Origin of the sequence: Burkholderia sp. KCJ3K979 (assembly GCF_016759955.1) — a bacterium.
Lineage (GTDB): Bacteria > Pseudomonadota > Gammaproteobacteria > Burkholderiales > Burkholderiaceae > Burkholderia > Burkholderia orbicola.
The window spans coordinates 1-40445 of sequence record NZ_JACFYV010000043.1 but is presented as its reverse complement, the minus strand read 5'-3'; the positions used below and the strand labels follow the sequence as shown (position 1 = coordinate 40445).

Sequence of the window (40445 nt, the reverse complement as noted above, 5' to 3'; positions counted from 1 at the left end):
CATCGAAGGCGAAGCCACGCCGATGCCGAACCTGAACATCGGCTACCTGCCGCAGGAACCGCAGCTCGACCCGACGAAGACCGTGCGCGAAGCCGTCGAGGAAGGCCTCGGCGACCTGTTCCAGGCGAACAAGAAGCTGGAAGAAATCTACGCGGCGTACGCCGAGCCGGACGCCGACTTCGACGCGCTCGCGGCCGAGCAGGCGAAGTACGAGGCGATTCTCGCGTCGAGCGACGGCGGCAGCCCCGAGCAGCAGCTCGAAGTGGCCGCCGACGCGCTGCGCCTGCCGCCGTGGGACGCGAAGATCGAGCACCTGTCGGGCGGTGAAAAGCGCCGCGTCGCCCTGTGCAAGCTGCTGCTCGAAAAGCCCGACATGCTGCTGCTCGACGAACCGACCAACCACCTCGACGCCGAATCGGTCGACTGGCTCGAGCAGTTCCTGGTGCGCTTCCCGGGCACCGTGGTCGCGGTCACCCACGATCGCTACTTCCTCGACAACGCGGCCGAGTGGATTCTCGAACTCGACCGCGGCCACGGCATTCCGTGGAAGGGCAACTACAGCAGCTGGCTCGACCAGAAGGAAGAGCGCCTGAAGCAGGAAGAAGCGTCGGAATCGGCACGCCAGAAGGCGATCAAGAAGGAACTGGAGTGGGTGCGTCAGAACCCGAAGGGCCGCCAGGCGAAGTCGAAGGCGCGTATCGCCCGCTTCGAGGAACTGAGCAGCCAGGAATACCAGAAGCGCAACGAAACGCAGGAAATCTTCATTCCGGCCGGCGAACGCCTCGGCAACGAAGTGATCGAGTTCAAGAACGTCAGCAAGTCGTTCGGCGACCGCCTGCTGATCGACAACCTGAGCTTCAAGATCCCGGCCGGCGCGATCGTCGGCATCATCGGTCCGAACGGCGCCGGCAAGTCGACGCTGTTCAAGATGCTGACCGGCAAGGAACAGCCGGATTCGGGCGAAGTCGTGATGGGCCCGACGGTGAAGCTCGCGTACGTCGACCAGAGCCGCGACGCGCTCGACGGTTCGAAGACGGTGTTCGAGGAAATCTCGGGCGGCGCCGACGTGCTGACGGTCGGCAAGTACGAAACGCCGTCGCGCGCGTACATCGGCCGCTTCAACTTCAAGGGCGGCGACCAGCAGAAGATCGTCGGCAACCTGTCCGGCGGCGAACGCGGCCGCCTGCATCTCGCGAAGACGCTGATCTCCGGCGGCAACGTGCTGCTGCTGGACGAACCGTCGAACGACCTCGACGTCGAAACGCTGCGCGCGCTGGAAGACGCGCTGCTCGAATTCGCGGGCTCGGTGATGGTGATCTCGCACGATCGCTGGTTCCTCGACCGGATCGCAACGCACATCCTCGCGTTCGAAGGCGATTCGCAGGTCACGTTCTTCGACGGCAACTACCAGGAGTACGAAGCCGACAAGCGTGCGCGCCTCGGCGAGGAAGCCGCGAAGCCGAAGCGTCTGCGCTACAAGCCGATCAGCCGCTGACCGGTGCGGCCCGGGCGCCCGGCCTCGCGCTCACGCGGGGCTGGACGCCAAAGGTGATCGAAGGGGGCCGCATCCGGAACGGCACAACGAAAAAGCGGGCCCATGGCCCGCTCTTTTTTCGCCTGGCGCTCGCCCCGCCGCTTACACCAGCGCGCCCAGTTCGCGCAGCCGCGCTTCGGTCGCCGCCGCGCTCGTATGATGAATGCCGTGCCAGCCGAGCGCCGTCGCGGCCGCCGCGTTGTGCACGTTGTCGTCGATGAACACGAGCTCGTGCGGCGCGATGCCGGGCAGGTGCGGCTCGATCCGCGCATGCATCTCGCGGTAGATCGCCGGATCGGGTTTCACGAGCTTCACACGGCCCGACACGACGATGTCCTTGAACCGGCGCAGCACCGGGAAGTTGTCCCAGGCATATGGAAACGTCTGCGCGGACCAGTTCGTCAGCCCGAACAGCGGCATCCCCTGCGCTTCCAGCCGGTCGACGAGCGCCGCGCCCTCGTCGAGCACGCCGCCGATCATCTCGTGCCAGCGCGCATAGAACGCGCGGATCAGCGCTTCGTGCTCCGGAAACTTCGCGACGAGTTCGGCCGTGCCTTCCTCGATCGTCTGCCCGCCGTCCTGGCGGATGACCCAGTCCATCGCGCACACGTGCGTGAGGAACCAGCGACGCTCGGCGGCGTCGGGAATCAGTTCGCGGTAAAGGTACTCGGGGCTCCAGTCGATCAGCACCCCGCCGAAATCGAACACCACTGCCTTGATCGTCATGCGAACTCCGTAGCGAGCCCGTCCGCGAGCGAACGCGGCGTCACCGCGTTGCCCGACAGCGAATTGTTGTTCCAGATGAAGTGATGGTGCGCGACGATCTGCGCCGCCGACAGGTGGGCGCGCTCGTTCGTCGTGTGCAGGTCGGACACGACGGTCGTCCGGTAGCCGAGCAGCGCGGCACGGCGCGCGGCCGAATCGACGCAAAACTCGGTCGCATAGCCGCAGATCAGCACCGAGCGGATACCGTGGCGATCGAGCTGCGCCGCGAGCGGCGTGTCGTGAAACGAATCGCTCGCCTGCTTGCGCACGCGCCAGTCGTCTCGACCGACGACCAGCCCCGCATGCAGTTCCCAGCCCGGCGTGCCGGGCACGACGTCGTCGTCCGCGTCGCCGTCGTGCTGCACGAAGCACACCGGCGCGTTCGCCGCACGCGCCGCCGCCGTCAACCGGTTGATGCCCGACACCACGTCGTCGAGCCGGTACGCGGGCTGCGCCCGCTCCACCAGCCCGCGCTGCATGTCGACCACGATCACCGCGGTGTCTGCCATTGCTTGCCCTCGCTGTTATCGGCCGGCCGTCGTTCGATCGTTACCGGATCGCTATCCGGCCGTTACCATGCGTTGCGTCAGATCGGCTGCGTGCGCGCGTCGAGCCACGCCTTCGCGTCGCCGCTCACATGCCGGCCGACGCGCTCGCGCACCGTCGCGTGATACGTGTTCAGCCACGCGCGCTCTTCGTCGTGCAGCATCTCGATCAGCACGCAGCGCGTGTCGATCGGGCACAGCGTCAGCGTCTCGAACGCGAGGAAGTCGCCGAATTCCGTCTTCCCGGCCGCACGGTTCACGACCAGGTTCTCGATCCGGATGCCCCACTGGCCCGGACGGTACACGCCCGGCTCGATCGACGTGATCATCCCCTCTTCCATCGCCGTGTACGGCTCGGCCGGCGCGTAGTGCGAAATGACCTGCGGGCCCTCATGCACGTTCAGGAAGTAACCGACGCCATGCCCGGTGCCGTGGCCGTAGTCGAGCCCGGCCGCCCACATCGGCGCACGCGCGATCGCGTCGAGCATCGGCGAGCGGATGCCGCGCGGGAAACGGGCGCGCGACAGCGCCATCATCGACTTCAGCACGATCGTGAAATCGCGCCGCTGCAGGTCGCTCACGGTGCCGACCGGTACGACGCGCGTGATGTCGGTCGTGCCCGTCATGTACTGGCCGCCCGAATCGATCAGCAGCAGGCCGTCGCCGGCGATCGTCGCGTGCGACTCGCGCGTCGCGTGGTAGTGCGGCATCGCGCCGTTCGCGTTGAAGCCGGCGATCGTCGCGAAGCTCGCCGACACGTAGCCGGGGCGTCGGGCGCGCGCGGCCGTGAGCTTTTCCTCGATCGTCAGCTCGGTGATCGTCTCGCGGTTCACCGCCTGTTCGAACCACGCGAAGAATTCCGCGAGCGCGGCGCCGTCGTGCTCCATCGTCACGCGCACGTGCTCGATCTCGGCGGACGTCTTGCGCGACTTCGCGAACGTCGACGGATTCACGGCCTCGACGAGCTTCACGCCGGCCGGCACGGCCTCGAGCGTGCCGAACGTCACGCGGCGCGGGTCGATCAGCAGCGTCGCGCCGTCGGGCAGCGCCGCGAGCGACGCGCGCGCGGCGTCGTAGGCGCGGACGTCGACGCCATCCTGTGCGAGCGACGCGGCCAGCGCAGGCGGCACCTTGCCGTCGGCGACGAACAGCGTCGCGCGCTCGGCGCCGATCATTGCGTGCGCAACGAACACTGGATTGAAGTTGACGTCGGCGCCACGCAGGTTGAACAGCCATGCGAGATCGTCGAGCGTCGACACGAAATGCCACTGCGCGCCGTGCGCGTGCATCGCGCGGCGCACCTCGGCCAGCTTGCTCGCGCGCGTCGTGTCGGCCTGCGGCGCCACGTGCTCGAACACCGCGTCGCCGGGCAGCCCCGGCCGCTCGGGCCAGATCGCGTCGAGCAGGTCGACGTCGGTACGCAGCGCGATGCCGCGCGCGCTCAGCGCGGCCGTCAGCCCGCGCGCGGCCGCGACGCCGAGCACCGCGCCGTCGACCCCGACCGTCGCGCCGGCCGCCACGTTCTGTGCGAGCCAGTCGACGTGCGGTGCGCTTTGCTGCCCGCCCGTCATCTTCATCAGCTGCACGCCCGTGCCCGCCAGCTCGGCGTCGGCCTGCACCCAGTAGCGGCTGTCGACCCACAACCCCGCGAAATCCGCGGTCACGACCAGCGTGCCGACCGAGCCCGTGAAGCCGGACAGCCAGCGGCGCGCCTGCCAGCGTTCGGGCAGGTATTCGGACAGATGAGGATCGGCGGACGGCACGAGATAAGCGGCCAGGTTCTCGCGGACCATGGCGTCGCGCAACAGCGCGAGACGGGCCGGCACCGGCGAGACTTCGGGGAGACGGGCATTCATGATTTCACCTGAGAGCATTCAGCGACGGGCCGACAGCGCGACCGTCACGGCTACGGCGAGGAACGCGACGCCGGTGCAGACCGGCCATTCGAGCGTCTCGCCATCGTAAAACAGTCCCGAGAGATTGCCGACCATGCGGGCGGCGGCCGCGCCCACGATGCCGACGAGCACCGCGATCCACCACGCGGGCCGGCCCGTGCGCCGCATCGGATGCAGCCAGCGGCCGAACAGCCCGACGGCCGCTCCCAGGACAAGGATTCCAAACCAGTTCATTCGACGCCTTCTATAAATTCAGATTCGTCCCATAGGCGTGAACGTTACCAGCGGCTAGCATCGATTCATCCATCGAACCCGAGACCAGCCGGGCGCCGCGAACATTCGAGTGTAGGGGCCGACTCGACGTTATGGCAAGCGCACACCGGCTGCCATATTGAAGAAATTCTCATGCGAATCGCTCTGATCGATCCGGAGTCGCGTCATACCGCACTCCTGAACCGCCTGCTCTTCGCGGGCGGTCACGTGTGCCACGCATTTCCGTCCGGCGCCGCATTCTTCGAGTGGCTCGCCGCCGACAACACCTGCGACATGCTGGTCACCGGCCACTGGGCCGGCGACCAGCCGGCGCAGGAAGTCATTCCGCGCGCGCAGGCGGTCCTGCCCGGGTTGCCCGCCATCGTCGTGATGCAGTCGGCGCGCGAAAGCGAAATCGTCTCGTGCCTGCACGCGGGCGCCGACGATTGTCTCGTGCGGCCCGTGAGCGGGCCCGAGCTGCTCGCGCGCGTCAATGCGCTGAGCCGGCGCGCCGGCGTCCGGCGGCCGCCCACCCGCTCGCGCGAAATGTATGGCGAATACACGTTCGACGCCACGCATTGCCTCGTCCGTTTCGGCGACGCAATCGTTTCACTCACGCCGAAGGAGTTCCGTTTCGCACAGTTGCCGTTCACGAACCTGTCGCGGCCCGTGTCGCGCGCCCATATCCTCGAAACGGTATGGGCGCGCCGCCGTGACATGAAGTCGCGCACGCTCGACACGCACGCGTCCCGGCTGCGCAGCAAATTGCAGCTGCTTCCGGAGCGCGGCTACCGGCTGTTGCCGCTCTACGGCTTCGGCTACCAGCTCGGCCGCGTACCGATCGAGCCCCCAAATTCGCGACCCCGCCACGCCGATGCCCGGTATGCCGCGAGTGAGGAAATCGCTGAAACGCTATAATATGGGGCTAAACGATAGCCCTCGATATGCAACTCCTCACGATCGGAATCAACCACCACACTGCGCCTGTCGCCCTGCGCGAACGCGTGGCGTTTCCGCTCGAGCAAATCAAGCCGGCTCTCGTCACGTTCAAGAACGTGTTTCTCGGCCCGCAGGCGCCCAATACGCCCGAAGCGGCGATCCTCTCCACCTGCAACCGCACCGAGCTGTATTGCGCGACCGACGATCGCGCTGCCCGTGAAGGCGCGGTCCGCTGGCTGTCGGAATATCACCGGATTCCGGTCGACGAACTCGCGCCGCACGTCTATGCGCTGCCGCAGTCGGAAGCGGTCCGGCACGCGTTTCGCGTCGCGTCCGGCCTCGATTCGATGGTGCTCGGCGAAACCCAGATTCTGGGCCAGATGAAGGATGCCGTTCGCACCGCGACCGAAGCGGGCGCGCTCGGCACTTATCTGAACCAACTGTTCCAGCGCACGTTCGCGGTGGCGAAGGAAGTGCGCGGCACGACCGAAATCGGCACGCAGTCGGTGTCGATGGCCGCCGCCGCGGTGCGCCTCGCGCAGCGGATCTTCGAAAAGGTGTCGGATCAGCGCGTGCTGTTCATCGGCGCGGGCGAAATGATCGAGCTGTGCGCGACGCACTTCGCCGCGCAAGGCCCGCGCGAGCTCGTCGTCGCGAACCGCACGGCCGAACGCGGCCAGCGGCTCGCCGAACGCTTCAACGGCCGCGCGATGCCGCTGGCCGACCTGCCCACCCGCATGCACGAATTCGACATCATCGTGTCGTGCACCGCGTCGACGCTGCCGATCATCGGTCTCGGCGCGGTCGAGCGCGCGGTGAAGGCGCGCCGCCACCGGCCGATCTTCATGGTCGACCTCGCGGTGCCGCGCGACATCGAGCCCGAAGTCGGCAAGCTGAAGGACGTGTTCCTGTACACCGTCGACGATCTCGGCGCGATCGTGCGCGAAGGCAACGCATCGCGCCAGGCCGCGGTTGCCCAGGCCGAGGCGATCATCGAAACCCGCGTGCAGAATTTCATGCAATGGCTCGACACGCGCAGCGTCGTGCCGGTGATCCGTCACATGCATACGCAGGCCGACGCATTGCGCCGGGCCGAAGTCGAAAAGGCGCAGAAGCTGCTCGCGCGCGGTGACGATCCGGCCGCCGTGCTCGAAGCGCTGTCGCAGGCGCTGACCAACAAGCTGATCCACGGCCCGACGAGCGCGCTCAACCGCGTCAACGGCGCCGATCGCGATTCGCTGATCGACCTGATGCGCGGCTTCTACCAGCACGCGCCGCGCTCGAACGACCAGTCCGGCCACTAGCGCCGCCCGGTCGCCCTGCCGCCGGCCGCGCATTGTCCTGCCGCCGGCCTATCCTTTCCGAATACCCCTTGCCCGGGAGCGCCGCTCCACACCATGAAGACGAGCATGCAACGCAAGCTCGACCAGCTGTCCACACGGCTGGCCGAACTGAACGACCTGCTGAGCCGCGAAAACGTCACGGCCGACCTCGACCAGTACCGCAAGCTGACGCGCGAACATGCGGAACTCGGCCCGGTCGTCGAGCAATACGCATTATGGCGCCAGTCGCGCAGCGACGAAACGGCCGCGCAGGAGCTGCTGGCCGATCCGTCGATGCGCGATTTCGCGGAAGACGAAATCCGCAGCGCGCGCGAGGGCATGGCGCGCCTCGAGACCGAGCTGCAGAAGATGCTGCTGCCGAAGGACCCGAACGACGACCGCAACATCTTCCTCGAAATCCGCGCGGGCACGGGCGGCGACGAATCGGCGCTGTTCGCGGGCGACCTGCTGCGCATGTACCTGCGCTTCGCGGAACGCCACCGCTGGCAAGTCGAAATGATGTCGGAGAGCGCGTCGGATCTCGGCGGCTACAAGGAAGTGATCGTGCGGATCGCGGGCCAGGGTGCGTATTCGCGCCTGAAGTTCGAATCGGGCGGCCATCGCGTGCAGCGCGTGCCGGCCACCGAGACGCAGGGGCGCATCCATACGTCCGCGTGCACGGTCGCAGTGATGCCGGAAGCCGACGAGATCGGCGAGGTCGAGATCAATCCGGCCGACCTGCGGATCGACACGTTCCGCGCGTCCGGCGCGGGCGGGCAGCACATCAACAAGACCGATTCGGCGGTGCGCGTCACGCACATCCCGACCGGGATCGTCGTCGAATGCCAGGACGACCGCTCGCAGCACAAGAACAAGGATCGCGCGCTGAAGGTGCTCGCCGCGCGCATCAAGGACAAGCAGTATCACGAGCAGCATGCGAAGGAAGCCGCGACGCGCAAGAGCCTGATCGGCTCCGGCGACCGCTCGGAGCGCATCCGCACGTACAACTTCCCGCAGGGCCGGATGACCGACCACCGGATCAACCTGACGCTGTACCGGCTCGAGGCGATCATGGACGGCGATCTCGACGAACTGATCGGCGCGCTCGTCACCGAGCACCAGGCCGAGTTGCTCGCGTCGCTCGGCGAAGCCGACTGAGGCCGCGATGTCCGAGACCACCGCCGACGCCCTGCTGCGCGCCTCGCCGCTCGACCCGGTCGATGCACGCGTGCTGCTCGCGCACGCGCTCGGCTGGACCCGCACGCAACTGATCACGCGCGGCGACGCGCCGCTCGATGACGCCGCGGTCGAACGCTACCGCGCGCTCGAAGCGCGCCGCGTCGCCGGCGAGCCCGTCGCGCAACTGGTGGGCATGCGCGAGTTCTTCGGCCGCCCGTTCGACGTGACGCCCGACGTGCTGATCCCGCGCCCCGAGACCGAACTGCTGGTCGAAGCCGCGCTCGATGCGATCGACGGGCTGCCGCACGCAGCCGTGCTCGATCTCGGCACCGGCAGCGGCGCGATCGCCGTGTCGATCGCGGCCGAGCGCCCCGATGCACGCGTCTGGGCGCTCGATCGTTCGCCGGCCGCGCTCGCGGTCGCGCAACGCAACGCCGACAAGCTGCTCGACGCGCACCGCCCCGGCGGCCCGCTGCACTGGCTGCAGAGCGACTGGTACGCGGCGCTCGATCCCGAGCTCGGGTTCGACGCGATCGTCAGCAACCCGCCGTACATCGCGCAGCACGATCCGCACCTCGCGCAAGGCGATCTGCGTTTCGAGCCGCGCGGCGCGCTCACCGACGGCGCCGATGGCCTCAGCGCGATCCGCGCGATCGTCGCGGGCGCCGGCGCCTATCTGAAACCGGGCGGCACGCTGTGGATCGAGCACGGCTACGACCAGGCCGAAGCCGTCCGCGCGATACTGGCGTCGCACGGCTTCGTCGCGGTCGAATCGCTCGCCGATCTCGCCGCCATCGAACGCACGACCGGCGGCCGCCTGCCGGGCTGATGCCCGGCCCGCCCGGTTGAAATCCGCTATCATTTCGATCTAACGCCCCGCAAACGCAAGGTCAGTCATGGACACCCAACAACGTATCAAGCAAATCGTCGACGAAAACCAGGTCGTGCTCTTCATGAAGGGCAACGCGCAATTCCCGATGTGCGGCTTCTCGGGCCGCGCCGTGCAGGTGCTGAAGGCCTGCGGCGTCGACCAGTTCAAGACGGTCAACGTGCTCGAGGACGACGAAATCCGCCAGGGCATCAAGGCCTTCTCGAACTGGCCGACCATCCCGCAGCTGTACGTGAAGGGCGAATTCATCGGCGGCTCGGACATCATGATGGAGATGTACCAGTCGGGCGAACTGCAGCAACTGTTCGCCGCCGCGTAACACGCGGCACCCGCCCCCTTTCGATGGCATCTCCCAGCGCGCCGCCGCGCCGGCTGATCGTTGCGATCACCGGCGCCACCGGCGTGATCTACGGTGTGCGGCTGCTCGATCTGCTGCGCGCCGCCGGCGGCGTCGAAACGCATCTGCTGATTTCGAACGCCGGTTGGCTCAACATCCAGCATGAACTGAAGCTGCCGAAGGCCGATGTCGAAAGCCGTGCGGACGTCGTGCATTCGGTGCGCGACGTCGGCGCGACGATCGCGTCGGGCTCGTTCGCGACCGACGGCATGGTGATCGCGCCCTGCTCGATGAAGACGCTCGCGAGCGTCGCGCACGGACTGTCCGACAACCTGATCACCCGCGCGGCCGACGTCACGCTGAAGGAACGGCGCCGTCTTGTGCTGATGGTGCGCGAAACGCCGTTCAACCTCGCGCATCTGCGCAACATGACCGCCGTCACCGAAATGGGCGGCATCGTCTTCCCGCCGCTGCCCGCGTTCTATGCGATGCCGAAGACGATCGAGGAACTCGTCGACCAGACCGTCACGCGCGTCCTCGACCTGTTCGCGCTCAGCGCGCCGCTCACGACGCCGTGGCCCGGCATCCGCCACGCGCAGTAAGCCACGCCTCTGCGCGGATCTCCACCGATTCGCGCAGCAACTCCCTCCATTTCACGCCTTCTGATGCGACCCGGCATCCGGAAGCCTGCCTTCGCCGCGATTATCAACAAACAAGCTTCAATCAAATTCCGTAGCGTCGATTTATCAATACACGGTACACGCCTATAGTCACAGGCAAATCCTTTTGCAGGTCACCACCATGAACCGCTTGCCTTCGCTGTACCTGTCCCACGGCGCTCCGACGCTGCCGATCGACCCGGCGCTGCCGTCCGGCGCGTTCACCCACCTCGGCGCCGAGTTGCCGCGCCCACGCGCGGTGCTGATGCTGTCCGCGCACTGGGGCACGCAACGACCGGTCGCGAGCGTCGCCGCGCATCCGGACACGATTCACGACTTCTACGGCTTCCCGCAGGCGCTGTACGACATCCGCTATCCGGCGCCGGGTGCGCCCGACGTCGCCGAGCGCGCGGCCACGCTGCTGAACGCGGCCGGCATCGCGACAGCGACGACCGAACACGGCCTCGATCATGGCGCATGGGTGCCAATGCTGCTGATGTTTCCGGAAGCCGACGTGCCGGTCGCGCAACTGTCGATCCAGCCGCGCGCGGACGCCGCGCATCACTTCGCGCTCGGCCGCGCGCTGCGGCCGCTGCGTGACGAAGGCGTGATGGTGATCGGCTCGGGCCAGATCACGCACAACCTGCGCGCCGCCGATTTCGGCGCGGCGCCCGAGGATGCGGACCCGCGCGTCGCGGAATTCACCGACTGGTTCGAAGCGAAACTGGCCGCCCGCGACGTCGACGCGCTGCTCGACTACCGCCGGCAGGCGCCGCACGCGGCGCTGATGCATCCGACCGACGAACATCTGTTGCCGGTCTTCACGGCGCTCGGCGCGGCGGACGACGACTACCAACTCGGCATCCAGTCGCTCGGCACCTATCAGCGCGTGCTCGCGATGACGAACTACGTGTTCGCGAGCGCCGGCGCCTGAGCCTGGCCGGCGGCGCCACCGCCGGCCCAATAAAAAGCCCGCCCGAGCAACGCCCGGGCGGGCTTTTTTCACTGCATCCTGCCGCCGCCGAATCCGGCGGCAGGTCAGGCGTCAGGCACCGATCCCTTCGAGGATCTCGTCGTGCGACTCGCGCTCGTCGAGATACTGGGTCCGGTAACCGGTATTCACGCCCCAGAAGTAGAACACCAGCGAGATCGCCGCGACGATCAGCATGTCCCAGCCGTACGGCAGGTAGCCATGACCGCCGAACTCCTTGCTGCCGATCAGCGACAGCACGGCCATCGTCGGCAGGTACGCGACCAGCCACCATGCGGCCTTCAGGTCAGCGCCCCAGCCGGTCCAGCCCGACTTCGCCTGGAAGTAGAAATACACCGGCAGCGCGACGATCATCAGCAGGATGATTTCGCCCGTCAGCGGCCACTTCGCCCAGTACAGGATGAGCGAGGCGCACACGAACGCGAACGGCGCGATCAGCTTCATCAGCGGAATCGACAGCGGACGCTCGATGTCGGTCGCCGAACGGCGCAGCGCCATCAGGCTGATCGGGCCGGTCAGGTACGAGATCACCGTCGCGACCGAGATCACCGCCGCGAGCGAGCTCCAGCCGCGGAAGAAGAACAGGAAGACGAACGACACGAGCAGGTTGAACCACATCGCCTGGCGCGGCACGCCGTAGATCGGATGCACGTTGCCGAACATCTTCGGCATCGTGTTGTTGCGCTCCATCGCGTAGATCATGCGGGTGGTCGTCGCCATGTAGGTCGTACCGGTGCCGCTCGGGCTGATGAACGCGTCGACGTACAGCAGGATCGCGAGCCAGTTCAGGTTCAGCGCGATCGCGAGTTCCGCGAACGGCGACGAGAAGTTGAAGTGCGCCCAGCCCTTCGCGACGTCCGCCGGATTCACCGAACCGATATAGGCCATTTGCAGCAGCACGTAGATCACGAGCGCCAGCAGGATCGACGTGATCACCGCGAACGGCACGCTGCGCGACGGATTGCGCGCTTCACCGGCCAGGTTCACCGGGCTCTGGAAGCCGTTGAACGCGAACACGATGCCGCTCGTCGCGACCGCGGTCAGCACGGCCGACCAGCCGTACGGCGCGAAGCTCGCATTCGATGCGACGCCGAGGTTCTCCGAGTGGAAGCTCGTCAGCATCAGGCCGAGGATCGTGAGGCCGGGGATCAGGAACTTGAAGATCGTGATCGCGGTGTTCGCGCGCGCGAAGGCCTTCACACCCCAGTAGTTCAGCATGAAGTAGACGACGACCAGCACGGCCGACAACAGCAGGCCGAGGGTCTGCAATTCGCCGTTCACGAACAACGCGTGCGCCCACGGATACGGCCACGTGCTCATGTACTGGATCGACGCTTCGGCCTCGATCGGAATCACGGATACGATCGCGATCCAGTTGGCCCATGCACTGATGAAGCCCACCAGCGAACCGTGCGAGTAGCGCGCGTAACGCACCATGCCGCCCGACTCGGGGAACATCGCGCCCAGTTCCGCATACGTCAGCGCAATCGCCAGAATCACGACGGCGCCGATGATCCAGGCGCAGATCGCCGCCGGACCGGCGATCTTCGCGGCTTTCCAGGCACCGAACAGCCAGCCCGAGCCGATAATCGAACCCAGCCCCGTCAGCATCAATGCAAACGGGCCGATGTTCCGTTGAATAGAACTCTTCACATCCTCTCCTGTGTCTCAAAAAGCATGGTCGGCCTGCAGTCCGGGATCGGCTCGGACAGCACCGCGCACGCATTCTTGGGGGGAGGGTCACCCGATCGGGGCAACCCGTCCACGCGGCGCGTAGTTTAACGGTTGCACCTCGAACGTGGCGCCAAAATCGATCGCCCCCTACAAAAAATTCGCATCGCTTGCAAGCTTTGTAAACCGGATATCCGCAATAACCCTGAGAGCATGGGAATACGGTTGACCGTCAGACGGATTAGCCGTATAAAGGACTTCGCAGGATTTCAAGTGGCGAGTGAATTGGTTCTTTCGTAGTTCGCCCATCAACGGTACTCCGGTTGGTCCTATTACCCCTTCCTTGATTTTCCGCACCCCATGGGCTTCGGCCCCGTTTTATCTTTTTAGGAACAAGTAACATGGCAACCGGTACCGTCAAGTGGTTCAATGACGCAAAGGGCTTCGGCTTCATCACCCCGGAAGGCGGCGGCGACGATCTGTTCGCGCACTTCTCGGAAATCCGCGTCGAAGGCTTCAAGACGCTGCAAGAAAACCAGAAGGTTGAATTCGAAGTGAAGACGGGCCCGAAGGGTCTGCAAGCTGCGAACATCCGTCCGGTCTAAGCTGGCGCGATCATTCGTGTAAAAAAGCCCCGCTTCGGCGGGGCTTTTTGTTTTTGGGCGTTGGTCGTCCGCCCGGCATGACGACCTTTCAGCCGCCCGCCATTCAGCCGAACAATCGCTGCGCGTGAATGCCGAGACCCGTCGCGACACTCGCGAGGCGATCGCCGAACACCGGCTGCGCATCCGGGAACGCGCCGGCGAGCGCGCCCGACAGGAACGCGAGCCCCGTCGAACCGCCGGTGAAATACAGCGCCCCGACATCGCGCGGCGCCACGCCCGCGAGCCGCACCGTTTCGCGTGCGGCATCGACGATGCGCGCGGTATCGTCCCGACTCGCGTCGACGAGACGATCGGCGTCGAACGCGATCAGCAGATCCTCTTCCACGTCGTTCAGGTCGATCATCGTCTCCCCGCCCGCCGCGACGCCGATCTTCGCTTCTTCCGCGCGCGCCATCAGCGCGTGTCCGAGCCGCTGCTCGACCACGCTCGTGAGCCGGTCGTACTGCCGCACGTCCTGGTACAGGTGCTTCATCAGCTTGAGCTCGCCGACGCGCTTCGGCGTGTAGACGGTGTTGATCAGGTGCCAGGTCGCGAGATCGAAATAGATCTTGTTCGGCAGCTCGCGCCCTTCCGGGTCGAGCGAACGGTAGCCGAATGCGGGCAGGATCGCCGCCAGCTCGACCCGCCGGTCGTAGTCGGTGCCCGCGACGTGCACGCCGTGGTGCGCCAGCACGTCGTCCTTGCGCTCGAGGCGCGCCATCCGTTCCGGCCCGACGCGCACCAGCGAGAAGTCGGACGTGCCGCCGCCGATGTCGGCGACGAGTACCAGACGCTCGGCCGGCTGGCGCGACTCGTAGTCGAACGCGGCGGCGATCGGTTCGTACTGGAAGTGAACGTCCGCGAAGCCGACCGATCGCGCGGCCGCCTCGAGCTGATCCTGCGCGAGACGGTCGGCGCGCGGATCGTCGTCGACGAAGAACACCGGCCGGCCGAGCACCGCGCGGCCGATCGGCGCGCCTGCGCGCGCTTCGGCCTTGCGTTTCAGGTGCGTCAGGAAGCGCGCGATGATTTCGGTGTACGCGATCGCACTGCCGTCGCCGAGATCGGTGGTCGTTTCCGCGAGCGGCGAGCCGAGGATGCTCTTCATCGAGCGCATCAGCCGGCCGTCGAAACCGTCGATATAGGAAGCCAGCGCCGCCCGGCCGTATTCGACCGTCTCTTCGTCGTTGTTGAAGAAGATCGCGGTGGGCAGCGTCAGGTGGTCGCCCTCGACGGGCGCGAGGCGCATGCCATCGCCGTCGGGCAGCGCCACGGCGGAATTGGACGTGCCGAAATCGATCGCGCAGTAAGTCATGGGAAATTGCCGCAGCAGGGCCGGCGCGAAAACGGAAAGGACGGGCTTTTTAACATGAAGCCCGCGCGATCACAACCGGGGCCGGCCACCGGTGCCGCGCAACGGGCGCCGGCGGCAACGGCGCGCGGCATGGCGCACCGGGAACATGCGCGGACAGGATGCGCGATGCAGCCTGCCCGCCTGCGGAGTCAGGCTGCCGCGTCGAAGCTCTTTTTCCACGCACCCGCGTAGACGACTTCGCCGATCGCGTGGCGCGTGCGCGGCGCCTTTTCGCGATCGCGCAGCACGGGATCGAGCTTGTCGACGTTGCCGTAGTGGCCGAGCGAGATGATCGACGCGATCGCGACGTCCGCCGGAATCTCGAACGCGTCGCGGAACGCCTTCGCGTCGAACCCGCTCATCTGGTGCGCGGCGAGGCCGAGCGCGTGCGCCTGCAGCACCAGCGACATCGCGGCGGCGCCGGCGTCGTACAGCGCGGTCGGCGCCGGCTCGCCCTTCGGCGTGAGCGTGTGCGCGGTGACCGCGATCAGCACCGGCGCTGGTGCATTCCAGCCCTGGTTGAACGGCACCAGCGTCGCGAACACGCGTTTGAACGCGTCTTCATCCTGGGTGCGATCGAATACGATGAAACGCCACGGCTGCGCGTTGTACGCGGACGGGGCCCAGCGTGCCGCTTCGAGCACCGCGTGAAGATCGCCGGCGCTGACGGCTTCATCCGAATACGCGCGCGGGCTCCAGCGGCCCGCGATCAGATCGTGAATCGAAACAGTGGTGGGAGCAGGTTTGACAGACATGCGGTTCCTCGCTGACATCGATGAAGGGGCGCGAACGCCCGGCAAACCGCAAGCATACCCGCTTGAGCGACGGCGCGCCCGATCCTGCCGCGCTATGCAAATCTCCGTGCGTGCAATGGCCGGCCGCAGCGTGTGCGGCCGGCCGGACGCGCCCCGATCAGGCTGCCTGCGCCGCCGCGCGCGACGGGCCGCGGTTGATCCGCAGCACGATCAGCGCCCCGATGATGCACAGCCCGCCCGAGATCATCGACGCGATCGTATAGGTGCCGAGACTCGCGCGCAGCAGCCCCGCGCCGAGCGCCGCGAATGCCGCGCCGAGCTGGTGGCCGGCCACGATCCAGCCGAACACGACCGGCGCCGCGGCCTTGCCGAACACGTCGGTCGCGAGCCGCACGGTGGGCGGCACGGTCGCGATCCAGTCGAGCCCGTAGAACATCGCGAACAGCGGCAGCCCGAAGAAGTCGATCCCGAACGCATGCGGCAGATAGATCAGCGACAGCCCACGCAGCCCGTAATACCAGAACAGCAGCACGCGGTTGTCGTAACGGTCGGACAACCATCCCGACAGCGTCGTGCCGAACAGATCGAAGATGCCCATTGCCGCGAGCAGCGACGCACCCTGCACTTCGGTCATCCCGTAGTCGCTGCACATCGCGATCAGGTGCGTGCCGACGTAGCCGTTGGTGCTCGCGCCGCAGATGAAGAAGCTGAAGAACAACAGCCAGAAATCGCGCGAGCGGCTCGCCATCAGCAGCGTGCGGAACGCGACCGCGAGCGGGTTCTCCTTGGTCGCGTCGGGCGCGGGCGGCGCATCGGCCGGCTCGCCGTACGGCCGCAGCCGCACGTCGGCCGGCCGCTCGGGCAGCAGGAACGCGACGAGCGGAATCACGATCGCGGCCGCCACCGCGACGACCAGCACGACCGGCCGCCAGCCGTGGCGCTGCGCGATCGCCGCGAGCATCGGCAGGAACACCAGCTGGCCGGTGGCCGTGCTCGCGGTCAGGATGCCCATCACGAGGCCGCGCCGCGCATGGAACCAGCGCGTGACGAAGGTCGCGGACAGCGTCAGCGCGACGACGCCCGTCGAGCAGCCGACCATCAGCCCCCAGATCACGACCATCTGCCAGCTCTGCGTCATCATCGACGACAGCGCGACGCCCGCGCTCATCGTCACCAGCGCGGTGAGGATCGTCGGGCGCAGCCCGAAGCGCTGCATCGCGGCGGCCGCGAACGGGCCCGTCAGACCATACAGCGCGATGTTCACCGAAATCGCCAGCGAAATCGCCGCGCGGCTCCAGCCGAGTTCGCGTTCGAGCGGCACCATCAGCACGCTCGGCGTCGCGCGTGTGCCGGCTGCCGCCAGCAGGATCAGGAATACCACCGCCGCCGCGAGCCATCCGTAATGGAAGCGCCCGCCGATTCGTGTCACTGCCCAGTTCATCTTCGCGTTCTCCAGTTGGCGGTTGCGGTGCCATTGCACCTGCCCCGCCCCGACCAGGCCACCTCCGCCGCGCATTTCAACATCGGCTGACCCGGGCCGATGCTTGGCATTCGTCTGTTGATCCGGCCGCGATTGTTACCGACCGGTCACAAGTGTGTTGCGATCGTAGTTACCAGTCGGTAACATGTCAAGCAATCCATTACGTAGTCGAGGGTCATCATGTCGGGCATCGAGGTCGCCAAGCCGCCGGCGCGGCGCACACGCCGGCCGATCGACGGCGCCACCGCGCAGGAGCACCTGCTGCGTGCCGCCGAGGAGCTGTTTTACAAGGAAGGCGTGCGCACGGTCGGCGTCGAGGCGGTGGTGGAGCGCGCGGGCGTCAACAAGATGAGCCTGTACCGGCAGTTCTCGTCGAAGGACGAGCTGATCCTCGCGTATCTGGAACGCATGGACGCGTGCTTCTTCGAGCGGCTCGACACGAGCGCCGCGAAGCATCCGGGGCAGCCGAAGGCGCAGTTGATCCAGTACTTCGTCGATCTCGCCGAGCGCGCGACGCAAAAGGACTACCGCGGCTGCCCGTTCGTCAACGTCGCCGCAGAATTCCCGGATGCGTCGCACCCGGCGCGCGAACGCGTCGCGCAGAACAAGGAACAGCTGATGAAACGGCTCGTCGCGCTGTGCGAAGGCGCCGGCGCACGGCAGCCGAAGGCGCTCGCCGATGCGCTCGCGCTGGTGGTCGAAGGCATCTACGCGGCGAGCCAGACCTACCGGCACGGCGAAACGCCGATCGGCAGCGCGCCCGCGCTCGTCACGCAGTTGATCGAAGCCGCCTGCGCGTGACGGGCCGCGCGGGTTCGCCTGCGGCGCGCCCCGCTACAATGCGGCCCTCATAGCCCTTCCGCCCGACTGGTATCACGATGACCGACACCCGCCCCGACTCGCACGACGACATCCTCGCCGCCACGCGGCACTGGCTCGCGCGCGCGGTGATCGGGCTCAATCTGTGCCCGTTCGCGAAAAGCGTCTACGTGAAGGAACAGGTGCGTTACGCGATCAGCGAAGCGACGACCCTGGAGGACGCGCTCGCCGAACTCGAAACCGAGCTGCGCTTGCTCGACGCGGCGGACCCGCAGCAGATCGATACGACGCTCGTGATCTACCCGCATGCGTTCGCCGATTTCGTCGACTACAACGATGCGCTGTTCTTCGCCGAGCGGCTCGTGCGGCAATTGCGGCTCGACGGCGTGCTGCAGATCGCGAGCTTCCATCCGCAATACCAGTTCGACGGCACCGAACCCGACGACATCGAGAACTACACGAACCGCGCGCCGTATCCGATCCTGCACCTGCTGCGCGAGGACAGCATCGCGCGCGCGGTCGACGCGTTCCCGGACGCGTCCGCGATCTACGAAAAGAATCAGGAAACGCTGCGCCGCCTCGGCCACGAAGGCTGGCGCCAATGGATGCGCCGGCCGGGCGACGACGTGTGACGTGTGCCGCGCGGGCGCCATGCCCGCGCACCCGCGCCGTCAGCCTTCGGTCGGCTCGACGGCGGCGTCGCCCGCCGCAGCGGCTTGCGCGACGAAGAAGCGCTCGTTCAGCTCGGCGAGCCCGAACATTCCGAGGATCTCGTTCAGCCGCTCGCCGGGCTTGCGGCGCGGCAGGTTCTTGTACTGCGCGATGATCAGCTCGTTCTTCATCGAATGCTCCCAGCCGACCAGCTCGGTCACGCTGACCTGGTAGCCGTGCGCCTCGAGCTGCAGGCAGCGCAGCACGTTGGTGATCTGGCTGCCGAATTCGCGCGTATGCAGCGGGTGCCGCCACACCTCGGTCAGCGCATTCGCGAGCGACTTGCCCTTGTTCTTGCGCAGCACGCCCGCGACTTCCGCCTGGCAGCACGGCACCAGCACGATGTGCTGCGCGCGCTTCGCGAGCGCGAAGCGGATCGCGTCGTCGGTCGCGGTGTCGCACGCGTGCAGCGCGGTGACGACGTCGACCGTGTCGGGCAGTTGCGGCGACGTGATCGAATCGGCGACCGACAGGTTCAGGAACGACATGCCGCCGAACCCGAGCCGCGCGGCGAGTTCGGTCGAGCGCGTGACGAGTTCCTCGCGCGTCTCGATGCCGTACACGTGCGACGCGAACGCCGGCGTGCCGTGCCCCGGCTGCTGCTTGAAGAACAGGTCGTACAGGATGAAGCCGAGATACGACTTGCCGGCGCCGTGATCGACGAGCGTCACGTGGCCTTTGTCGGCCTGCACGCCGGCGAGCAACGGCTCGATGAACTGGAACAGGTGATAGACCTGCTTCAGCTTGCGGCGACTGTCCTGGTTCAGCTTGCCGTCGCGGGTGAGGATGTGCAGTTCCTTCAGCAGCTCGACGGACTGCTCCGGGCGGATTTCGTGGGTCTTGTTCGACATCGTGAAGCGCCGCCGGGCCACGGTCGGTCGACCACGGCCCGGCGGCGGAAATTCGTGAGGAATGGCGACAGTTTACCGAAAATACGCGGTCAGGCCCGGGCGCCGAGCCGCCACAGCGACGTGACCTCGGCGCGACGCGCCGCATGCAGCGGATCGTCGGCGTCCGTCGACTTCGGGTGCGCGGGTCGGATGTCGTCGCGGCCGAGCACGACGAGGCCGGCTTCGTCGATCCATTGCAGCAGGGTTTCGCGCGGCCGCAGGCCGAGATGCTCGGCGAAATCGGACAGGATCAGCCAGCCTTCACCGCCCGGCTCCAAATGCGCGGCCAGCCCGGCCAGGAAACCGCGCAGCATGCGGCTGTCGGGATCGTAGACCGCGTATTCGATCGGCGCGCTCGGCCGGGCCGGCACCCACGGCGGATTGCAGACCACGAGCGGCGCCCGGCCGGCCGGAAACAGATCGGCCTCGACGATCTCGACCTGGCCAGCATGACCGAGCCGCGCGACGTTCTCGCGCGCACAGGCGAGCGCGCGCGAATCCTGGTCGGTCGCGACGATACGCTCCACGCCGCGCGACGCGAGCACTGCCGCCAGCACGCCGGTGCCCGTGCCGATATCGAACGCGAGCGACGTCGCCGGCAGCGGCGCACGCGCGACGAGCTCCACGTATTCGCCGCGCACCGGCGAGAACACGCCGTAATGCGGATAGATCGGCGCGCCGCCGAGCGCCGGGATCGGCACGCCCTTCTTGCGCCACTCGTGCGCGCCGACGAGGCCAAGCAGTTCGCGCAGCGACACGACCGACGGCGCGCCGCCGGGACCGTACGCCTCCTCGCAGGCCGCACGCACGTCGGGCGCACGGCGCAGCGGGATCGTGTAATCGGCGTCGAGCGGGATCAGCAGCATGCCGAGCGTGCGGGCGCGCTGCGATTGCGCGAGACGATGCAGGTTGAATGCTTCGACGCCGGCCGCGGCTTTCGCCTTCTTCGGCTTGCGTTCGACACGGCGCGCCATCGCCTGCACGAGCTGGCGCGCATTCTGAAAGTCGCCCTGCCAGACGAGCGCGGTGCCCTCGCACGCGAGACGGTAGGCCGCGTCGGCGGTGAGGCGGTCGTCGGCGGGCACCGCGCGCTTCGGCGGTTGTACGCCGGCTTCGGAGCGCCAGCGCACGGCATGATCGACGCCGTCGGCGTCGGTCCAGTGGAAAACGGGGAAATCGGTCACGCGAACTCGGTTACGGTTGACTTCAGCGGCGGCGAGAATTCGCCGCGCGGACCACACCATACCGCGCTTTGCCCGACCCGGCAAAACGGGCGCCGCGACGGCCGCCCGAGAGCGTTCGCCGCGGCGCAATCGTCGATCAGCCGAGATCGACGGTTTCCGCAATGGGCGCATCGCGCTTGACGGCCGCGATGCCGTTCTCGCGGCCTTGCACGGTTTTGTACGTCTCGCTCGTGCCGATGATCTGGTGGTTGGCTGCCTTCAGATTGAACATCGGCTCACCGTTGTGCGCGAGCTTGCGCTCGTAGCGCTCGTCGAGCGGCGCATTTTCCCGCACGGACGCGATCCCGTTCCTCGCGCCGCTTTTCTCCTCGTAGCGCTCGCTCGCGAGGATGATCTCGCCGTTCGCCGACTTCAGGTGGAAGTAGTACTGGCCGTTCACGGCCTTCTTGAGCTCGAATTTTGCCGCCATGGATTTCCCCTAAAAGAATGTCCGACCCTCGGACATCGACAAGTGTAAGGGGGCGCGCCGACCAAAATCGAGATTCCACAGAGATAAGCATTAAAGACTGTCAAATAGTGAATTTTCAGACACATTTGACCGACGTTGAATTCAGGCCGAACGGCCTACCCGCCCCACCCCGGCATGGTCGGCAGGCGCAGCGTGCCCGCATCGTTGAAGTGCACGGTGCCCAGCACGCTGCCGGCGAGCCGGCCGCGCAGCGCGTACGGCAGCTCGCCGTTCGCGGCCGCGCCGGGCAGGTTCCACGCCTGCCGCGCGGCCGCGAAGGCCGACACCGAAACCGGCACGTCGAGCACGGCCTCGCCAAACCGCGGCACGGTGCCCGCCCGATCGCTGACGCCGCTCGCGAACGGCGTGCCGTTCAGGTCGAGCGCGACCGAGATGCCGTCGTAGTCGATCGGCGCATCGTTCGGATTCTGCACGCGCAACTTCAGGCTGAAGCGCATCTCGAGGCCCTGCCCGACGAGCGGGTCGAGCCCGGCGACCGACACGCGCACCGGCTCGCGCGTGAAGCCTGCACAACCGCCGAGCAGGAACACGGCCGCGAACAGCAGCAACACGGTGCGCAGCGGCGCGATATGGAACAGGGCTCGTGGCATGGGACAGTCTCCTCGCGGCAATCGGTGAACGGGTCGTCGATGCATTGTACCGACCATGCCAACCGTCACCGGGTTTCGTAGTTTTTGCAGCACCGCAAGATCGTTAATAGATTAAAACTACGAAATTACCGGCCAAACGGAAAACGCATTAATGACTTTCAGCATTCAATGAAGCGCCCGGAATTCAATAGATACTCTTTCTAAATTTTTCGTTTCCTTTACCCAAAACCATCAAGTATATTTACGCATCCTTGGAGCAAGCCGACAAACCTTGAAGCCGCATGACGGCGAATTTACGGGACGGCGACACGCTGTCCTTCCGTCCTGCGGACTGGCCCGGCCAGCCCCGTAGGTCGTCGGTTCAAAGGGATTGCGCGCCCGCGTCGGGCGTGCGGCCCCGTGTCGTGCGCGCGAAATCAATTCAGTACAACACGCGCCCGGCCATTTTGAACCGGCCAGTTAACCGACATCCGGAAAATCCAGAGGGGGCAGTAAACCATGATTACCTTTACGTAGTCGGCCGCCGTCTTTTCGAATAATCCGTCATTGGCATTTTTTCGCTGTTGATTAAACGGCGAGGGGATTGCTTTTGCCGGCGTTTTCGCAGCACTGAACGATTCTTTCAACAATCGAGGTTTCAGTCATGTCGATTCATATTCGCAAGATGCGTTATCTGCCGCTCGTCGCCGCACTCGCGCTCGCCGGGTGCGGCGGCGACGACGGCGGTGCGGGCTCCGCTTCCGCGCTCAGCTCCGCCGGCGCGCCGCATACCAGCTCGTCGCCCGCCGTCACCGCGCCGCCGAGCGCATCGAACGTCGACAAGAGCGTCTCGCCTGTCGAATTGCCGGACACCGTGGTGCCCGTGAACTACCGGCTGTGGTTCCGCCCGAACGACGCGCTGAACGCGTTCGACGGCCGCGCCGACGTCGAAATCAAGGTGCTGAAGCCGGTCAACAACATCGTGATCGCCGGCCACCGGATCAAGTTCACCAACGGCCGCATCACGCTGCAGCCGGGCAACATCCAGCTGATCGCGACGCCGCAGGACAAGGGCGACTTCTATCAGCTGCGCCCCGTCGCCGGCACGATCGCGCCGGGCAACTATTCGCTGCACATGGAGTGGTCGGGCATCATCAACTTCAAGTCGTACGACGATCCGGCCACGCAGACGGGCGGCAGCTGCGGCGACGATCCGTATCCGGGCTGCTCGGCCGCGGAAGGCGTGTTCCGCGTCGACCTGAAGGGCACCGACGGCAAGACGAGCGGCGCGATCCTGACGCAGGGCGAAACCAACCTGTCGCGCCAGTGGTTCCCCGGCTGGGACGAGCCGGCGTTCCGCCCGACCTATGAAGTGACGGCCGAAGTGCCGCAAAGCTGGCGCGTCGTGTCGAACGCGGCCGAGAAGCCGTCGACCAACGTCGGCGGCGGCTACAAGCTCGTGCAGTTCGAGAAGACCCCGCCGATGCCGTCGTACCTGCTGTTCTTCGGCGGCGGCCTGTTCGACACCTACGAGGACGACTTCACGAGCCCGCTGCCGGGCGGCAAGGGCGGCCTGCACCTGCGCGTGTTCACGCCGCCGGGCATGAGCGAGTGGGCGAAGCCGGCGATGGACCGCACCAAGCAGGCGCTCGACTACTACTACCGCTACACGGGCATCCCGCTGCCGCTCACGAAGTTCGACACGGTGGCCGCGAACGATGCGTTCAAGGAGCAGAAGGACCTGAACTTCGGCGGGATGGAGAACTGGGGCTCGATCCTCGAGTTCGCCGACGACATCCTGCCGCAGCCGGGCCAGCCGATGTCGCACTACGGCAACGAAGTGCTGACGCACGAAGTGGCGCACCAGTGGTTCGGCGATCTCGTGACGACCGACTGGTGGGACAACGTGTGGCTCAACGAATCGTTCGCGACGTTCTTCGAGACGAAGACGACGATCCAGTTCTTCCCCAACGAGTTCAGCTGGCTCGACCAGGTGAAGAACAAGTATCGCGTGATCAATCGCGACATCGGCCCGAACGCGTTCCCGGTCGCGCCAAACTTCAACGACTGGGCGTCGAACGACTTCGTGCTGAGCGCCAGCGCGTTCACGTACGACAAGGGCGGCCACGTGCTGAAGACGCTCGAGAACTATCTCGGCGAGCAGACGCTGCGTAAGGGCCTGCAGCAGTACCTGGTCGACTACTCGTTCGGCAACGGGACGCCGAAGCGTCTGTGGGATGCGCTGTCGAAGGAAAGCGGCCAGGCGGTCGGCCCGATCGGCGACAGCTACGTGCGTCAGACCGGCGTGCCGCTGATCTCGCTCGACACGCAGTGCGACCTGACGAAGAACCAGACGGTCGTCACGCTGAAACAGCAGCCGTTCCCGAACAAGAACGCGTATCCGGGCCTGCAGTGGACGGTGCCGATCACGCTCGCGTACGGTCAGGGTCTCGCGAAACGCACGACGCTCGCGCTGAAGGATACGCAGGCGCAGACGCGGATCGAAGGCTGCACGGGCGTGGTCGCCGATCCGAGCGGTCTCGACTACTACGTCGTGAACTACAGCGACACGGCCTGGAGCGGGCTGCTCACGCAGGTGAACAACTCGACCGATCCGGTGCTGCTGGCGAACCTGAAGAGCGAAGCGGCGCTGCTCGTCGCGAACAACCTCGCGCCGGCCTCGCGCTCGACGTCGATCGGTTCGGTCGCTTCGCCGGCCGCGATGAAGCTGCGCCAGACGCCGACCTTCGGCGGCATCGAAGCGGTGACGAAGGAACGTCCGGCACGGCAATACCAGGGCCTCTTCAAGCCGCGCAAGGTAGTGACGCAGTAACGGTGCGCGTCCGGCCGGTACCGCGCGCCCCGCGGCGCCGGCCGGCGTACCGGTTTCTCCGACCTGTTGACGGGCCTCGCATGCGAGGCCCTTTTTTCATGGGGCGCGGCGTTCGTTCGCCGTCACGCCCACGCGGCGTCCCACGCCGGCTGCGCGAACCACGTGGCGAGGAACGCGACGAGCCGCGACGTGCGCGCACTGCCGCGCGCCTGCTGGCGCAGCACGTGAATCGTCGCCTGCTCGGGCGCCGCCGCGTACTGCGGCAGCAGCGCGCGCAACCGTCCGTCGCGCAGCGCGTCCGCCGCGAGCCAGGTCGGCAGGTGCGCGAGACCGAGCCCGTCGATGGCCGCCTCGAGCAACGCTTCCGAATGATTGCTGCGAAACCGCGGTTGCGCCGGCACGTGACGGCGCTCGCCGAAGCGCCACGCGCCGGGCGGCGGCGCGCCATGCCACGCGAGACAGTCGTGGCTGGCGAGCGCGTCGGGCGATGCGGGTTCGCCGCACCGTGCGAGATAGGCCGCGCTCGCACACAGCACGCGCCGCTGCGGCGCCAGCACCGTCGCGACGAAACGCGTGTCCTCGAGTGGGCCGATGCGCACCGCGAGATCGACGTCGGAGCCGAGCCGCGCGCCCTGCAGGTCGACCATGCTGTCGGTCAGCACGAGGTCGACCTGCAGCGCCGGATAGCGCTGCATGAACGCGGCCAGCGCGGCCATCAGGTGCCGCCGGCCGAAGGGCGCCGGACAGTCGATGCGCAGCAGCCCGCCCGGTTCGTCGTGCTGGCTGTGCAGGTCTTCCTGCAATCCGCGCAGCTCGGCCAGCATCCGGGTCGCACGCCCGTACAGCAGTTGCCCGGCCTCGGTCGGCCGCAGCGCGTGCGTGGTGCGATGCAGGAGACGGATGCCGAGCTGCGTCTCGAGCCGGTCGATGCGCCGCGTGACCGACGACGCGGCGACGCCGAGCCGGCGCGCGGCCGCCGAGAAGCTCTGCTGGTCGACCACGTCGACGAACAGCGCGAGGTGCGGGGAAAGGAAGTCGTCCATTCGTGAGCCTGCGAATTTGGCTATGCGGAAAACGCAAAGCAATCATCCGCCTTTGCACGTTTCCGCGTCAAACAGGGCCCACTAGACTGCATTCACCGGTTTCATCCGCCGCACGCGCCGTGCCCGCCGGGCCGGGCGGCCGGCATCGTTCATGGAGATCATCATGCGCAGCATCCGCTTCGACACCCCCGCCGCCGACATCGAGTCGCTCGACGCGCGCGTCCGGGACATCGCCCCACCCGTACCGGCCGACGGCCAGATGCTGATCGAGGTGCGCGCGGCCGGCGTGAACCCGAGCGACGTGAAGGCCGCGCTCGGCCGCATGCCGCATGCGGTGTGGCCGCGCACGCCGGGGCGCGACTGGGCCGGCATCGTGCGCAGCGGCCCCGACAACTGGATCGGCGCGCCGGTGTGGGGCTCGGGCGGCGATCTCGGCGTCGGGCGCGACGGTTCGCATGCGGAATGGCTCGTGCTGGACGCCGCGCACGTGCGCCGCAAGCCGGGCGTGCTGACGCTCGAAGAGGCGGCCGGCGTGGGCGTGCCGTTCGTCACCGCATACGAGGGCCTGCGCCGGGCCGGCATGCCGACGGCCGACGACGTCGTGCTCGTGTTCGGCGCGAACGGCAAGGTCGGCCAGGCCGCGATCCAGCTCGCCACCGCGCGCGGCGCGACCGTGATCGGCGTCGAGCGCGGGCCCGGCGACTATCGCGGCCATGCGTCGGGCGACGTCCCCATGATCGACGCATCGAGCCGGACGGTGGCCGACGCGGTACGCGAATTGACCGGCGGCCACGGCGCGGACATCGTCTACAACACGGTCGGCAGCCCGTATTTCGAAGCGGCGAACGCGTCGATGGCGATCGGCGCGCGGCAGATTTTCATCTCGACGATCGAGCGCAGCGCGCCATTCGACATCTTCGCGTTCTATCGCGGCCAGCACACGTTCGTGGGCATCGATTCGCTGCAGCTCGGCCCGGCCGCGGTCGCGCAGATCCTCGACACGCTCGCGCCCGGCTTCGGCAACGGGACGCTGCGCCCGTTCCCGATCGGCGACGACTACGTGTACCCGCTCGAGCGTGCGCACGACGCGTATCGCGCGGTGCTGGCCGGTGCGCGCGCGCGCGTCATCCTCAAGCCCTGACACCGAACCCCACGGGAGACCGCCATGATGGATTACGTGACCTCGCTCGCGGTGGGCGTCGGCGTCGGTGTGTTGTACGCGCTGCTGCACGTGCGCTCGCCGGCCCCGCCGCTCGTTGCGCTCGTCGGCCTGCTCGGGATGGTGATCGGGGAACGCGCAATCGCGCTGCTGCGTTGATGCGTCGCCCGATGGCGCGCTAGCGATCGTCGCGGCGCCGGAACGCCCACCACGCGGCCAGCGCGGTGAAGCCGGCAACCAGCAGCACCATCAGCCAGAAGCCGTGCTTGTTCTCCGAGAACGGCACGCCGCCGACGTTCATCCCGAAGAAGCCGGCGACGATGTTGATCGGCAGCGCGATCACGGTGACGAGCGTCAGCGTGAACAGCGTCCGGTTGTTCTGCTCGTCGAGGCGCGACCCGATCTCTTCCTGCAGCAGCTTGATGCGCTCGTTGAGCCCCGCCAGATCGGCGAGCACCAGCGAGAACTCTTCGGTCGACTCGCGCAGCTCCTGCACGTCTTCCGTATGCAGCCACGCGGGCGGCTTCGCGAGCAGGCGGAAGATCGAACCGGGTTCGGGCGCGAGCATGCGCTGCAGGCGCGTCAGCGTGCGGCGCATCGCGCCGAGCTCGATGCGGCTCGACGTGAGCCGCTGCGACAGGAAGCGATCCTCGATGCGGTCGACGTCGACGCTCGTGCGCCGCATGATCTGGATCAGCAGGTCGGCCTGGTCGCGCAGCAGGTGCACGAGCAGCTCCGCGGGCGAGCGGAACTGCTCGCCGTCGCGCACGCACGCGCGCAGCGTGTCGACCGAGCGCAGCGGCTTGAGCCGCGCGGTCACCATGATGCGCCGCTCGACGTGGACGAACAGCGTCGCGATCTCCGACGGCGTGAGCTCGAGGTTGAACATCACGTCGTTGACGATCGCGCGCAACGCGCCGTCTTCCTGCTCGATGCGCGTCGAGCGCGAGCCTTCGTGCAGGAATTCGAAGAAGCTGTCGGGCAACCCGAGATGCGTGCGCATCCAGCGCTCGCTCGCGCCGTGCGCCAGATTGAAATGCAGCCAGACGAAATCGCCCGATGCGGCCGCGCCGTGCTCGCGGCAGGTGCGCAGCCATGCGGCGGCCGCGTCGGCATCGAGCATCGCGCCGGCGCCGCCCGGATCGAAGCGGAATCCGCACACCATGCCGGACGTGTCGGCGCCGTAAGTCTGTACGATCAGGTCCATCGTGTCGAAGGTGGTGCGGCGCGCGGCGCGCCGCACATCGCGGGTCGCGGGCCCGCGCCGGGAAAAGAAAGGAGACGTATGCCCGACGGGCGTGACGCGCTCGTGACAGTGTCACACGGCATCATACCGGCAGCTTCTCCTGCCCCAAAAACAACGCGCCGCCCAATGGGCGGCGCTGACAAGAAAGACCTCGTGACGCGCGCGGCATGCGTTACTGCCGCGTCTCCGACTGCGCGGCGCTCGGGCACGCGGGGTCCTTGCCCCAGTGGCCGTCGCACACGCGCCAGCGGCACAGCTGATCCTCGAAGAAACCGCGTTCCGAACACGCCTTCACGCGCGACGCCAGCGAGCCGCCGGTCGTTGCCGACGCCTTGGTCGGCACGGCCTGCGCCTTCTCGGCGGCGAGTTTCTTGTCGGCCGGCTTCGTGCGCGCGACGAGCGCGGCGAGCAGGTCGGCATCCGGATCGTCCTTCCCGGCCGCCTTCGCGGTTCGGGTCGGCGTCGCTTCGCGGCGCTTCTTCGCCTGCGCGAGCTCGGCCTGCTGTTCCTTGCGATGCTTGCGGGCTTCGGCCTTCGTGTCGGCCTTCGCCTCGGTTTTCGTGTCGGTCTTGCCGTGAGCGGCGACCTTCGTGCTCTTCGACGCGTCGGCCTTCGCCGTCTTGGTCGTCGCCGCTGCGGCCGCCGCTGTTGCGGCGACGCCAGCTGCCGCCGCCGTGCCCGAGCCATCGTCGGCGCCGTTGGCGAGCGCGCGCGACAGCCGGCTGTTGTCCGCCGCGGAGGCGGCGGAAGCCGATGCGGATGCAACGGTCTGGGACGCCGAGTCGTCGTTGACGATCGTGGCCGGTTGCGCGGCCGATGCGGCGGACGCGCCGTTCTGCGCAACCTGCACGGCGCCGCCGCTGGCCGGCGCGGCCTTGTCCGGCGCAGCCGCCGCGGGTGCCGTCGCGGCCGCCACCGCGACGTGCGGTTCGCCCGACGACTGCTGCATGCGCCACGCGCCCCAGCCGCCGACGGCCACGACCAACGCCACCACGGCGGCGATCGGCGCCTTCAGCGAACGGCGCGGCGGCTCGGCGGGCGGCGTGACACGCCCTTCCAGATCCGCGAGAATGCGCGACTGCCGAGGTCCTCCCTCGCCTGCCGGTTTAGTATCGGACAGCAGGCTGGGCGGAGTTTTCGAATTTGAATTTTCCGGCGCACTCATTCAGCGTCTCATTGAATCCTGGTTTAATTCACCGCGATAATATAGCCCGGCCTCTCGAAGCAGCCTGATTCTAAGAGCAAGCATTGCAAAACACAATCAATTCCAATTTCCGGGGATTTCTTTGATTGCCGTCGCACTCGTCGCCTATTTCACCCTCGCCGTCGCCGTTGCGGCACTGTTGCTTTTACCGGGTATCCGCGCGACCGTTTTCGAATCCGTGGCCCAGTTTCACGGCCGTCTGACGCGCCGTGCGAACGAGCGCGCCGCACGCACGCGCAGTCAAATTGTTAAATCGGCAACCGTGACGCGCGGCGCATTAAGCGACGTGCAAAATTTACTGGTTCGGCGGCGCTTGATGATTATGGTGTCGGCAGGTATTCTTGCGACGCCGCCATTGGTGGCCATTGCGTTACGCGGTCGGCAATTATTTCAGTACGACGACACGGCGCGCGTGCCCGACGAGAAGATCGCCGCGCTGTTGCAGGGCGAACAACTCGTGCCGCCGCCGCCGTTGCCGCCGGAAGTCTTTGCCACGAAGGAAGTCGAACAGATCCGCCCGGCGCTCAAGGATGCAAGCCGCGACTGGAACCTGCTGGACCCGGATTTCCGTACGCGTTTGCTGCTGGTCTACAAGATCATGCACGAACAACATGGCTATGAAATGGCGCTGCTGGAAGGCTACCGGAGCCCGGAACGACAGAACCGGCTCGCGCAGATGGGCACGAACGTGACCAATGCGGCGGCCTTCCAGAGTTATCACCAGTTCGGGTTGGCGGCCGACAACGCATTCCTGCGCGACGGCAAGCTGGTCATTTCCGAGAAAGATCCGTGGGCGATGCGCGGCTACCAGTTGTACGGCCAGGTCGCCGAGCAAGTCGGCCTGACCTGGGGCGGCCGATGGAAAATGATGGATCTCGGGCACGTGGAATACCATAAACCCGGTTTTAAACTGGGACGCGGCAGCTAGTCAGGGCTGCCGGACAAGAAATAATGAGGGCGGCATGGGGCTTTTTAATCACCCGGCAGGAAACGATTTGGGCGGCGCAAACAATCGGGCATTCCGGTGCGCGATTTTTTCCGGCCGCCGCTTCCGTTTTAAATCTCACAGCGTCCTTTCGTTAATGCGCGCGCCTTCTCCGATGCCGCGAGCGCATTGATGCCAGCCTCCTTCACCCCGTTTGACAGCATGGCGACACATCGCGGCGCCACCCTTGCCGCTCGACGCGCCTGCGTCGCCTCACCGAATCGCACCGGAACCCTGAACGTCCTATGCAACGCATCCTCAACGTGCTGACTCATCCGCGTACGCTCTCGATCGTCGGGATCGTCGCGCTAGCGGCCATTCTGTTCATCGTCGCCGACATGCTGCAACTGCCGCTCCTGTGGGCGGCGCTCGCGTTCGCGGCGGTCCTCGCGCTGTGGCTCGTGGTCGCGCTGTGGCGCCGCTGGCGCGTGAAGCGCGCGAACCAGCAGCTCGGCCAGGTGCTGGAAGAGCAGGCGGAAACCGGCAAGATCGCCGCACCGGCCGCCGCGGCGCTCGCGCCGGACGCGAAGACGGCCGACCTCGACGTGCTGCGCACGCGCCTGTCGGATGCGGTGAAGACGATCAAGACGTCGAAGATCGGCCAGGTGTCGGGCGGCTCCGCGCTGTACGAGCTGCCGTGGTACATCGTGATCGGCAACCCGGCCGCGGGCAAGAGCAGCGCCGTGCTCAACTCCGGCCTGCAGTTCCCGTTCGCGGACAAGAACAGCGCCGTGATCCACGGCATCGGCGGCACGCGCAACTGCGACTGGTTCTTCACGACCGAAGGGATCCTGCTCGACACGGCCGGCCGCTATTCGGTGCACGAGGAAGACCGCAGCGAGTGGCTCGGCTTCCTCGGGCTGCTCAAGCGCTACCGTCCGAAGGCGCCGATCAACGGCATCATCGTCACGGCCAGCATCGCCGAACTCACCGGCAACCGCCCCGAATTCGCGATCAACCTCGCGAAGAACCTCCGTCAGCGCGTTCAGGAGCTGACCGAAAAGCTGGAAGTGTTCGCGCCGGTCTACGTGATGTTCACGAAGGCCGACCTGATCACCGGCTTCACCGAATTCTTCAGCAGCAGCGACAAGCACGAGTACGACCGCGTGTGGGGCGCCACCCTGCCCTACGAGCCCGACGACAAGCGCGACGTCGTCGCGCAGTTCGACACGCACTTCGAGGAACTCTACGAAGGGCTGAAGGAAATCAGCGTCGCGCAGCTGTCGCTGTCGCGCGGCAACCAGCTCTCGCCGGGCCAGTTGAGCTTCCCGCTCGAATTCTCGACGATCAAGCCGTCGCTGCGCGCGTTCCTCGCGACACTGTTCGAGAACAACCCGTTCCAGTACAAACCGATCTTCCGCGGCTTCTACTTCACCAGCGCACTGCAGGAAGGCGAAACCAACAGCGCGGCCGCGCAGCGCATCGCGCACCGCTTCGGCCTCGACGGCAGCGCGCTGCCGAAACCGCACAGCGCGTTCTCGAAGAACGGCTTCTTCCTGCGCGACCTGTTCTCGAAGGTGATCTTCGCCGACCGCCAGACGGTGCGCCAGTTCGCGAGCCCGACCAAGACGCGGCTGCGCTACGCGACCTTCTTCGGCTTCGTCGCGGCGCTCGCGCTGGCGTTGGGCGGCTGGACCTGGTCGACCATCGGCAACCAGCAACTCGTCGCGAACGTGCAGGCCGACCTCGACAACGTCACGCGCCTGCAGCAGGGCCGCAACGACCTGCAGTCGCGCCTGCAGGCGATGGACATCATCGAGGACCGGATCGAGCAGCTCGAACAGTTCCGCCGCGACAAGCCGCTGTCGGTGTCGCTCGGCCTGTACCAGGGCGACCGTCTCGAGCAGCACCTGCTGACCGAGTACTACAACGGCGTGCGCCAGATCCTGCTGGCCCCGGTGTCGCAGAACCTCGCGTCGTTCATGAAGGACGTGAACGCGCGCCCCGAGCAGCTCGTGCCGATGACGCGCCCGCCCGAATCGGGCGCCGTGCAGGGCGGCACGCTGCCGGTCTCGACGAACGCGGCAGGCGCCGCGCCGCAAGCCGGCGCCGTGCTGGCCGCATCCGGCACCGCGCCGGCCGCCGCCCCGCAACAGGCGGCCGCGCCGCAGGGCGGCCTCTACAGCGACGCGTCGCCGACCAACGTGCAGGACGCATACAACGCGCTGAAGACCTACCTGATGCTGTCCGACAAGCGTCACGTCGAACAGGCGCACCTGACCGACCAGCTCGCCCGCTTCTGGCGCGGCTGGCTCGAGACGAATCGCGGCAACATGCCGCGCGACGAGATGATCCGGAGCGCCGAGCGCATGATCTCGTTCTACCTGTCGCGCGTGAACGACGACGACTGGCCGATGATCGACGCGAACCTCGCGCTCGTCGACCAGACCCGCGAGAACCTGCGCCGCGTCGTGCGCGGCATGCCGGCCCGCCAGCGCGTCTACGAGGAAATCAAGGCTCGCGCGTCGACCCGCTTCGCGCCGATGACCATCGCGCGCATCGTCGGCGACGGCAACCAGGGGCTCGTGGCAGGCAGCTACGCGATTCCGGGCACGTTCACGCGCGAAGCGTGGTTCGACTACGTGCAGCCGGCGATCCGCGATGCGGCGACCAAGGAGCTGCAGGCGAAGGACTGGGTGCTCAACACGTCGACGCAGGACGACTTGACGCTCGAGGGCAGCCCCGAGCAGATCCAGAAGACGCTCGTCGGCATGTACAAGACCGAGTACGCGCAGCACTGGCAGAAGTTCATGCAGGGCATCGCGGTACAGGGCTTCACCAGCTTCGGCCAGGCCGTCGACGGGATGAACCGCCTCGGCGACCCGCAGGACTCGCCGATCCGCAAGATCCTCGAGACCGCATACGACCAGACGTCGTGGGACAACCCGTCGCTCGCGAACGTGACGATCAAGAAGGCGCAGACGGGCGTCGTGAACTGGGTCAAGCAACTGTTCACGCGCTCGCAGGCCGGCCAGATGGCGGCAGCCAACATCGACATCAACGGCAATCCGGCCGAGGTGCCGATGGGCCCGATCGGCCAGGAATTCGTCGGGCTCGCGCGGATCGTCGCGACGCATGACGGCACGTCGATGCTCAAGGGCTACATGGAGTCGCTGTCGAAGGTCCGCACGCGCTTCAACGTGATCAAGAACCAGGGCGACCCGGGGCCGGGCGCGCGCCAGCTGATGCAGCAGACGCTCGACGGCAACGGTTCGGAACTCGCCGATTCGCTCAAGCTCGTCGACGAGCAGATGCTGACGGGCCTGACCGATTCGCAACGCAAGTCGCTGCGCCCGCTGCTGGTGCGGCCGCTGATGCAGGCGTTCGCGGTCGTGATCCAGCCGGCCAGCGCCGAAGTCAACAAGGTGTGGAACGCGCAGGTCTACCAGCCGTTCCAGAGCTCGCTCGCGACCAAGTACCCGTTCGCGGCGAACGCGAAGGTCGAGGCCGGCGCCGGCGAGATCGCGCAGGTGTTCGGTCCGGACGGCTCGATCGCGAAGTTCGTCGGCACGACGCTCGGGCCGCTCGCGGTGCGCCGCGGCGACACGCTCGCCGCCCGCACGTGGGGCGACATGGGCATCGGACTCACGCCGGACTTCACGAACGGCTTCGCACGCTGGGTCGCGCCGCTCGCGGGCGGCGCCGCCGGCAGCGCGGCCGCGTCGGCCGAACCGCAGACCGTGTTCCAGATCCTGCCGCAACCGAGCACGGGCACGACGGAATACACGATCGCGATCGACGGCCAGCAGCTGCGCTACCGCAACACGCCGCCGCAGTGGACCAACTTCGTGTGGCCGAACCCGCAGGGCGCGCCGGGCGCGACGCTGTCCGCGACGACCTTCGACGGCCGCACGGTGCAGCTCGTCAACGAGCCGGGCCGCTACGGTCTCGAGAAGCTGATCAACTCGGCGCAGCGCAAGCGCCGTCCGGACGGCACCTTCGACCTGACGTGGGCACAGGGCAGCGTGAACGTGTCGGTGACGATGCGCATCATCAGCACGTCGCAACCGTCGGCCGGTGGCGGCGACCAGCCGCAGCAGCAGAGCCTGCGCGGCCTGCAGCTGCCGTCGTCGGTCGCCGACGCGAGCGCGGGCGCCGCGCAGAACGCGACGCAAGCCGGCACCGGCACGCCGGGCGCCGCGCCGGCCGTCGCGGCCGCCAACGCAACGAATGCACAGAGGGCGCAATGACGCAAACCGTACAGGCGCAAATCGCCTACTTCGGCAAGATTCCGTCGCGCGGCGACTTCGTGAAGAGCGCGCACAATCCGCAACTGCTGCAGACGCTCGATCGCTGGATCGCGCAGGCGCTGGAGTTGCTCGCGGAAGATCCGCGCTGGAAGATCGTCTACGAGGACGCGAAGCCGATGCATTTCGCGTTCCTCGGCTCGCGCAGCAAGCTCGCGATCGCGGGCCACATGGTCGCGAGCCACGACGTGTCGATGCGCCGCTTCCCGTTCCTCGGCGCGACCGCGCTCGAGGTCGACCGGCCGCTCGCGTTCCTCGCGCGCAGCCCGCTCGCGTTCGCGCGGCTGTGGTCGCGCGTCGCCGCGCAGATCCCGCCGCTGCTCGGCAAGGACGAGCCGCCCGGCGCGCTGCAGGCGCTCGGCGACACGCAGGTGCCGATCGACATCGGCGGCCCCGGCACGTCGCATGACGGCACCTTCAACGATTTCGTCGAACACCAGACGCTGTACGGCCTGCAGGAGATGCTGCTCGAAAGCGGTCATCCGGTGCGGCTGCGCGGCGCGATGCTCGCGCTCGGCTCGCTGCTGCGCCCGGTAATGCAGAGCGGCTCGTCGCACATCGAGCGCGGCCTCACGCTGCCGCTGCCGGTCGACCCGTTCTACCGCAGCCTCGTCGCCGCGTTCTGGCTCGAACTGATCGCGCCGTTCGTCGCGCAGGCCGACTTCGAGCTCGCGATCTTCATCGGCACGATCGCCGAACGCGAACGGCTCGTCATCGGCTTCAACGGCGCGTCGGCGAAGACGCTGCTGAGCGTCGTCGACCCGCAGACCTACGCCGCCCACAACATCGACATCGACGATCCCGAGTGGATCGACGCCCATGCGCAAAACGATCATCAGATCAGCAAGCTCGTCAGCTACCTCGAACAACCGCAACTCTCGCTGCGCGTCGCCATCGACGCGTTCCGCGAAGCGTTCATCGGAGGCTGACGGCATGCATCGCACGATTCAGGTCCGGCGCGCGCGCCTGTCGGCCGCCGTCTCGCCCACCCTCGCCGCGCTGTTCGCGGCCGGCCTCGTCGCGAGCGGCGCGGCCTTCGCGCAGAACACGGGCGCGACCGTCACGCCGGTCGGCAACGGCACGGTCGCGACGACCGCGCTGCCGCAGGCGAACCCGAACGCCGGCGGCGCGTCCGGCACGGTGGTGCACGGCACCGCCGGCACGATCGCGCCGCCGCCCGCGAACGCGACGCCCGGCCAGGTGGTGGTCGGCGGCAAGGTGCCCGACGAGGCGACCAAGGCCGCCGTGCTGCAGAAGCTGCGCGATACCTACGGCGCGACGAACGTCGTCGACCAGGTCGAAGTGGGCGACGTCGCGACGCCGCCGAACTGGAGCGCGAACGTGCAGAAGCTGCTCGGCGCGCAGCTCAAGCAGATCAGCAAGGGCCAGTTGAAGATCAACGGCACGCAGATCGAGATGAAGGGCGAGGTGCACAACGAGGCGCAGCGCCAGCAGCTCGCGAGCGACATGGCGAACACGCTGAACCCGACGTACACGATCAAGAACGGGCTGCGCGTGTCGGCGTCCGAACAGGGCGTGCTCGACCAGACGCTCGCGAACCGGACGATCGAGTTCGAGACCGGCAGCGCGACGCTGACGCCGCAGGGCAAGCTGATCCTCGACCAGATGGCGGCCGCGCTGGCGAAGATGCAGAACCGCACGGTCGACATCATCGGCCACACCGACAACTCGGGGAACCGGACGTCGAACATCGCGCTGAGCCAGGCGCGCGCGGATGCGGTGAAGGGGTATCTGATCACGAAGAGCATTCCGCCGCAGCAGATGACGACGACGGGGGTGGGCCCGGATCAGCCTATTGCGCCGAATGATACGGCGGATGGCAGGGCTAGGAATCGGCGGATCGAGTTCCGGGTGGGGCAGTGAACGAGGGCGGCGATTGTGCGGGCCCGTGTTCGACGCTTGACGATGGACATGAACGTTGCATTGCGCGCCGGCCGGGTCTTGCCTGATTTTGGCGATCTGCCGGCCGGTCGCGAATGAGATCACGGGCCACTCGACTGGACGCGCGCAATGCGTACGGTCGAATCCCGGGATCGGGCAGCGGGTTGCGGGGGGCTTGGGGGCAGCCACCACCTTGTGAGGGCGACCTCAGCCGCCGCTCACCATGCGCTACGGCGCGTTCCCACGCAGACGGACAACGCCCGGCGACTGCTCGAAATCCTGGATCGACATATCGAGCTGCGACGGCGGTCCATCCGCCACACCCAGTGAATAAACGTCGTCGATCAACCAAGCGTCGCCTTCCTTGACGAGGATGACGTCCGAGCGCCCCACCGAATAAGGCTTGCGGGCGCCCTTCACCATCTCGGACCAGTCGACACGGACTCGGACGCGCGATGGATCCGCGGCCAGTATCCTCACGGGACGCGTCACCTTCATTCGCACGTCGTTGCCATAGTTCGATGGATCGCTGTCGATCTCGGAGTCGGACAAGCGTACGTCGAGCATTCCAGTCACCTTGTCGGAATCGACGCACGTTCTTTTCATCAGCGCAAACAGTGCATGAGAAAAGACCGTCTTGAATGTCCTCGTATACTGCGCGTCGCGATACGCGCGGTGATGCACGCGGGGGTCCAGCGGCATGCCGTTGTCGTCGGTACGGCTGAAACGGCACGACGCGTCAGCGTGTGACAGTGAGTAGTATTGCTTGACGGTCGCCTCGATCTGCGCGGCGTCCGCCGCTGCAACGCGAGCCACCTGAGCCTCCGATGCCGCGCCCCAGGCCAGCATCGATATCGACAGGAACAACGACGCACGCAGTTTCAATTACTGAACTCCTTAACATACTTATCGAAATCGGCCTTGAGTTGCGCCATTGTGTAGCCTTGATCTTGACTCGTGCCAGGCATACATGCCCATTCGTTGCGCAGCAATGCTACGGCTTTCTCGATCTCGCCCGTTCTGACGTAACCAAGAGCCGTGGGTTGCGGCTGACCGCTCTTGTCGAAGCGGCCAGGACGCCCCTCCATTAAAAACACCGCGTAGCGATCCTGGGTAGCGGGCTGAAAGTCGGCAGGCAAAGCACCCTGCTCCGGTCGCTGCCCGGCGAGCCATGCAGCTTTAGTCATCTGATACGCGCCTTGATGATGCGCGCCATCTGGGTACGTCGACAAATCCTTGAGCGCACCTGACAGCGTGTATACGCCCTGGGACGCGTAATACGTCTTCGCGTCCCCAGCCAGTTCAAGGAACGTCTTCGCTTCCCGGCTGCGGATGATCTTCAGGAATGCCTTCATGCGCGCAAGCGGCAGCGGGTCACTGAAGCCTTGTTTCCTGTAGATTCCAATCGGTTCATAAAAGTGCCGGGTCTTACCAGGACCAGCACCACTGACACATAGATAATTGCGCTTGAAATCGCTGACATAATAGTGATACGTACGGATGTCGATATGACCTGGTTGGCCTTTCCCGTCGGCGGTTTCAGCATCGCCCATCACGTGGTATACGATCACGTCGCCGGGCAACGCCCAACGCGCGTCGGGCAATTGGCTCGTAACATTGACGAAACCCTGCGACTCCAGAAATGCTCCGGCCACCTTCGCATAGCTGCCGCCTGCTCCGGCAAACGTACCGTTCTTTTCGCGGACGAATTTGATCGCGTTTGCTTTCCAGAGCGCGACCTTAACGTACATGTAGCACTGACCACGCGACTTCTTCGTTTCCTTGGTTCCATACTGGATTGTGCCGTCTGCAATCTGCTTGAGGTTCACGACCGTGGACGACGATGGCATCGCATATGTCGTCTGCTCCTCAGCGATGTCGCTCATCTTCTTTGCGACTGCGCCAAGATCGACCTTTGCGGCTTGCTCAGAAGCGGTCGAAGAAGCGGACGCTGCGGGCCTCGCTGAGCCTGCCGATTTTCCCGCGACTGGGTTCGTATCCATCCCGAGCCAGTTCTCTATGAAATGCCAAGCAGCATTGATCTTATGCCCGGCCCAATCGCTCCACGTCTCTTCCGGCTGCGCCTGTGGATGTCCGACCGAATCTCGCTTTGTCGCAACGGTCGACGCAGTGGGTGTCCTGCCGGCCCCTCCCTTCGTTCCGGCCGGCTTAGCCATCGATGTCCTCGTACTCGTCGACGGCTTACTCACTGGCGTCGGCTGAGTGGCGGAGGCCGTCCGCGTAGACGATGTGTTCGCCGCCCCTGACGACATTCCCGGCGATTGAGTGGGCGCGGGGCTCGCAGCAGTACCGGTGGATTGCGCAGCTGTCGCATCCATCGACGAAGTCGACGCACCTACGGGAGGTGGGGAGGTTGCCGCGCCGTCCGACGCAGCTGAGGCAGTCGAGACCGGTGTCTTTTGCAGCGTACCTCCACCGGCATCGTCTGCATACGCGGGATGAGCTTCCACACCGCCATCATCCACTTGGGTTTGCGATGGAGGCTCCTTGTGCACATCGTCCTCCGCCCCGCCATGCAACTGGGTCGACGTCTTGAGGAGCATACTCGGGCTCATCATCGTGATCGTACTGTCCACGCTAGGAACCGTGAAACCCGCCACCTGCTTATAAGCGCCGGCGTCCGTCTTGACTGAGATGGAGCAATCTGCGCCGGGTGCATAAATGCTGACTGGTGCCGCCAGTCCATCAGAGTCGGTTACGCCATCGACGATGATACTTCCCGACTGCAGTCGATATCTCAATCCATCAATTGGGCTACCGTCAAGGCCAATGAAACGGCATTCGATTTTTGGCAAAGTGACTGCATCAGCCTGTTCCGTCTGCTGTTCACTCGTCTTGCTGTTTGCATCCCCCTTATCTACGCCATCCAAAGCACTTTGCGCAGCCGGGATGCTCTGGACAGCTTGATCGATCGGCGTATTCTGGTCGGCCGCAGGCGGCACCGACGAGACCGCGGAAGATTCGGTCATTTGTTCCTGCTGATGCGCCGGCCCAGCCTCTACAGCATTGGAGTCAAATGGCATTGCCTCCGTTACACCCATGTCATTGGGGGCATTTGCCTTCACATCGTCGATATTGTCCCCTTGCTCGCTCGGCGGGAACAGTCGCGTTGGTGCGTCGTCAGAATTGGTCGCCATTGTCTGCAATCCTTAAACCTGTGTCGTGTCGTCGTGTTCGGCGAAGTGGGCCGAGTCGATAAACATTCGCCACGGGTCATCGCCCACATACAGCTTCAAGTTCGATTCGTTTCGAGTAAAAACACGGCTCGTCATGCCGTTCGAATCCAACAATCCACTACTCACGACTGCGCCTGATTCATCCTTGAATGCGTAAGGTACACGCCCGAGCGGAATGCCGAATTCCTGACCCAACATCCGCTTGACTTCAACGCGCTGGCTATACACCTGTGGCGTCACCAACACTGGAAGAGCAGGCAGCGTATACGGCATGCTCGTCGGCCCGGCGAACTGGTGCTGCGCGCCCTTGAAATCGATCTTCCCCGGCGCGTGAATCTCGATGTTGCCGCCCTTGATCCGGATATACGCGCCGCCCGAGGTCAGCAGGATTTCCTGCTTGGCGGCCACGTCGACGTTCTCGGTCGCCGCCAGCATCTTCAGCGTCCTCTGCGCGGTAAGCTCGACATTGTCCGCGTGCGCCTGGACCTCGACCTTGCCCTTCCCGGCAAACAGCTTCATCCCGGCGTTCTGCGCGAACAGGCTGATGCGATCCCGGATGCCGGCGATCAGCGATTTCCCACTGGTCACGAACGTGCTTTGCCCGCTGACGATATTGGTCTGCTGCTCGCTCGCCAGATGCACCGACTGCTGCGAAGCCATCCCGATCCCCGCCGGGCTCGCGAACAGCATCACGGGTTCCTTGAACGCATTGGCAT

Annotated in this window: 36 protein-coding genes and 1 pseudogene; 18 read left to right on the top strand and 19 right to left on the bottom strand. The window is 66.4% G+C overall.

Going from position 1 to position 40445, the window contains the following annotated elements; genetic code table 11:
- A partial coding sequence (gene ettA / locus H3O04_RS12735; RefSeq protein WP_202587816.1) for an energy-dependent translational throttle protein EttA occupies positions 1 to 1495 on the top strand: 1495 nt, incomplete at its 5' end.
- A 141-nt stretch (positions 1496 to 1636) separates the two neighbouring features.
- On the opposite strand, the gene H3O04_RS12730 is transcribed toward ettA, so the two are convergent.
- From H3O04_RS12730 to H3O04_RS12715, 4 genes are all read right to left on the bottom strand, one after another.
- A complete protein-coding gene (locus H3O04_RS12730; RefSeq protein ID WP_202587815.1) occupies positions 1637 to 2260 on the bottom strand; it encodes an HAD family hydrolase in 624 nt (207 codons plus the stop codon).
- Positions 2257 to 2808, bottom strand: a complete 552-nt coding sequence (locus H3O04_RS12725) for a cysteine hydrolase family protein (protein ID WP_202587814.1) — start codon at positions 2806 to 2808, stop codon at positions 2257 to 2259. The genes H3O04_RS12730 and H3O04_RS12725 overlap by 4 nt, the downstream gene beginning before the upstream one ends.
- A 77-nt stretch (positions 2809 to 2885) precedes the next feature.
- The gene (locus H3O04_RS12720; RefSeq protein WP_006477060.1) at positions 2886 to 4700 is read right to left on the bottom strand and encodes an aminopeptidase P family protein; all 1815 of its coding nucleotides are present in this window, start codon (positions 4698 to 4700) and stop codon (positions 2886 to 2888) included.
- 18 nt (positions 4701 to 4718) lie between these two features.
- The gene (locus H3O04_RS12715) at positions 4719 to 4973 is read right to left on the bottom strand and encodes a hypothetical protein (RefSeq protein ID WP_006477062.1); all 255 of its coding nucleotides are present in this window, start codon (positions 4971 to 4973) and stop codon (positions 4719 to 4721) included.
- 171 nt (positions 4974 to 5144) lie between these two features.
- On the opposite strand from H3O04_RS12715, the gene H3O04_RS12710 reads away from it, so the two are divergent.
- From H3O04_RS12710 to H3O04_RS12680, 7 genes are all read left to right on the top strand, one after another.
- Entirely contained in the window at positions 5145 to 5909 is a 765-nt protein-coding gene (locus tag H3O04_RS12710; protein WP_202587813.1) for a response regulator transcription factor, read from the top strand.
- A gap of 26 nt (positions 5910 to 5935) precedes the next feature.
- Positions 5936 to 7234, top strand: coding sequence for a glutamyl-tRNA reductase (gene hemA / locus H3O04_RS12705; RefSeq protein WP_006477063.1), 1299 nt, complete (start codon positions 5936 to 5938; stop codon positions 7232 to 7234).
- A 93-nt stretch (positions 7235 to 7327) separates the two neighbouring features.
- A complete protein-coding gene (gene prfA, locus H3O04_RS12700) occupies positions 7328 to 8410 on the top strand; it encodes a peptide chain release factor 1 (protein ID WP_200161293.1) in 1083 nt (360 codons plus the stop codon).
- A gap of 7 nt (positions 8411 to 8417) precedes the next feature.
- A complete protein-coding gene (gene prmC, locus H3O04_RS12695; RefSeq protein ID WP_202587812.1) occupies positions 8418 to 9260 on the top strand; it encodes a peptide chain release factor N(5)-glutamine methyltransferase in 843 nt (280 codons plus the stop codon).
- Between the two features lie 67 nt (positions 9261 to 9327).
- On the top strand, positions 9328 to 9639 hold the full coding sequence (grxD, locus tag H3O04_RS12690; RefSeq protein ID WP_006477066.1) for a Grx4 family monothiol glutaredoxin: 312 nt from the start codon (positions 9328 to 9330) through the stop codon (positions 9637 to 9639).
- A gap of 23 nt (positions 9640 to 9662) precedes the next feature.
- Positions 9663 to 10259: a UbiX family flavin prenyltransferase gene (locus tag H3O04_RS12685; protein ID WP_006477067.1), complete on the top strand. Its 597-nt coding sequence runs from the start codon at positions 9663 to 9665 to the stop codon at positions 10257 to 10259.
- A 199-nt stretch (positions 10260 to 10458) separates the two neighbouring features.
- Positions 10459 to 11250: a DODA-type extradiol aromatic ring-opening family dioxygenase gene (locus tag H3O04_RS12680; protein ID WP_027805529.1), complete on the top strand. Its 792-nt coding sequence runs from the start codon at positions 10459 to 10461 to the stop codon at positions 11248 to 11250.
- Positions 11251 to 11361: 111 nt separating this feature from the next.
- Here the strand turns inward: H3O04_RS12680 and H3O04_RS12675 are convergent, their stop codons facing one another.
- Positions 11362 to 12960, bottom strand: coding sequence for an APC family permease (locus H3O04_RS12675; RefSeq protein ID WP_011546550.1), 1599 nt, complete (start codon positions 12958 to 12960; stop codon positions 11362 to 11364).
- Between the two features lie 419 nt (positions 12961 to 13379).
- Here H3O04_RS12675 and H3O04_RS12670 point away from each other — a divergent pair, with 419 nt between their 5' ends.
- On the top strand, positions 13380 to 13583 hold the full coding sequence (locus H3O04_RS12670; RefSeq protein WP_006477070.1) for a cold-shock protein: 204 nt from the start codon (positions 13380 to 13382) through the stop codon (positions 13581 to 13583).
- 103 nt (positions 13584 to 13686) lie between these two features.
- On the opposite strand, the gene H3O04_RS12665 is transcribed toward H3O04_RS12670, so the two are convergent.
- The 3 genes from H3O04_RS12665 to H3O04_RS12655 form a co-directional block, all read right to left on the bottom strand.
- A complete protein-coding gene (locus H3O04_RS12665) occupies positions 13687 to 14937 on the bottom strand; it encodes an Hsp70 family protein (protein WP_006477071.1) in 1251 nt (416 codons plus the stop codon).
- A 188-nt stretch (positions 14938 to 15125) separates the two neighbouring features.
- Positions 15126 to 15731, bottom strand: a complete 606-nt coding sequence (locus H3O04_RS12660; protein ID WP_202587811.1) for a nitroreductase family protein — start codon at positions 15729 to 15731, stop codon at positions 15126 to 15128.
- A gap of 157 nt (positions 15732 to 15888) precedes the next feature.
- Complete coding sequence (locus H3O04_RS12655) at positions 15889 to 17172, bottom strand: MFS transporter (protein ID WP_027811730.1); 1284 nt, start codon at positions 17170 to 17172, stop codon at positions 15889 to 15891.
- Positions 17173 to 17391: 219 nt separating this feature from the next.
- On the opposite strand from H3O04_RS12655, the gene H3O04_RS12650 reads away from it, so the two are divergent.
- Both H3O04_RS12650 and H3O04_RS12645 read left to right on the top strand, forming a co-directional pair.
- Entirely contained in the window at positions 17392 to 18012 is a 621-nt protein-coding gene (locus tag H3O04_RS12650; protein WP_011546554.1) for a TetR/AcrR family transcriptional regulator, read from the top strand.
- Between the two features lie 77 nt (positions 18013 to 18089).
- Positions 18090 to 18662 carry a DUF1415 domain-containing protein gene (locus tag H3O04_RS12645; RefSeq protein WP_202587810.1) on the top strand — a complete coding sequence of 191 codons (573 nt, stop codon included), beginning with the start codon at positions 18090 to 18092 and terminating at the stop codon, positions 18660 to 18662.
- A gap of 39 nt (positions 18663 to 18701) precedes the next feature.
- Here the strand turns inward: H3O04_RS12645 and H3O04_RS12640 are convergent, their stop codons facing one another.
- The 5 genes from H3O04_RS12640 to H3O04_RS12620 all read right to left on the bottom strand — a co-directional run bounded on the left by H3O04_RS12640 (position 18702) and on the right by H3O04_RS12620 (position 22560).
- Positions 18702 to 19592, bottom strand: coding sequence for a class I SAM-dependent methyltransferase (locus H3O04_RS12640; RefSeq protein WP_202587809.1), 891 nt, complete (start codon positions 19590 to 19592; stop codon positions 18702 to 18704).
- Positions 19593 to 19681: 89 nt separating this feature from the next.
- Positions 19682 to 20815, bottom strand: coding sequence for a methyltransferase (locus H3O04_RS12635; RefSeq protein WP_202587808.1), 1134 nt, complete (start codon positions 20813 to 20815; stop codon positions 19682 to 19684).
- 136 nt (positions 20816 to 20951) lie between these two features.
- Complete coding sequence (locus H3O04_RS12630) at positions 20952 to 21284, bottom strand: YegP family protein (protein WP_011546557.1); 333 nt, start codon at positions 21282 to 21284, stop codon at positions 20952 to 20954.
- 155 nt (positions 21285 to 21439) lie between these two features.
- A complete protein-coding gene (locus tag H3O04_RS12625; RefSeq protein ID WP_027811727.1) occupies positions 21440 to 21934 on the bottom strand; it encodes an LEA type 2 family protein in 495 nt (164 codons plus the stop codon).
- Positions 21935 to 22350: 416 nt separating this feature from the next.
- On the bottom strand, positions 22351 to 22560 hold the full coding sequence (locus tag H3O04_RS12620; protein ID WP_154233672.1) for a hypothetical protein: 210 nt from the start codon (positions 22558 to 22560) through the stop codon (positions 22351 to 22353).
- A 17-nt stretch (positions 22561 to 22577) separates the two neighbouring features.
- On the opposite strand from H3O04_RS12620, the gene H3O04_RS12615 reads away from it, so the two are divergent.
- A complete protein-coding gene (locus tag H3O04_RS12615) occupies positions 22578 to 24746 on the top strand; it encodes a M1 family metallopeptidase (RefSeq protein ID WP_023475745.1) in 2169 nt (722 codons plus the stop codon).
- Between the two features lie 122 nt (positions 24747 to 24868).
- Here the strand turns inward: H3O04_RS12615 and H3O04_RS12610 are convergent, their stop codons facing one another.
- Positions 24869 to 25789 (bottom strand): LysR family transcriptional regulator, encoded by a 921-nt coding sequence (locus tag H3O04_RS12610; RefSeq protein ID WP_202587807.1) that lies wholly within the window; start codon positions 25787 to 25789, stop codon positions 24869 to 24871.
- Positions 25790 to 25952: 163 nt separating this feature from the next.
- Here H3O04_RS12610 and H3O04_RS12605 point away from each other — a divergent pair, with 163 nt between their 5' ends.
- Complete coding sequence (locus H3O04_RS12605; RefSeq protein ID WP_202587819.1) at positions 25953 to 26930, top strand: quinone oxidoreductase family protein; 978 nt, start codon at positions 25953 to 25955, stop codon at positions 26928 to 26930.
- A gap of 27 nt (positions 26931 to 26957) precedes the next feature.
- Positions 26958 to 27104, top strand: a pseudogene (locus H3O04_RS12600) (DUF1427 family protein); the annotation flags it as partial.
- A 22-nt stretch (positions 27105 to 27126) separates the two neighbouring features.
- Here H3O04_RS12600 and H3O04_RS12595 read toward each other — a convergent pair.
- Positions 27127 to 28155, bottom strand: a complete 1029-nt coding sequence (locus H3O04_RS12595; RefSeq protein ID WP_011546564.1) for a transporter — start codon at positions 28153 to 28155, stop codon at positions 27127 to 27129.
- Between the two features lie 211 nt (positions 28156 to 28366).
- The gene (locus H3O04_RS12590; protein WP_175684018.1) at positions 28367 to 29359 is read right to left on the bottom strand and encodes a phage tail protein; all 993 of its coding nucleotides are present in this window, start codon (positions 29357 to 29359) and stop codon (positions 28367 to 28369) included.
- A 121-nt stretch (positions 29360 to 29480) separates the two neighbouring features.
- On the opposite strand from H3O04_RS12590, the gene H3O04_RS12585 reads away from it, so the two are divergent.
- From H3O04_RS12585 to H3O04_RS12570, 4 genes are all read left to right on the top strand, one after another.
- The gene (locus H3O04_RS12585; RefSeq protein ID WP_011546566.1) at positions 29481 to 30326 is read left to right on the top strand and encodes a M15 family metallopeptidase; all 846 of its coding nucleotides are present in this window, start codon (positions 29481 to 29483) and stop codon (positions 30324 to 30326) included.
- A 302-nt stretch (positions 30327 to 30628) separates the two neighbouring features.
- Positions 30629 to 34573, top strand: coding sequence for a type VI secretion system membrane subunit TssM (gene tssM / locus H3O04_RS12580; RefSeq protein ID WP_202587806.1), 3945 nt, complete (start codon positions 30629 to 30631; stop codon positions 34571 to 34573).
- A complete protein-coding gene (gene tagF, locus H3O04_RS12575) occupies positions 34570 to 35559 on the top strand; it encodes a type VI secretion system-associated protein TagF (RefSeq protein ID WP_006477085.1) in 990 nt (329 codons plus the stop codon). Before tssM ends, tagF begins: the two co-directional genes overlap by 4 nt.
- Positions 35560 to 35563: 4 nt before the next feature.
- Entirely contained in the window at positions 35564 to 36514 is a 951-nt protein-coding gene (locus H3O04_RS12570) for an OmpA family protein (protein ID WP_054928313.1), read from the top strand.
- Between the two features lie 246 nt (positions 36515 to 36760).
- Here the strand turns inward: H3O04_RS12570 and H3O04_RS12565 are convergent, their stop codons facing one another.
- From H3O04_RS12565 to H3O04_RS36095, 3 genes are all read right to left on the bottom strand, one after another.
- Complete coding sequence (locus tag H3O04_RS12565) at positions 36761 to 37417, bottom strand: hypothetical protein (RefSeq protein ID WP_237666265.1); 657 nt, start codon at positions 37415 to 37417, stop codon at positions 36761 to 36763.
- The gene (locus H3O04_RS36100; RefSeq protein ID WP_237666264.1) at positions 37414 to 39690 is read right to left on the bottom strand and encodes a flagellar hook-length control protein FliK; all 2277 of its coding nucleotides are present in this window, start codon (positions 39688 to 39690) and stop codon (positions 37414 to 37416) included. Before H3O04_RS36100 ends, H3O04_RS12565 begins: the two co-directional genes overlap by 4 nt.
- A gap of 12 nt (positions 39691 to 39702) precedes the next feature.
- Positions 39703 to 40445 (bottom strand): DUF2345 domain-containing protein (locus tag H3O04_RS36095; RefSeq protein ID WP_237666263.1); only part of this gene is annotated, 743 nt, incomplete at its 5' end.

Coding starts and splice junctions, on each gene's coding strand:
- H3O04_RS12625 (WP_027811727.1), bottom strand. CDS start 21,934: ATGCCACGAGCCCTGTTCCATATCGCGCCGCTGCGCACCGTGTTGCTG.
- H3O04_RS12685 (WP_006477067.1), top strand. CDS start 9,663: ATGGCATCTCCCAGCGCGCCGCCGCGCCGGCTGATCGTTGCGATCACC.
- H3O04_RS12630 (WP_011546557.1), bottom strand. CDS start 21,284: ATGGCGGCAAAATTCGAGCTCAAGAAGGCCGTGAACGGCCAGTACTAC.
- H3O04_RS12660 (WP_202587811.1), bottom strand. CDS start 15,731: ATGTCTGTCAAACCTGCTCCCACCACTGTTTCGATTCACGATCTGATC.
- H3O04_RS12710 (WP_202587813.1), top strand. CDS start 5,145: ATGCGAATCGCTCTGATCGATCCGGAGTCGCGTCATACCGCACTCCTG.
- tssM (WP_202587806.1), top strand. CDS start 30,629: ATGCAACGCATCCTCAACGTGCTGACTCATCCGCGTACGCTCTCGATC.
- H3O04_RS12645 (WP_202587810.1), top strand. CDS start 18,090: ATGACCGACACCCGCCCCGACTCGCACGACGACATCCTCGCCGCCACG.
- H3O04_RS36100 (WP_237666264.1), bottom strand. CDS start 39,690: ATGGCGACCAATTCTGACGACGCACCAACGCGACTGTTCCCGCCGAGC.
- H3O04_RS12650 (WP_011546554.1), top strand. CDS start 17,392: ATGTCGGGCATCGAGGTCGCCAAGCCGCCGGCGCGGCGCACACGCCGG.
- H3O04_RS12605 (WP_202587819.1), top strand. CDS start 25,953: ATGCGCAGCATCCGCTTCGACACCCCCGCCGCCGACATCGAGTCGCTC.
- prfA (WP_200161293.1), top strand. CDS start 7,328: ATGAAGACGAGCATGCAACGCAAGCTCGACCAGCTGTCCACACGGCTG.
- H3O04_RS12590 (WP_175684018.1), bottom strand. CDS start 29,359: ATGAGTGCGCCGGAAAATTCAAATTCGAAAACTCCGCCCAGCCTGCTG.
- H3O04_RS12615 (WP_023475745.1), top strand. CDS start 22,578: ATGTCGATTCATATTCGCAAGATGCGTTATCTGCCGCTCGTCGCCGCA.
- H3O04_RS12730 (WP_202587815.1), bottom strand. CDS start 2,260: ATGACGATCAAGGCAGTGGTGTTCGATTTCGGCGGGGTGCTGATCGAC.
- H3O04_RS12720 (WP_006477060.1), bottom strand. CDS start 4,700: ATGAATGCCCGTCTCCCCGAAGTCTCGCCGGTGCCGGCCCGTCTCGCG.
- H3O04_RS12715 (WP_006477062.1), bottom strand. CDS start 4,973: ATGAACTGGTTTGGAATCCTTGTCCTGGGAGCGGCCGTCGGGCTGTTC.
- H3O04_RS12725 (WP_202587814.1), bottom strand. CDS start 2,808: ATGGCAGACACCGCGGTGATCGTGGTCGACATGCAGCGCGGGCTGGTG.
- prmC (WP_202587812.1), top strand. CDS start 8,418: ATGTCCGAGACCACCGCCGACGCCCTGCTGCGCGCCTCGCCGCTCGAC.
- grxD (WP_006477066.1), top strand. CDS start 9,328: ATGGACACCCAACAACGTATCAAGCAAATCGTCGACGAAAACCAGGTC.
- H3O04_RS12665 (WP_006477071.1), bottom strand. CDS start 14,937: ATGACTTACTGCGCGATCGATTTCGGCACGTCCAATTCCGCCGTGGCG.
- H3O04_RS12680 (WP_027805529.1), top strand. CDS start 10,459: ATGAACCGCTTGCCTTCGCTGTACCTGTCCCACGGCGCTCCGACGCTG.
- H3O04_RS12655 (WP_027811730.1), bottom strand. CDS start 17,172: ATGAACTGGGCAGTGACACGAATCGGCGGGCGCTTCCATTACGGATGG.
- H3O04_RS12595 (WP_011546564.1), bottom strand. CDS start 28,155: ATGGACCTGATCGTACAGACTTACGGCGCCGACACGTCCGGCATGGTG.
- H3O04_RS12670 (WP_006477070.1), top strand. CDS start 13,380: ATGGCAACCGGTACCGTCAAGTGGTTCAATGACGCAAAGGGCTTCGGC.
- H3O04_RS12610 (WP_202587807.1), bottom strand. CDS start 25,789: ATGGACGACTTCCTTTCCCCGCACCTCGCGCTGTTCGTCGACGTGGTC.
- tagF (WP_006477085.1), top strand. CDS start 34,570: ATGACGCAAACCGTACAGGCGCAAATCGCCTACTTCGGCAAGATTCCG.
- H3O04_RS12570 (WP_054928313.1), top strand. CDS start 35,564: ATGCATCGCACGATTCAGGTCCGGCGCGCGCGCCTGTCGGCCGCCGTC.
- H3O04_RS12640 (WP_202587809.1), bottom strand. CDS start 19,592: ATGTCGAACAAGACCCACGAAATCCGCCCGGAGCAGTCCGTCGAGCTG.
- hemA (WP_006477063.1), top strand. CDS start 5,936: ATGCAACTCCTCACGATCGGAATCAACCACCACACTGCGCCTGTCGCC.